The sequence below is a fragment of the Priestia megaterium genome, from assembly GCF_041941685.1.
Lineage (GTDB): Bacteria > Bacillota > Bacilli > Bacillales > Bacillaceae_H > Priestia > Priestia megaterium_C.
Genome location: NZ_CP130958.1, coordinates 4,142,912 through 4,200,582, shown reverse-complemented (window position 1 = coordinate 4,200,582; position 57,671 = coordinate 4,142,912). Strand labels below are relative to the sequence as shown.

The 57,671-nt window shown below is 38.5% G+C and carries 64 protein-coding genes and 3 pseudogenes (2 of these 67 running past the window's edge); 61 read left to right on the top strand and 6 right to left on the bottom strand.

From position 1 onward, the window contains the following. The 9 genes from ypeB to Q5794_RS22185 form a co-directional block, all read left to right on the top strand. Positions 1–1,155: the 3' portion of a germination protein YpeB gene (gene ypeB / locus Q5794_RS22225; protein WP_214984364.1), read on the top strand. It extends 195 nt beyond the left edge of the window; the window shows 1,155 of its 1,350 coding nt (coding positions 196–1,350); the start codon falls outside the window, past its left edge; its stop codon occupies positions 1,153–1,155. 157 nt (positions 1,156–1,312) lie between these two features. After that, positions 1,313–1,582, top strand: coding sequence for a flagellar brake protein (locus Q5794_RS22220; protein WP_226897430.1), 270 nt, complete (start codon positions 1,313–1,315; stop codon positions 1,580–1,582). A 24-nt stretch (positions 1,583–1,606) separates the two neighbouring features. Further along, entirely contained in the window at positions 1,607–1,978 is a 372-nt protein-coding gene (locus Q5794_RS22215; protein ID WP_374989245.1) for a flagellar brake protein, read from the top strand. Between the two features lie 69 nt (positions 1,979–2,047). Beyond that, complete coding sequence (locus tag Q5794_RS22210; protein ID WP_013059030.1) at positions 2,048–2,224, top strand: YpfB family protein; 177 nt, start codon at positions 2,048–2,050, stop codon at positions 2,222–2,224. Between the two features lie 162 nt (positions 2,225–2,386). Beyond that, a complete protein-coding gene (cmk, locus tag Q5794_RS22205; RefSeq protein WP_013059029.1) occupies positions 2,387–3,061 on the top strand; it encodes a (d)CMP kinase in 675 nt (224 codons plus the stop codon). Next, a complete protein-coding gene (locus Q5794_RS22200) occupies positions 3,058–3,645 on the top strand; it encodes a lysophospholipid acyltransferase family protein (RefSeq protein WP_328243930.1) in 588 nt (195 codons plus the stop codon). The genes cmk and Q5794_RS22200 overlap by 4 nt, the downstream gene beginning before the upstream one ends. Before the next feature lie 162 nt (positions 3,646–3,807). Further along, entirely contained in the window at positions 3,808–4,944 is a 1,137-nt protein-coding gene (rpsA, locus tag Q5794_RS22195) for a 30S ribosomal protein S1 (RefSeq protein ID WP_374988436.1), read from the top strand. A gap of 16 nt (positions 4,945–4,960) precedes the next feature. After that, positions 4,961–6,013, top strand: a complete 1,053-nt coding sequence (gene fni, locus Q5794_RS22190) for a type 2 isopentenyl-diphosphate Delta-isomerase (protein ID WP_028410733.1) — start codon at positions 4,961–4,963, stop codon at positions 6,011–6,013. A 175-nt stretch (positions 6,014–6,188) separates the two neighbouring features. Beyond that, positions 6,189–7,403 (top strand): MFS transporter, encoded by a 1,215-nt coding sequence (locus Q5794_RS22185; RefSeq protein WP_192996140.1) that lies wholly within the window; start codon positions 6,189–6,191, stop codon positions 7,401–7,403. 30 nt (positions 7,404–7,433) lie between these two features. Here the strand turns inward: Q5794_RS22185 and Q5794_RS22180 are convergent, their stop codons facing one another. After that, positions 7,434–7,571: a YpzI family protein gene (locus tag Q5794_RS22180; RefSeq protein WP_013059024.1), complete on the bottom strand. Its 138-nt coding sequence runs from the start codon at positions 7,569–7,571 to the stop codon at positions 7,434–7,436. Positions 7,572–7,691: 120 nt separating this feature from the next. Between Q5794_RS22180 and Q5794_RS22175 the strand changes: the two genes are divergently transcribed. From Q5794_RS22175 to Q5794_RS22000, 36 genes and pseudogenes are all read left to right on the top strand, one after another. After that, entirely contained in the window at positions 7,692–8,297 is a 606-nt protein-coding gene (locus tag Q5794_RS22175; RefSeq protein WP_374988435.1) for a hypothetical protein, read from the top strand. 297 nt (positions 8,298–8,594) lie between these two features. Then, on the top strand, positions 8,595–9,905 hold the full coding sequence (gene der / locus Q5794_RS22170) for a ribosome biogenesis GTPase Der (protein ID WP_057243147.1): 1,311 nt from the start codon (positions 8,595–8,597) through the stop codon (positions 9,903–9,905). 17 nt (positions 9,906–9,922) lie between these two features. Next, on the top strand, positions 9,923–10,954 hold the full coding sequence (locus Q5794_RS22165; RefSeq protein ID WP_013059021.1) for an NAD(P)H-dependent glycerol-3-phosphate dehydrogenase: 1,032 nt from the start codon (positions 9,923–9,925) through the stop codon (positions 10,952–10,954). A 314-nt stretch (positions 10,955–11,268) separates the two neighbouring features. Next, positions 11,269–11,472, top strand: coding sequence for a DUF2768 domain-containing protein (locus Q5794_RS22160; RefSeq protein WP_013059020.1), 204 nt, complete (start codon positions 11,269–11,271; stop codon positions 11,470–11,472). Positions 11,473–11,496: 24 nt separating this feature from the next. After that, positions 11,497–12,219, top strand: a complete 723-nt coding sequence (locus tag Q5794_RS22155) for a hypothetical protein (protein ID WP_214984368.1) — start codon at positions 11,497–11,499, stop codon at positions 12,217–12,219. 229 nt (positions 12,220–12,448) lie between these two features. Then, on the top strand, positions 12,449–13,927 hold the full coding sequence (gene spoIVA / locus Q5794_RS22150) for a stage IV sporulation protein A (RefSeq protein ID WP_013059017.1): 1,479 nt from the start codon (positions 12,449–12,451) through the stop codon (positions 13,925–13,927). A gap of 374 nt (positions 13,928–14,301) precedes the next feature. Then, a complete protein-coding gene (locus tag Q5794_RS22145; RefSeq protein WP_013059016.1) occupies positions 14,302–14,574 on the top strand; it encodes an HU family DNA-binding protein in 273 nt (90 codons plus the stop codon). A 147-nt stretch (positions 14,575–14,721) separates the two neighbouring features. Beyond that, positions 14,722–15,288: a GTP cyclohydrolase I FolE gene (folE, locus tag Q5794_RS22140; protein ID WP_013059015.1), complete on the top strand. Its 567-nt coding sequence runs from the start codon at positions 14,722–14,724 to the stop codon at positions 15,286–15,288. Positions 15,289–15,313: 25 nt separating this feature from the next. Continuing rightward, positions 15,314–15,544 (top strand): trp RNA-binding attenuation protein MtrB, encoded by a 231-nt coding sequence (gene mtrB, locus Q5794_RS22135; protein ID WP_013059014.1) that lies wholly within the window; start codon positions 15,314–15,316, stop codon positions 15,542–15,544. Between the two features lie 278 nt (positions 15,545–15,822). Next, positions 15,823–16,617, top strand: a complete 795-nt coding sequence (locus Q5794_RS22130) for a heptaprenyl diphosphate synthase component 1 (protein WP_192996144.1) — start codon at positions 15,823–15,825, stop codon at positions 16,615–16,617. 4 nt (positions 16,618–16,621) lie between these two features. Further along, positions 16,622–17,326, top strand: a complete 705-nt coding sequence (locus tag Q5794_RS22125; RefSeq protein ID WP_214984369.1) for a demethylmenaquinone methyltransferase — start codon at positions 16,622–16,624, stop codon at positions 17,324–17,326. 81 nt (positions 17,327–17,407) lie between these two features. Further along, positions 17,408–18,372 (top strand): annotated as a pseudogene (hepT, locus tag Q5794_RS22120) (heptaprenyl diphosphate synthase component II). Between the two features lie 115 nt (positions 18,373–18,487). Next, a complete protein-coding gene (ndk, locus tag Q5794_RS22115) occupies positions 18,488–18,937 on the top strand; it encodes a nucleoside-diphosphate kinase (RefSeq protein ID WP_013059010.1) in 450 nt (149 codons plus the stop codon). A gap of 210 nt (positions 18,938–19,147) precedes the next feature. Next, positions 19,148–19,929, top strand: a pseudogene (locus Q5794_RS22110) (CheR family methyltransferase). 134 nt (positions 19,930–20,063) lie between these two features. Further along, a complete protein-coding gene (gene aroC, locus Q5794_RS22105; RefSeq protein WP_374988434.1) occupies positions 20,064–21,236 on the top strand; it encodes a chorismate synthase in 1,173 nt (390 codons plus the stop codon). After that, positions 21,236–22,318 (top strand): 3-dehydroquinate synthase, encoded by a 1,083-nt coding sequence (aroB, locus tag Q5794_RS22100; RefSeq protein WP_192996152.1) that lies wholly within the window; start codon positions 21,236–21,238, stop codon positions 22,316–22,318. Before aroC ends, aroB begins: the two co-directional genes overlap by 1 nt. Positions 22,319–22,601: 283 nt before the next feature. After that, positions 22,602–24,116 (top strand): anthranilate synthase component I, encoded by a 1,515-nt coding sequence (gene trpE, locus Q5794_RS22095; protein ID WP_374988433.1) that lies wholly within the window; start codon positions 22,602–22,604, stop codon positions 24,114–24,116. Next, positions 24,109–25,134, top strand: a complete 1,026-nt coding sequence (gene trpD, locus Q5794_RS22090) for an anthranilate phosphoribosyltransferase (RefSeq protein WP_013059005.1) — start codon at positions 24,109–24,111, stop codon at positions 25,132–25,134. The genes trpE and trpD overlap by 8 nt, the downstream gene beginning before the upstream one ends. Beyond that, positions 25,124–25,891 carry an indole-3-glycerol phosphate synthase TrpC gene (trpC, locus tag Q5794_RS22085; RefSeq protein ID WP_374988432.1) on the top strand — a complete coding sequence of 256 codons (768 nt, stop codon included), beginning with the start codon at positions 25,124–25,126 and terminating at the stop codon, positions 25,889–25,891. Before trpD ends, trpC begins: the two co-directional genes overlap by 11 nt. After that, positions 25,881–26,507 (top strand): phosphoribosylanthranilate isomerase, encoded by a 627-nt coding sequence (locus tag Q5794_RS22080; RefSeq protein ID WP_214984373.1) that lies wholly within the window; start codon positions 25,881–25,883, stop codon positions 26,505–26,507. The genes trpC and Q5794_RS22080 overlap by 11 nt, the downstream gene beginning before the upstream one ends. Beyond that, entirely contained in the window at positions 26,504–27,718 is a 1,215-nt protein-coding gene (gene trpB / locus Q5794_RS22075) for a tryptophan synthase subunit beta (protein ID WP_214984374.1), read from the top strand. The genes Q5794_RS22080 and trpB overlap by 4 nt, the downstream gene beginning before the upstream one ends. After that, positions 27,705–28,505 (top strand): tryptophan synthase subunit alpha, encoded by an 801-nt coding sequence (gene trpA / locus Q5794_RS22070; protein WP_374988431.1) that lies wholly within the window; start codon positions 27,705–27,707, stop codon positions 28,503–28,505. The genes trpB and trpA overlap by 14 nt, the downstream gene beginning before the upstream one ends. A 19-nt stretch (positions 28,506–28,524) precedes the next feature. Then, the gene (gene hisC, locus Q5794_RS22065; protein ID WP_214984375.1) at positions 28,525–29,628 is read left to right on the top strand and encodes a histidinol-phosphate transaminase; all 1,104 of its coding nucleotides are present in this window, start codon (positions 28,525–28,527) and stop codon (positions 29,626–29,628) included. 72 nt (positions 29,629–29,700) lie between these two features. After that, entirely contained in the window at positions 29,701–30,801 is a 1,101-nt protein-coding gene (locus Q5794_RS22060) for a prephenate dehydrogenase (protein WP_214984376.1), read from the top strand. Between the two features lie 21 nt (positions 30,802–30,822). Next, positions 30,823–32,111 (top strand): annotated as a pseudogene (gene aroA / locus Q5794_RS22055) (3-phosphoshikimate 1-carboxyvinyltransferase). Positions 32,112–32,450: 339 nt separating this feature from the next. Beyond that, entirely contained in the window at positions 32,451–33,707 is a 1,257-nt protein-coding gene (locus tag Q5794_RS22050) for a tetratricopeptide repeat protein (protein WP_374988430.1), read from the top strand. 97 nt (positions 33,708–33,804) lie between these two features. Continuing rightward, a complete protein-coding gene (locus Q5794_RS22045) occupies positions 33,805–34,350 on the top strand; it encodes a ReoY family proteolytic degradation factor (protein WP_013058996.1) in 546 nt (181 codons plus the stop codon). A 117-nt stretch (positions 34,351–34,467) separates the two neighbouring features. Further along, positions 34,468–34,926 carry a YpiF family protein gene (locus tag Q5794_RS22040; RefSeq protein WP_225049502.1) on the top strand — a complete coding sequence of 153 codons (459 nt, stop codon included), beginning with the start codon at positions 34,468–34,470 and terminating at the stop codon, positions 34,924–34,926. 203 nt (positions 34,927–35,129) lie between these two features. Further along, complete coding sequence (locus Q5794_RS22035) at positions 35,130–35,630, top strand: ubiquinol-cytochrome c reductase iron-sulfur subunit (protein ID WP_013058993.1); 501 nt, start codon at positions 35,130–35,132, stop codon at positions 35,628–35,630. A 3-nt stretch (positions 35,631–35,633) separates the two neighbouring features. Beyond that, positions 35,634–36,308: a menaquinol-cytochrome c reductase cytochrome b subunit gene (gene qcrB, locus Q5794_RS22030; protein WP_098599811.1), complete on the top strand. Its 675-nt coding sequence runs from the start codon at positions 35,634–35,636 to the stop codon at positions 36,306–36,308. A 110-nt stretch (positions 36,309–36,418) separates the two neighbouring features. After that, complete coding sequence (locus tag Q5794_RS22025; protein ID WP_374988429.1) at positions 36,419–37,186, top strand: c-type cytochrome; 768 nt, start codon at positions 36,419–36,421, stop codon at positions 37,184–37,186. Between the two features lie 133 nt (positions 37,187–37,319). Beyond that, entirely contained in the window at positions 37,320–37,907 is a 588-nt protein-coding gene (locus tag Q5794_RS22020; protein WP_013058990.1) for a DUF1405 domain-containing protein, read from the top strand. Between the two features lie 82 nt (positions 37,908–37,989). Continuing rightward, positions 37,990–38,400, top strand: coding sequence for a YlbD family protein (locus tag Q5794_RS22015; RefSeq protein WP_013058989.1), 411 nt, complete (start codon positions 37,990–37,992; stop codon positions 38,398–38,400). 5 nt (positions 38,401–38,405) lie between these two features. After that, positions 38,406–38,642, top strand: coding sequence for a YlbE-like family protein (locus tag Q5794_RS22010; RefSeq protein WP_013058988.1), 237 nt, complete (start codon positions 38,406–38,408; stop codon positions 38,640–38,642). Positions 38,643–38,741: 99 nt separating this feature from the next. Next, positions 38,742–39,128 carry a hypothetical protein gene (locus Q5794_RS22005; RefSeq protein ID WP_214984380.1) on the top strand — a complete coding sequence of 129 codons (387 nt, stop codon included), beginning with the start codon at positions 38,742–38,744 and terminating at the stop codon, positions 39,126–39,128. A gap of 100 nt (positions 39,129–39,228) precedes the next feature. After that, positions 39,229–39,675 (top strand): YlbF family regulator, encoded by a 447-nt coding sequence (locus Q5794_RS22000; RefSeq protein WP_028410752.1) that lies wholly within the window; start codon positions 39,229–39,231, stop codon positions 39,673–39,675. 5 nt (positions 39,676–39,680) lie between these two features. Here Q5794_RS22000 and Q5794_RS21995 read toward each other — a convergent pair whose 3' ends face one another. Then, the gene (locus Q5794_RS21995) at positions 39,681–39,995 is read right to left on the bottom strand and encodes a hypothetical protein (protein WP_129704574.1); all 315 of its coding nucleotides are present in this window, start codon (positions 39,993–39,995) and stop codon (positions 39,681–39,683) included. Between the two features lie 77 nt (positions 39,996–40,072). Here Q5794_RS21995 and Q5794_RS21990 point away from each other — a divergent pair, with 77 nt between their 5' ends. Then, positions 40,073–40,348 (top strand): YlbG family protein, encoded by a 276-nt coding sequence (locus tag Q5794_RS21990; RefSeq protein ID WP_013058985.1) that lies wholly within the window; start codon positions 40,073–40,075, stop codon positions 40,346–40,348. Between the two features lie 74 nt (positions 40,349–40,422). Here the strand turns inward: Q5794_RS21990 and Q5794_RS21985 are convergent, their stop codons facing one another. Beyond that, positions 40,423–40,809 (bottom strand): methylthioribose kinase, encoded by a 387-nt coding sequence (locus Q5794_RS21985; protein ID WP_214984381.1) that lies wholly within the window; start codon positions 40,807–40,809, stop codon positions 40,423–40,425. Between the two features lie 612 nt (positions 40,810–41,421). Here Q5794_RS21985 and rsmD point away from each other — a divergent pair. Both rsmD and coaD read left to right on the top strand, forming a co-directional pair. Next, positions 41,422–41,991, top strand: a complete 570-nt coding sequence (rsmD, locus tag Q5794_RS21980; protein WP_374988428.1) for a 16S rRNA (guanine(966)-N(2))-methyltransferase RsmD — start codon at positions 41,422–41,424, stop codon at positions 41,989–41,991. A 35-nt stretch (positions 41,992–42,026) separates the two neighbouring features. Continuing rightward, a complete protein-coding gene (gene coaD / locus Q5794_RS21975) occupies positions 42,027–42,521 on the top strand; it encodes a pantetheine-phosphate adenylyltransferase (protein ID WP_192996179.1) in 495 nt (164 codons plus the stop codon). Between the two features lie 58 nt (positions 42,522–42,579). On the opposite strand, the gene ylbJ is transcribed toward coaD, so the two are convergent. Continuing rightward, positions 42,580–43,788: a sporulation integral membrane protein YlbJ gene (gene ylbJ, locus Q5794_RS21970; RefSeq protein WP_214984382.1), complete on the bottom strand. Its 1,209-nt coding sequence runs from the start codon at positions 43,786–43,788 to the stop codon at positions 42,580–42,582. A 466-nt stretch (positions 43,789–44,254) separates the two neighbouring features. On the opposite strand from ylbJ, the gene Q5794_RS21965 reads away from it, so the two are divergent. Together Q5794_RS21965 and Q5794_RS21960 are read left to right on the top strand one after the other, a co-directional pair. Further along, complete coding sequence (locus tag Q5794_RS21965) at positions 44,255–45,052, top strand: patatin-like phospholipase family protein (protein ID WP_013058980.1); 798 nt, start codon at positions 44,255–44,257, stop codon at positions 45,050–45,052. Continuing rightward, a complete protein-coding gene (locus tag Q5794_RS21960) occupies positions 45,042–46,058 on the top strand; it encodes a SepM family pheromone-processing serine protease (protein WP_311591371.1) in 1,017 nt (338 codons plus the stop codon). Before Q5794_RS21965 ends, Q5794_RS21960 begins: the two co-directional genes overlap by 11 nt. A 27-nt stretch (positions 46,059–46,085) precedes the next feature. Here Q5794_RS21960 and Q5794_RS21955 read toward each other — a convergent pair whose 3' ends face one another. Further along, complete coding sequence (locus Q5794_RS21955) at positions 46,086–47,285, bottom strand: nucleotidyltransferase (protein WP_192996183.1); 1,200 nt, start codon at positions 47,283–47,285, stop codon at positions 46,086–46,088. A gap of 179 nt (positions 47,286–47,464) precedes the next feature. Here Q5794_RS21955 and Q5794_RS21950 point away from each other — a divergent pair, with 179 nt between their 5' ends. The 4 genes from Q5794_RS21950 (at position 47,465) to Q5794_RS21935 (ending at position 49,939) form a co-directional block, all read left to right on the top strand. Then, on the top strand, positions 47,465–47,983 hold the full coding sequence (locus tag Q5794_RS21950; RefSeq protein ID WP_214984383.1) for a DUF177 domain-containing protein: 519 nt from the start codon (positions 47,465–47,467) through the stop codon (positions 47,981–47,983). Between the two features lie 65 nt (positions 47,984–48,048). Next, complete coding sequence (gene rpmF / locus Q5794_RS21945) at positions 48,049–48,222, top strand: 50S ribosomal protein L32 (protein WP_013058976.1); 174 nt, start codon at positions 48,049–48,051, stop codon at positions 48,220–48,222. A 168-nt stretch (positions 48,223–48,390) separates the two neighbouring features. Beyond that, the gene (locus Q5794_RS21940) at positions 48,391–49,158 is read left to right on the top strand and encodes an enoyl-CoA hydratase/isomerase family protein (RefSeq protein WP_374988427.1); all 768 of its coding nucleotides are present in this window, start codon (positions 48,391–48,393) and stop codon (positions 49,156–49,158) included. A gap of 178 nt (positions 49,159–49,336) precedes the next feature. Then, positions 49,337–49,939 (top strand): RsfA family transcriptional regulator, encoded by a 603-nt coding sequence (locus Q5794_RS21935; protein ID WP_013058974.1) that lies wholly within the window; start codon positions 49,337–49,339, stop codon positions 49,937–49,939. 81 nt (positions 49,940–50,020) lie between these two features. On the opposite strand, the gene Q5794_RS21930 is transcribed toward Q5794_RS21935, so the two are convergent. Then, on the bottom strand, positions 50,021–50,491 hold the full coding sequence (locus Q5794_RS21930; protein ID WP_013058973.1) for an N-acetyltransferase: 471 nt from the start codon (positions 50,489–50,491) through the stop codon (positions 50,021–50,023). A gap of 313 nt (positions 50,492–50,804) precedes the next feature. Here Q5794_RS21930 and Q5794_RS21925 point away from each other — a divergent pair, with 313 nt between their 5' ends. The 7 genes from Q5794_RS21925 to rsmH all read left to right on the top strand — a co-directional run. Next, complete coding sequence (locus Q5794_RS21925; RefSeq protein WP_374988426.1) at positions 50,805–52,157, top strand: acetyl/propionyl/methylcrotonyl-CoA carboxylase subunit alpha; 1,353 nt, start codon at positions 50,805–50,807, stop codon at positions 52,155–52,157. Next, positions 52,154–52,366 carry a biotin/lipoyl-containing protein gene (locus tag Q5794_RS21920; RefSeq protein ID WP_013058971.1) on the top strand — a complete coding sequence of 71 codons (213 nt, stop codon included), beginning with the start codon at positions 52,154–52,156 and terminating at the stop codon, positions 52,364–52,366. Before Q5794_RS21925 ends, Q5794_RS21920 begins: the two co-directional genes overlap by 4 nt. Positions 52,367–52,385: 19 nt before the next feature. Next, the gene (locus Q5794_RS21915; RefSeq protein ID WP_214984385.1) at positions 52,386–53,927 is read left to right on the top strand and encodes an acyl-CoA carboxylase subunit beta; all 1,542 of its coding nucleotides are present in this window, start codon (positions 52,386–52,388) and stop codon (positions 53,925–53,927) included. 158 nt (positions 53,928–54,085) lie between these two features. Further along, complete coding sequence (locus tag Q5794_RS21910) at positions 54,086–54,967, top strand: 2-dehydropantoate 2-reductase (protein ID WP_192996191.1); 882 nt, start codon at positions 54,086–54,088, stop codon at positions 54,965–54,967. Between the two features lies 1 nt (position 54,968). After that, a complete protein-coding gene (locus Q5794_RS21905; RefSeq protein WP_192996193.1) occupies positions 54,969–55,352 on the top strand; it encodes a DUF3397 domain-containing protein in 384 nt (127 codons plus the stop codon). Positions 55,353–55,442: 90 nt separating this feature from the next. Then, entirely contained in the window at positions 55,443–57,068 is a 1,626-nt protein-coding gene (gene bshC / locus Q5794_RS21900) for a bacillithiol biosynthesis cysteine-adding enzyme BshC (protein ID WP_214984386.1), read from the top strand. A gap of 333 nt (positions 57,069–57,401) precedes the next feature. Continuing rightward, a protein-coding gene (gene rsmH, locus Q5794_RS21895) for a 16S rRNA (cytosine(1402)-N(4))-methyltransferase RsmH (RefSeq protein ID WP_013058966.1) crosses the window boundary here: on the top strand, positions 57,402–57,671 show its beginning. 666 nt of this gene lie beyond the right edge of the window; the window shows 270 of its 936 coding nt (coding positions 1–270); the start codon lies at positions 57,402–57,404; its stop codon lies beyond the right edge, outside the window.

Below are 57,671 nucleotides of genomic sequence, written 5' to 3'. Positions count from 1 at the left end.
AGAGATCAGCTTTCGCCCGCGCTTGCAGAAGTATGGCGTTTAACTTCTGAAGCTCATAACAATGTAGGACAGCTGCCTTTATCGCTTTTGCCGTTCAATAAAACAGAAGAGTTTCTTTCAGATGTTGGTGACTTTACGTATAAAGTGGCGATAAGGGATTTAAGCAAATCCCCCTTAACAGATAAAGAGTATAAAACGTTAAATTCGCTTTATGATCAGTCAGGCGAAATTCAAAATGAAATGCGCCAAGTACAGCATCTAGTCATTGATAATAACTTGCGCTGGATGGATGTTGAGCTAGCCCTAGCCACAAAAGAAAAGCAAGGGGACAATACGATTATTGACGGATTAAAAACCGTTGAAAAAAGTATGGATTCTTTTGCCGAAACAGATTTAGGCGTTATGAATGCAACGAATGAGCAGGAAAAAAACGCTTTTCATCAATTAAAAGGTAGAGAAGTTAGTGAAGATGTTGCAAAACAAGTGGCGCGTTCGTTTTTGAATTTAAAAGGAAATGAACAAATTCATATTGTAAAGAGCGGAAAAGATGCCGATTATGAGGTGTACAGCTTAACCATTACAGATCCAAAGACTAAGCAGGAGACGTATATGGATATTACACAAAAAGGTGGATATCCGCTTTGGGTGCTCGAAGATCGAGATATTAAAAAACAAAATATTAGTTTAAACGATGCTATGAACAAAGCGACTAAGTTTTTAAAAGATCATCGTTTTGAAAGCCTAGTGATGGCTGAAAGCGCTCAATATGATAACATGGGAGTCTTTACATTCGTAGAGCAAACGGAAAGTGGAGTTCGGATTTATCCGGATTCAGTTAAAATGAAAATGTCTTTAGAAGATGGATCTGTGATTGGTTTCTCAGCTAAAGACTTCTTATTAAAACATCGTACAAGAGATATTCCAAAACCTAAAATTTCGAAAGAACAGGCAAAAACCAAGCTGAACTCGAATGTAAAAGTGATGGAAGACCGCTTGGCAATTATTACGAATGATTTAAACGAAGAAGTGCTATGCTATGAGTTTTTAGGGACAATAAAAAATGATACGTATCGTATTTTCATCAATGCCGATACGGGTTTTGAAGAAAAAGTCGAAAAACTGCAAAACTCAGAACCATTATATAATGAAGTGTAAAGTTGATAAAAACCGGTGTCTATAGACACTGGTTTTTGTGTTTTGTAATATTTTATTGAGTCTAAATAACTAATTTGTATTTACAAAATAAACACATTTGACTATGTTTAAATAAAGGGAAAAAGTGTATATAGTGGAACTGAAGGAGAGAGAGAAGATGATAAAAGCGGGAATGAGGTTGACGTTAGAGAGCGGGCACAGAGAGTCTACATTACAACAAACATATCGATGTAAAGTAGTTGAGTTTACGGAAGACGTAATTTATATTAGCTATCCGCTAAATGAAAAAACGCAGCGAAGTGCTTTTTTACTAAAAGGTACAAAATTGCTTGCTGCGTTTATTGGATATGATCAAAATGTATATACCTTTCCAACTGAAGTAACAGGGCGTGAAATAAAAGGCATGCCTGTTGTGAAGCTCTTTTAACCGGGCGATAAAAAGTTAAAATCCATCCAAAGAAGAAATTTTTTCCGTGTGCCGCTTACAGTGAAGGCGGTGATAGAAAGTGAACAAGAACAGCAGGATGTAATGGAAATCATGACTAAAAACATCAGTGCAGGTGGAATAGCCGGCTCCTTCCATCACTCGCTGCTTTTTAATGAGAAAGATTCGGTTGTTGTACGATTAAGTCTTCCTAATCGTGAGGGAGCTTTGCAGCATCTTGAATTAAAAGGGGACGTTGTACGAATTACCGCCCCGACTTCTTGTAAAGTAGGTCAGCTATCTATTAAATTTATGGATATGGAAAAACAAACGAAAGAAATGATGATTCGTTATACCTTAAAGCGTCAGCTCGACCTAAGAAGAAAAGGTCTTCTTTAGCGTATAAAAAAAACTTCTCTTTCCTAAACTGTAAGCAAAGGTATTACTTCTTACAAAAGGAGAAAAAAGGTGAATCGAATAGAACGAATTTTAATTAAATTAGTGGTTATTCAATTTGTGTTTTTAATAATTGCCCAATGTATTTTACTATCTAGCAGTCACAGTACATATTTCTCAAAGGTTATTCAGTATGAGGGAGTTAGCAAAAATAATTTTAATAAAATTATTGAAACATTCGACCAGTAGTCGGACGTATGGTAGAATAACTAGGAAAGAAACATGCAGTGAACACCAGGCAGGAGAAGACCCCCTGCTCTTTTTTTCGTTTATAAACGCTTCATATAAAACGGCTCATTGTATAAAAGATGAAAGTGGTTTGTTCCTGTTTTGAAATTAAGGGAGGCACTTATGGAAAAACAAATTTCAATCGCGATTGACGGTCCTGCAGCTGCTGGGAAAAGTACAGTGGCAAAGATTATAGCAGAAACCTTATCATATATTTATGTTGATACAGGAGCGATGTATCGTGCTCTAACGTATCAAGCGCAGAAAAACCAGGTAGATTTGCAAAATGAAGAAGAGCTATTGCATTTGCTTAACGAAACAGTAATCGATTTAAAACCGTCTGAATCTGGACAGGTAGTCATCTTAAATGGACAGAATGTTACAAGTGAAATTCGTTCTGCAGAAGTAACTAACTCTGTATCCATCGTAGCGAAACATCGTGCAGTTCGTGAAGAGATGGTAGCGAGACAGCAGGGCCTTGCTAAAGATGGAGGCGTTGTAATGGATGGACGTGATATCGGTACACACGTGCTTCCTCACGCAGAAGTTAAAATCTTTTTATTAGCGTCTGTGGATGAAAGAGCACAGCGACGCCATGACGAAAACATAAAAAAAGGTTTTGAATCAAATTTAGAGCGTTTAAAAGAAGAAATTGCCCGCAGAGACAAGCTGGATTCTGAGCGCGAAGTAGCACCTCTTAAAAAAGCTGAAGATGCAATTGAAATCGATACAACTTCCTTATCGATTGAAGGAGTTGTAGAAAAAATACTTTCTATTACAAAAGAAAGGATTGGATGATTTTGAGCTTTTATATGTTTGCCCGTGCCATTGTAAAAGGCATTTTAACACCAGTTTATCGTTATGAAGTAATCGGTGCAGAAAATATCCCTTCAGAAGGCGGAGTTTTGCTTTGTTCAAATCATATTGACAACTTAGATCCGCCTACTGTAGGTGTGACATGTCCAAGGCCTATTTCGTTTATGGCAAAAGCAGAGCTGTTTAACGCACCTTTTCTGAAGACGGTTCTGCCAAAGTTAGAAACATTCCCTGTAAAGCGCGGGATGGCAGATCGTGAAGCTTTGCGCCAAGGGTTAAAGATTTTAAAAGAAGGAAAAGTGCTTGGATTATTTCCCGAAGGAACAAGAAGTAAAGATGGGAAATTAGGAAAAGGGATGGCTGGAGTAGGCTTTTTTGCTTTGCGTTCAAAAGCAGCTGTTGTGCCTTGCGCTGTTATTGGTCCATATAAGCGTTTTGCAAGGTTAAAAGTAGTGTACGGACCGCCAATTCAGATGGATGAGCTTCGCGAACGAAAAGCATCAGCCGACGAAGTAACCGAAGTTATTATGAAAAGCATTGGTGAATTAATTGAAAAATATCAATAGTTTGTAACCTTATGACTTGACAAAAGATTCTATTTATTAGAAGTTAGTAACAAAGAGAGTTTTTTCTATACAGAGCTATATACAATAATGATGAGCTAAAAGAGTGAAGAACTCTTACAAGGGAATACATATTGTAGATGGATATTGGAGGAGGAAAAGACGATGACAGAAGATATGAATCAAGTAGAGGTAACGTCATTAGAAGTAGGAGAAACAGTAAAAGGTACTATTACAAAAGTAGAAGAAAAGCAAGTGTATGTAGATGTACCTAACAGCAAACTAGACGGTATTATTCCAATCAGTGAATTAGCGAGCTTACATATTGAAAAAGCAGGCGATGTAATCCAAGAAGGTGCCGAAGTCGAAGCGAAAGTAATTAAAGTGGAAGACGATTTGCTTGTGTTATCTAAACGAGCTGTAGATGCTGAAAAAGCATGGGACGGTTTAGAAGCAAAACTTTCTTCAGGTGAAGTGTTTGAAGCGGTAGTCAAAGAAATTGTCAAAGGCGGATTAGTAGTAGATATTGGTGTAAGAGGGTTCATTCCAGCTTCTCTTGTTGAAACTCATTTCGTTGATGATTTTGCAGAGTATCAAGATCAAACTCTTACAGTCAAAGTAGTGGAATTAGATAAAGAAAAAAATCGTGTGATCCTTTCGCATCGTGCAGTTGTAGAAGAAGAGCTTGTACAACAAAAAGAAAATGTTCTTGAGTCATTAAAAGAAGGTCAGGTTTTAGAAGGAACCGTTCAGCGCTTAACAGACTTTGGAGCGTTTGTAGATGTAGGCGGAGTAGATGGGTTAGTGCACATTTCTCAGCTTTCACATACGCGTGTAGAAAAACCTTCAGACGTAGTAGCTGAGGGAGATACTGTGAAAGTCAAAGTATTGTCTGTTGACAAATCAACGGGGCGTGTTTCATTATCTATTAAAAATACGTTAGAAGGTCCATGGTCCAACATTTCTACGAAGCTTCGCCAAGGTGATGTAGTAGAAGGAACCGTTAAAAGACTTGTATCTTTTGGAGCTTTTGTGGAAGTTCTACCTGGAGTAGAAGGACTTGTACACATTTCTCAAATTTCCCATAAGCATATCGGGACACCGCATGAAGTGCTTTCTGAAGGCGAAAAAGTGACGGTGAAAGTACTTGATGTGAATGAACAAGAACGACGCGTTTCGTTAAGCATTCGTGATCTTGAGGAAGAAGAACAAGAAGATTACGGTGACTATGAATTACAAGAAGAGTCAAAAGGTTTCCAATTAGGTGATATGATTGGGGATCAATTAAAAAAATTAAGATAAGTAATGGTGATGATTTGTGAGCAGAGCAAAACGTAAAATTGATCACATTCATCATGCGATTCAAACGGGACAGCATAGGCTGCACGGGCTAGATGATATTCGCTTCGTTCATAATAGCTTACCAAATACAGGCGTGCACGATGTTCATATTGATACAAAAATTGGCGAACTTTTGTTAAGTTCGCCAATTTTTATAAATGCTATGACGGGCGGAGGCGGACAAGAAACGGAACGGATTAACCGTTCGTTTGCTCAAATTGCTCATCATGGTCAATTAGCAATGGCCGTTGGATCGCAGATGGCTGCGATTAAAGATGAAAAGGAAGAACAATCATACAGAGTAGTGCGTCAAGAAAACCCTAACGGAATTATTTTTGCCAACCTAGGCAGTGAAGCTACAGTTGAACAAGCTAAAAAAGCGGTTGATATGCTTGAAGCAAATGGACTTCAAATTCATTTAAATGTTATACAAGAACTGGTCATGCCGGAGGGAGATCGTGATTTTACCGATGCATTACGTCGTATTGAACGCATTGTCCGAGAAGTAACCGTTCCTGTAATTGTCAAAGAAGTAGGTTTTGGGATGAGCGCTCAAGCAGTGCAAAAACTTAAAGATGTTGGTGTTGAAATCGTTGATATTGGTGGGTACGGTGGTACCAATTTTTCGAAAATCGAAAATGAAAGACGAGCAAAACATTTTCACTTCTTTAATGATTGGGGAATTTCCACAGCAGCTTCTTTAGCAGAAGTATCTCAGCACGTAGAAGGTATGTCCATTATTGGTTCAGGAGGTATTCAAACCTCTATGGATATTGCTAAGTCTATTGCGTTAGGAGCTTCTGCAACGGGAATGGCAGGATATTTTTTATCCATTTTAATGAAGTCTGGTTTAGAAGCAGTTGTAGAAGAGATAGCCGAGCTGCATGAGGAGTTAACGTTCATCATGGCTGCGCTAGGAGCAACTTCTATTGCTAAGCTTCAGCAAATGCCTCTAGTTATTACAGGAGATACCCATAGCTGGCTGACTCAGCGAAATGTATCTATAGAAACATTTAATAACAGATCATAAAAAAGCATGCAGTTGACTGCGTGCTTTTTTATTTCTTTAAAAGATAAATGATCGCGTTTTCATTTAAAAAAACAAAAAATGTTGGCAGAAGAAGTGACAAAAAGCATGAAATCCCAAACGTTAGCCCCTTATAATAAGTTAAATAAACAGAAAAATCAGAAAAAGAGGTGGCGTAATGAAAAAGGGGCATCCTATATTTACAATTTTTCTTTTCTTTTTAGGCTGGGTTTTCATGTATGCAGATCGTAATATTTTATCTCCGGTTATGGGAGATATCGGTGCGCAGTGGGATCTTAATAAAGCTGAACTTGGACTAATGTCTACCGTGTTTTTTGCAGCGTATGCAGCTATGCAAATTCCAACGGGTTTTTTGGCAGATCGATTTGGTCGCGTTAAGATCTTAGTAGCTGGATACATCTTGTTTGGAGTTGCCACATTTTTCACAGGACTTACAACTACTTTCGGTATGTTCTTACTCATGCGGGCGCTGACAGGGCTTGGAGAAGGAACGTATTATGGTTCACAATACGGAATTTCTTCAAGCATCACGTCCGAAAGATACCGAGGTTTAGTGTCTGCGCTCATTAATAGTGGAATGGCTTTTGGTATATCACTTGGTTTTATCGGTTCTACATACATTACATATACGTTAGAAAAAGAATGGCAGTTTACCTTTTACTTATTTGCTATTCCGACTATAGTGATAGCTATTTTAATAGCTTTCTTTGTAAAAGATAAGCAAAGGGATCAAGAAAAAAATTCACCAAATAGAGAAACAAAGCAGTCGCTAAAAGTATTATTTACAAGAAATCATATTTTCGTATACATTTTAATCTTCTGCTCTCTTTACGGATTTTTTGGGATGCTGACGTGGCTTCCTTATTATTTGCAGCACTCGCGAGGCTTAGAAGGGTCTCAAACAGGCATCATAGCATCTTTAGTACCTTGGGCGTCTATTCCAGGAGCAATCTTCTTTGGGTATATATCTGATCGGATTGCAAATAAAAAAGCATTAATTGTGAGTTTGTCAGTAGCGGGCGCTTTATGTCAATTTTTTATTCCCTATACAGAGAGTTATTCTTGGCTATTAATCGGCTTAATTGTGTACGGTCTGATAGGTAAATTAGCATTAGATCCGATTTTGATTTCGTATATGGCGGATATTACTCCATCGTCCATGTACTCTAAAGTGTACGGTTTTTTCAACTTCAGCGGCATGCTGTCATCGATCTTTGCACCTTACATTACCGGATATTTTGCAGATAAACTTGGAAGTATGGAATTCGGGTTTTATTTGTCAGGAGCACTATTGTTAGTGGGAGGAGTTCTCTTTTTGTTTACAGGAAAAAAAGAACGTTCCTATCCTGTTTCACATCCAGTTTTAAAATAAAAAATGCGCTGACTTAGTCAGCGCATTTTTTTATTTATGCTCATTTAACTCGCGCGCTTCTTCAGGACTTTGCAAGCTAGTTGCTCCCGGATAGTGAAGTCCTTGATCACGGTCAGATTCAACTCGTTTTGATTCTTTTAATTTTTTCTCTTGACGATCTTTTCCCATTTTAGATTCCCTCCTTTTTTCTGATAGGTTGTCCAAAATAAGGGGTTCTATTCTAAAACTCCGATTAAGTTTTACCAAATTGATACATACTGATGACAGGTAGAGGAGGTGCCATATTCAGTGGACGGAATTTTCTTTTATTGGCTTTCGTGGATGGGATGGATTGTTGCGACTTTTCTTATGCCCAAAACACCTAGGCGTTGGAAGGGAGCAGCCATTATATTAATCAGTATACTCCTAAGCGGAATGAACATGCATATGGCTCAGTTTTCATGTAGCTACACCGCTTTGTTTTTAGTGGGGGTAGCGTGTGTTTATGCTTCAGGCTACAGCAGGTTTCAGCAGTTATATTATGTTATTGTATGCGGCATTATAATAATTGCCTATGCTGGTTTTTGTTTACTTGAGCTCTATGATCCTGTATGGATTTTTATTGATCGTAAGTGGATTCTGACTGGACTTATCTTATATATTTGCTTTATGGTGATTAAAGATGCTGAAAAAAGATTCGCAGCGATCATTTTAGGTGTAGTTGGAGGAGATTTTTTATACGCAGTTGTCATTCGAGATATTGCATCTTATGAAGTAGGGTCTCTTCGGACACTCGACGTTTTAGCAACAGCAGTAGGAGCTATGTTTATTTGGGAGATGCTGGTTTATTTCTCTGCTTATTTAGATTTGTACGTGCTGAAGTCTCACAGGCAAAAGCAAAGTACTTACAAATAGAAGAAGAGATTTCGTAAAATTATATTGTTGTTACCGGTGATTTTTGATAAAATTGTTTGATTGAAAGAGTAATGCTTATTCAGCGGATAGGCAGTTAATCAGCTTGGTGTAAAATAGAGCTGATAAAAAGCCTGCTTTATCGCTTATGATCGATTAGTAGAGGTCATGCCACGCTGCATGGCCTCAATTTCTGAAAAAAGAATGATCTTATTTATTTGTACATGTAGATAAATACCTTTAGTCGATTAAAGACTGGTTGCCGATACATAAAAAAGATCAAGGAAAGGGAAGAATCGTATGCCAAAACCAATTATTGCGATTGTTGGTCGTCCCAACGTAGGAAAATCAACAATTTTCAACCGAATTGTAGGAGAGCGAGTATCTATTGTAGAAGATATTCCGGGTGTAACTCGTGATCGTATCTATAGTTCAGGTGAGTGGCTGAATATGGACTTTAACATTATTGATACTGGCGGTATTGATATTGGAGATGAGCCATTTTTAGAACAGATCAAACAGCAGGCAGAAATTGCAATTGATGAAGCGGACGTAATCATTTTTCTAGTGAATGGACGCGATGGAATTACTGCAGCTGATGAAGAAGTGGCGAAAATTTTATACAAATCCAAAAAGCCCGTTGTCCTAGCTGTTAATAAAGTAGATAATCCTGAAATGAGAGAATTAATCTATGATTTCTACGCACTAGGATATGGAGAACCGTTCCCAATCTCAGGAACGCACGGTTTAGGTTTAGGTGACCTGCTAGACGAGGCAGCTAAGCACTTTCCAAAAGAAAAAGACGAAGATTACGGAGAAGACGTCATTAAATTTTCATTGATTGGTCGTCCTAACGTAGGAAAATCTTCATTAGTTAATGCTCTTCTAGGTGAAGACCGTGTTATTGTCAGTGATCTTGCCGGAACGACACGCGATGCCATTGATACAAAATTTACAAAAGAAGATCAAGAATATGTTGTTATTGATACAGCTGGAATGAGAAAGCGTGGAAAAGTGTACGAGAGTACTGAAAAATACAGCGTACTGCGCGCATTAAAGGCAATTGAACGCTCAGATGTTGTCTTAATTGTATTAAATGCTGAAGAGGGTATTATTGAACAAGATAAGAAAATTGCCGGCTATGCACAAGAAGCTGGAAAAGCTGTTGTCATCGTTGTGAACAAATGGGATACAGTAGAAAAAGATGAAAAAACAATGAAAAAATTTGAAGAAAATATACGTGAGCATTTTCAGTTCTTAACATATGCTCCAATTGTATTCCTTTCAGCTAAAACGAAAAAACGTACGCATACGCTATTGCCAATGATTGATCTTGCAAGCGAAAGCCATGCGGTACGTGTAGAAACAAGCATCTTAAATGATGTGATTATGGATGCAGTAGCAATGAACCCTACGCCTACTCACAACGGCAACCGCTTAAAAATCTATTACACAACTCAAGTAGCAATCAAGCCGCCAACTTTTGTTGTGTTTGTAAATGATCCTGAGCTAATGCATTTTTCATATAAACGTTTCTTAGAAAATAAGCTTCGTGAAGCTTTTGGATTCGAAGGAACTCCAATTAAAATTATTGCAAGACCAAGAAAATAATAGAGGGTGTGATCGGCGTGGAAAGAATAGCTGTACTAGGAGCAGGGAGCTGGGGAACTGCATTAGCTTTCGTATTGGCGGAAAATGGACACGATGTTCGCATTTGGGGACATAGACAACAAGTCATTGATCAAATTAACGAGACGCATCAGAATGAAAAATATTTGCCTGGTGTAGAGCTTCCTCATCAGATTAAAGGTTTTACGTCATTAGAAAAGGCAATAGAGGGTGTTGAAACCCTTATTTTAGCTGTTCCAACGAAGGCCATTCGTGAAGTGTTGCAGCAGCTAAAATCCCTTACCGATGAACTGTTTACAATTGTTCACGTAAGTAAAGGGATTGAACCGGATTCTCTTTTACGTATATCTCAAATGATTCAACAAGAAATTGATACAAAAGACATCGTTGTCTTATCAGGTCCGAGTCATGCTGAAGAAGTAAGTAGAAGGCAGCCCACAACTGTGACGTCAGCTTCAACAAATATACAAGCAGCAGAAAAAGTGCAGGATTTATTTAATAATCAGCAGTACTTCCGTGTTTATACAAATCCTGATGTGATTGGTGTGGAAATTGGGGGAGCGTTAAAAAATATTATTGCTCTTGCTGCTGGTATCACGGATGGACTTGGATATGGTGACAATGCGAAGGCCGCTCTTATGACTCGTGGCTTAGCTGAAATCGCTCGTTTAGGTACTGTGCTTGGTGCCAATCCTCTGACGTTCTCAGGTTTAACCGGGATTGGAGACTTGATTGTAACGTGTACAAGCGTTCATTCTCGAAATTGGCGCGCTGGTAATCTTCTTGGAAAAGGCAAAAATTTAGACGAAGTATTAGAAAATATGGGAATGGTTGTAGAAGGTGTACGCACGACGAAAGCAGCTTACCAGCTATCTCAAAAATATGACGTAAAAATGCCGATTGCTGATGCTTTATATAATGTACTGTTTAATGATGTGAAGGCAAAGGATGCAGTAGACGCGCTTATGTCTCGTACTAAAACACATGAAATGGAAGATTTAGCGAATGTTTTAGGAGAAAAATTAAATTAAGTGCAAAGAAATATGAAAAAATAGGCAATTGGTGATACCCAAAATCATTTACTTGCATAAAATAACGTGTAAATAAAGATGAGTAGAACTGTTAGTATGGGAATATTTAGTTATGATCGAAGCGAAGAGCCCCCTTCGCTTCGATTTTTTTATGTGAAAAAGCAGGAATTTGTCAATTTAATAGGAAAGTAATTACTATAGAGCATGAATCACTGGAAGGTAAATAAATAGTGAATTTAGAAAGTTCTATCAATATCCATCTTAACTATAAGTCCTTATGTTATAATAACGGTGAAAAAAGGAGTGGATGCAATTTGTCGCCAGGTTTGTTAAAGATGTGGATTTCATTGGGTTCCATTGTATTTATGTTTATTTCGGTATTTTCTATTTACTTTAGTCGTTATAAAATTACGAACCGCATTGGTAAAATTGTACTCGCTTTCATTGCCTATTCGCTTATGATTGTAGCAGGTCTTATTATGGTAATTGTTGTATTCAGCGGGCCGACAGATGCTTAATGTACATATGGTAGGGTGAGAAAAATGAAAAAATTCATGCTAACGTCTATTGTTGGGTTAACCATTTTTGTATTATCCGGTTGTTTGTACCCGGCGGAAAGAATGTCTCAAAATCAAGTTCCTTATAAAGATCAAGTTGCTTCCGTGCAAACGGCGGTTGATCAATTTAAACAAGAAAGCGGAGGCTTATTGCCGATAAAAACGAAAGATATGGACACGCCGATTTATCAAAAATATCCGATTGACTTTACGAAAATTGTTCCTAGATACATGCAAGACGCACCTGGGAATTCGTATGAAAGTGGAGGGATATTTGCGTACGTGCTTGTGGATGCAGAAACAAAGCCGACGGTTAAATTATTAGACTTACGGATAGCGGATACGATTCAAGATGTTAACGTACATTTGAATATATACCGTCAAAATCATAAAGGGTACGTGCCGTTTAAAGACGTCATCGCTCCCGGCGTATTCTCTATTAATTATAAAAAATTGAATATGAAAGAACCTCCTGTCGTTACTAGCCCATATACAGGGAATAGTCTTTCTTTAATTGTTAATGGACAGGGAGATGTATTTGTAGATTATCGTCCTGATTTGTATGATGCTATTCAAAAGCAGAAAAGCTCCTACAAACCTGGTGAAGATATACGAAAGCTCCTCGTGGAAAACAGTGATTTTGTACCTGCTTATTCTCTTCCTTATACGGTCAACGATAAGAATGAACCAATATTTTTTAAAAAATAAGTCATGAACCCCTTCTCCTTGAATAATATTCAGAGAGAAGGGGTTTTCTCTTTCTTGTACACCAATAATGATAATCAGAATGACTAAGTCAGCATGTGCATGAAAAAAATCATAAATTTTTCTATCAAAAGTCATATTTTAATAGGACAACGTCATAACTATATAGTGTCCTAATTTACTCTCGCAATGGATGTCATATTCCATGAACTCATAGATCGGAGGGGATCTTTTGGAAAAGGTGGATGTATTTAAAGATATCGCTGAACGTACAGGAGGCGATATATATTTAGGTGTGGTGGGAGCAGTTCGAACAGGAAAATCTACATTTATTAAAAAATTTATGGAGCTGGTGGTCCTGCCTCACATCGAGAACGAGGCAGAAAGAGCTCGCACACAAGATGAACTACCACAAAGTGCAGCTGGAAAAACGATTATGACAACTGAGCCGAAATTCGTACCGAATCAAGCAGTTAATGTTTTGGTAGATGACGGGCTAGAAGTTAACATACGGTTAGTAGATTGTGTAGGATATACGGTGCCTGGCGCTAAAGGGTACGAAGATGAAAACGGACCTCGAATGATCAATACACCTTGGTATGAAGAACCAATTCCATTTCATGAAGCGGCTGAAATTGGAACGAGAAAGGTAATTCAAGAACACTCAACGATTGGTGTCGTCATTACAACAGATGGCTCAATTGGAGATATACCTCGTCAAGATTATGTGGAAGCAGAAGAGCGCGTCATTAATGAGCTAAAAGAAGTAGGCAAACCATTTATCATGGTTATTAATACCGTACAGCCATATCATCCTGATACAGAAAAGCTTCGTGCAAAGCTTAATGAAAAATATGATATTCCAGTATTAGCGATGAGTGTGGAAAGCATGCGCGATACTGATGTGATGAACGTCTTAAGAGAAGCACTCTACGAGTTCCCTGTATTAGAAGTCAACGTTAATCTACCAAGCTGGGTAATGGTTTTAAAAGATAAACATTGGCTGCGTGAAAGCTATCAAGAAGCCGTTAAAGAAACGGTAAAAGATATTAAGAGGCTGAGAGATGTTGAACGGGTAGTAGAGCAATTTAGCCAGTTTGAGTTTATCGATCAGGCTCGGTTAGCTGGAATTGAGATGGGGCAGGGGATTGCCGAAATTGACTTATACGCTCCAGATGACTTATATGATCAGATTTTGAAAGAAATCGTGGGAGTAGAAATTCGCGGAAGAGATCATTTGCTGCAGTTAATGCAAGATTTTGTGCATGCAAAAACCGAGTATGATCAAGTCTCTGATGCCCTTCGTATGGTTAAACAAACGGGTTATGGTGTAGCTGCACCTTCGCTTTCGGATATGAGCCTTGATGAACCTGAAATTATTCGCCAAGGATCGCGTTTTGGAGTTCGTTTAAAAGCAGTGGCACCTTCTATACACATGATTAAAGTGGATGTAGAATCAGAATTTGCGCCGATTATCGGAACGGAGAAGCAAAGCGAAGAATTAGTTCGTTATTTGATGCAAGACTTTGAAGATGATCCGCTTTCAATTTGGAATTCAGATATATTTGGCCGCTCTCTAAGTTCAATTGTAAGAGAAGGGATTCAAGGAAAGCTGTCGCTGATGCCTGAAAATGCGCGATATAAGTTAAAAGAAACGCTAGAACGGATTATTAACGAAGGATCTGGAGGTTTAATCGCGATTATTTTATAAGAATGTAACGTTAGGCTCCTCATAAAGGAGCCTCTTCTTTTTTGGATAGATCATACAAAACTTTACATATATTGTGATAGATCGCGTGGTTATCCTATTCCTGCGTTATTTTCTGCTTGCTATGCCTTGTTCAATATGTTAATCTTTTAACAGAAATCGATCGATCATACTGTTTTCACTACATACATACGGCAGATGAATGAAAAACATTGAATTATTTAGTTCAATCGTTTATGATTAGGCTTGTCGATACATAGGTTATGTATAATATCCATTTGTTTTGTTAAAGAATGAGATATAACGAATTACTAGATTCCTTTTCTAACAAGGTTTTTAGTTATTATATGATCCGATTTTGGGAGGAGGTGAATGGCATGAACAAGACAGAATTAATTAATGCTGTTGCAGAAGCAAGTGAGCTTTCAAAAAAGGATGCTACAAAAGCAGTTGATGCTGTTTTCGATACAATTTTAGAAGCTTTAAAAGCTGAGGACAAAGTTCAACTTATCGGTTTTGGTAACTTCGAAGTACGTGAACGTGCTGCTCGTAAAGGACGCAATCCACAAACTGGCGAAGAAATCGAAATTCCTGCTAGCAAAGTTCCTGCATTCAAACCAGGTAAAGCTCTTAAAGATGCTGTAAAATAATATCTACATAAAATGGCTTTATTCATAGCCGTTGATGAAGAGCTTTGAAAGGTCGCACATTTGCGACCTTTCTTTTTTGCCTTTGGTATATACATATGCTAGAATTTTTTCATAAAGTCGTAATGCAACGAATTGGAGGGCAACAACATGTCATCTGTAAATAAACCACAGATCGAACAAGCCGTGAGACTAATTTTAGAAGCAATTGGCGAAGATCCAAACCGTGAAGGATTATTAGATACACCAAAGCGAGTAGCTAAAATGTATGAGGAAGTCTTTTCAGGGTTGAATGAAGATCCAAAAGAGCATTTTAAAACAGTTTTTGGAGAAGACCATGAAGAGCTAGTGCTTGTAAAAGATATTCCTTTTTACTCTATGTGTGAACATCACTTAGTGCCTTTTTATGGAAAAGCTCATGTTGCGTATATTCCAAAAGGCGGACGAGTGACCGGTTTAAGTAAGCTGGCAAGAGCAGTAGAAGCTGTTGCGAAACGTCCTCAGCTTCAGGAGAGAATTACATCTACGGTGGCGGATTCTATTGTAGAAACATTAGAGCCGCACGGGGTAATGGTAGTAGTGGAAGCAGAGCACATGTGTATGACCATGCGAGGCATCAAAAAGCCGGGAGCTATGACAATCACTTCTGCTGTACGTGGAGTGTTAGAACACGATGCAAGTTCTAGAGCTGAAGTTTTATCACTGATTAAATCATAATGTGGATGATGAAGGAGAAGAGAATATGACACAAAAAGGAACGCCGGAGTATATTGTCATTAAAGCGGTCGAAGATGGAGTTAACGTAATTGGCTTAACGCGAGGAGCAGATACGCGATTTCATCATTCAGAAAAACTAGATAAAGGCGAAGTAATGATTGCGCAGTTTACTGAGCATACATCCGCAATTAAAATTCGTGGCAAAGCCGTCATTCAGACTGTTCACGGAGAAATTGAATCCGATACGAAAAAATAAGCAGGGATTTTCCTGCTTTTATTTATATTTAAAATAAATGAATAAGAACAGGAAAAACATGGTGAAACTAAAAGCAATATCTTAAATTACTGTCTAAGGAATCCAGATGGTATGTAGATGAACGGTGTTCAAGCGGATGAGCAGCTAAATGATTTAAACCGTGAAAAAGCTTCAAAAGAATTTAAAGGATATTTTATAATGTAATTATGTTATAATTGACACTATCGATTTGGAGTTAAAAGAACTTTAAACAAATAGTGATGGAAAGGGAGACAAGGATGATGAGCGTAAAAACCATCTATGATATTGTGGCCAACATGAAAGAACAGCTTCATGTTGAATTAAGTCATCCATATGTAAAAAAATATATTCATCATCCGCGTATTGATGAAAATAGATTACTGTACATGTGTTCGTTCTTAGATACTCTTTCAATGGAAGAAGAAAAAAAGAACAGCTCTGTGCTATCTGTGATGCTCGTTCAAACCGCACTTGATACCCACGATCTAGTCTCCACTCAAAATGTTAGCGGAAATGAAGGAAAGCTGCATGAGCGGCAGCTGGTAGTTTTGGCCGGAGATTATTACAGCGGCCTGTACTATTACTATTTAGCTCAAAGCAACCAGCTGAATTTAATGAAAGTTATAGCATCTGCTATTAAAGAAATTAATATCGCTAAGATACACATTTATAACAATCGCTCTACTAATCCACACGACGTTATGAATAGTTTTTTAGCAGCAGAATCATCGTTTGTAAGATGCTTATGTGACTATTTTGAACGTGAAGAGTGGAAAGAACTTTTAAAACATGCAGCGTATTTGAACGGGATATTAAAGCAATTAAAGTCATTACAGCATAAAGAGCCTACTCTCTTGCTAAACTATTGCAAACAAATTGGCATGAATCAAGAACAAATAAAAGAATACCTTTATTCGTATACTCAACAGTCTGTAAACATTGTTAGAGGATACTTACGAAGTGAATTTGTGATGAATGAGTTTTTAAGAGAGCACTTAGGTGAACTTACATCTAGCTTAGAAGTGCTGAAAAATGTCGTAGGAGAAGGATAGAGATATGCAGCAATCAAAAGAACAGCGTGTCCATGGCGTATTTGAAAAAATATACAAAAATTATGATCAAATGAATTCTGTTATTAGTTTTCAGCGTCATAAGGCATGGCGCAAAGATACGATGAAGCGAATGAATGTTCAAAAAGGAACAAAAGCTTTAGATGTTTGTTGCGGAACTGCGGATTGGACGCTAGCTATGGCTGAGGCAGTTGGAGAAACAGGAGAAGCAGTTGGCCTGGATTTTAGTCAAAATATGCTAAAGATTGGTGAAGAGAAAGTAAAAAATTCATCTTTTTCAAATATTACCTTACTACATGGCAATGCAATGGAACTTCCTTTTGAAGATAATTCATTTGACTATGTAACGATTGGATTCGGACTGCGCAATGTGCCCGATTACCTTCAAGTTTTAAAGGAAATGCAGCGCGTCGTAAAACCTGGCGGAAAAGTGGTTTGCCTTGAAACTTCTCAGCCCACGATGATCGGCTACCGACAAATGTACTTGCTTTACTTTAAGTATATTATGCCTGCGCTTGGAAAGATGGTCGCTAAAAGCTATGATGAATATTCATGGCTTCAAGAGTCAGCAAGGGACTTTCCAGGTCAAAAGCAATTGGCTGATATGTTCCGTGAAGCAGGTTTGACAGATGTTGAAGTGAAATCTTACACAGGTGGAGTAGCAGCGATGCATCTAGGGTACAAACGATAAAAGAGAAAAAGCTTGTCCTACAGGTGCAACAGCCTGTAGGATAAGGAGTAAAGAATGAATATATAATGCAAGGTGAGTCCAATGAAACTAAAAATGATGTACGCTTTTTTGAATACGGATATTACCCTTATTGAGAAAGAACTTGAACAAACTGTTCATACCGATGAAACACTTATCACAGATGCTTCTCTTCACCTTTTACAAGCAGGGGGAAACGAATTCGCCCTGTATTTGTTTTGTTGGCAGCTAAATTTGGGCATTACAACATCGACCAAATCAAACACGTGGCAGTAGCGCTTGAGCTGATTCATATGGCTTCTCTTGTTCATGATGATGTTATTGATGACGCTGATAAGCGACGCGGAAAACCAACAATTAAGGCAAAATGGGACAATCGTATTGCTATGTATACAGGGGATTACATCTTTGCTCGCGCGCTTGAAGTTATGAGTGAGGTTAAAGATGTGGAAGCACATAAAATTTTATCTAATACGATGGTGGAATTAACGCTCGGTGAAATTGAACAGATTAAGGACAAATACAACCTAAACCAAAACTTACGGGTGTATCTGCGTAGAATTAAACGTAAAACGGCACTGCTAATTGCTGCAAGCTGTCAGTTAGGCGCAATTGCAGCGGGAGCTCCTGAAGATATACATAAACGTTTATTTTGGTTTGGATATTACGTGGGAATGTCATTTCAAATTACCGATGACATTTTAGATTTTATCTCATCAGAAGAACAGCTTGGGAAACCAGTTGGCAGCGACTTACTGCAAGGAAATATTACGCTGCCAGTTTTGTATGCCATTGAAAATGCTGAGTTTCGAGATAAAGTAGAACAGCTTTTCGAGAGGGAATATGAGCAAGAGCTGATCAATGAAATTATTTCTGATATTAAATCTTCTAACGCCATTGAACGTTCATTTGAGATGAGCGATCGTTATCTGCAAAAAGCGATGAGCATTTTAGAAGAACTGCCGCCAAACAAGGCGAAAAAAACGCTGCATCAAATTGCGAAGTACATTGGAAAACGGAAATTTTGATTTATTTACTTTCATAAGTTGTAAACTGCTCGAAACAATGTTAATATCTTCATGAGGTGTGATTGCGCTTTCAAAACTTGTTTACATATCATGAACTTCAGGGGTGGAGAGTAAAATGATACAAAAAACGTTTTTAATGGTCAAACCAGACGGGGTACAAAGAAGCATTATTGGTGAGGTTATTTCTCGCTTTGAGAAAAAAGGTTTTCAATTAGTCGGAGCTAAGCTTATGCATATTTCGCAGGAATTAGCTGAAACACACTACGGTGAACATAAAGAGAAACCTTTCTTCGGTGAGTTAGTGAAATTTATCACATCAGGTCCAGTTTTTGCTATGGTATGGGAAGGTGAAAACGTGATTTCAGTATCACGTCAAATGGTGGGGAAAACTAACCCTCAAGAAGCGCTTCCTGGAACTATTCGAGGTGATTATGGACTGATTGTCGATAAGAATATTATTCACGGCTCAGATTCACCAGAAAGTGCGGAGCGTGAAATCAGCTTATTCTTTGAAAGTGAAGAGCTGACTTTCTATAAAAAAGACGCAGACGCTTGGATTTACTAATTTAGATAGCGCAAGGAGACGAATGAATTTTCATTCGTCTTTTTTATTGTGTTTATACATAGGTCCTAGGCTATTGATTGCGAATATCTCTCTACATAAACATTTTCACAATGTATTCCGATATATTAATAAGAAGATAAGCGTATATAAAGGTTTTATTTCCTTATACGTCTAACATAAACGTATAGAAATGAGAAAGGAGAGTCAAAAATGATAGATGAATACGACGCGTTTGTGGAGAAAATAAAAATAAAAACAAGCATTGATTTATCACTATATAAGCAGTCTCAAATGAAACGCCGCCTCACCTCCCTGTATGAAAAAAAGGTTTTTCTAGTTTTTTTGAATATTATCGAGCAATGAGCAGTAACAACGAACTGCTTGAGGAGTTTTTAGATCGGATGACGATTAACGTGTCAGAGTTTTATCGTAACTATCAGCGGTGGGATATATTGGAGCAAAAAATTTTACCGACTCTTGTAAAAGGAAAAACAGACCTGAAAGTGTGGAGCGCTGCCTGTTCAACAGGGGAAGAGCCATATACACTAGCGATGGTTTTATCAACATTTTTTCCGCTTTCGCGTATTTCTATATTGGCGACCGATTTGGATGAAAAAGTGATAGAAAAAGCAAAAATAGGCTTTTATGATGAACGTTCACTTCAGGAAATGCCTGTTTCGATGAAAAATAAGTACTTTCAACAAAGAGGAACCGGGTACTTATTAGATGAAAAAATCAAAAAAACAGTTGTTTTTCAGAAACATAACTTACTGTCAGACTCTTTTCCAAAAAACGTTGACTTGATTGTTTGTCGAAATGTGCTTATTTATTTTACAGATGAAGCAAAGCATGCTTTATATGAAAAATTCAGCAGAGCTTTAGCACCCGGCGGCATCTTATTTGTAGGTAGCACAGAACAGGTTTTTACTCCGCAAAAGTATGGATTTGAAACGGCTGATACGTTTTTTTACAGGAAAGCAAAGACCATTTAATCGAGACAACCTGAAGCGGTTTCTTAAAAGCTGAGGTGAAACTTTTTGTACATTCTTATGTTATAGTATGGTATAGTCATATTTAAAAATGGAAAAATTCTGACGAATAATACATATTAAGCGGAGGTACGATTATGCGATATTTAACAGCAGGAGAATCACATGGTCCACAGTTGACTACTATTTTAGAGGGTGTTCCGGCAGGGCTTCCTTTAACAGCCGAAGACATCAATACAGATTTAGCGCGAAGACAAAAAGGTCATGGTCGCGGAAGACGTATGCAAATTGAAAAAGATCAAGCAGAAATTTTAAGCGGTGTCCGCCACGGCTATACGCTAGGATCTCCTATTACGTTAGCGGTAGAAAATAACGACTGGAAACACTGGACAAAAATTATGGGCATCGAGCCAATTTCTGAAGAAGAATCAGAAGAAGTAAAGCGTAAAATCTCAAGACCAAGACCAGGGCATGCCGATTTAAACGGCGCTATTAAATATGGTCATCGCGATATGAGAAATGTATTAGAACGTTCTTCAGCTCGCGAAACAACTGTAAGGGTAGCAGCAGGTGCTGTCGCTCGTCAAATCCTTGCTCAGTTCGGGATTTCTGTAGCTGGACATGTATTAGAAATTGGCGGCGTACAGGCAAATCCGCCTCAATACAAAAGCTTAGAGGAACTTCAAGAAGTCACTGAAGCTTCTCCAGTAAGATGTTTTGACTCAGCTGTTGAGAAAGACATGATGCAAGCAATCGATGATGCTAAGAAAAATGGCGATTCTATCGGAGGCGTAGTAGAAGTTATTATTGAAGGCGTGCCAGCAGGAGTAGGCAGCTATGTTCATTACGATCGTAAATTAGATGCGAAGATTGCTGCAGCTGTTATGAGCATTAATGCATTTAAAGGCGTTGAGTTTGGGATTGGATTTGAAGCGGCTCGCAGACCAGGAAGCGAAGTTCATGACGAAATTCTATGGGATGAAAAGAATGGGTATACCCGTAAAACAAACAACTTAGGCGGCTTTGAAGGCGGCATGACAACAGGTATGCCAATTGTAGTACGCGGTGTAATGAAGCCTATTCCAACGCTTTACAAGCCGTTAAAAAGTGTTGATATTGAAACAAAAGAAGCCTTCGAGGCAAGCATCGAACGTTCAGACAGCTGCGCTGTGCCGGCTGCAAGCGTTGTAGCAGAAGCCGTTGTAGCTTGGGAATTGGCTGATGCGCTAATCGAACAGCTTGGACAAGACCGAATTGATTTAATTGCTGAAAATATTGAGAAAATGCGTGCACATGCGAGGGAGTTTTAATGTTGCAAATTAATATTCAAACTTTATCCAAAACATATCCTCTTTATTTAGGCAATGGATTAATTGAAAAGCTGCCTTCTATTATCGAGAGTGTAAAACCTAATCTGTCGTCTGTGTTAATCATCACCGATTCAGCTGTAGATTCATATTATGGAGAAGCGGTTGTAAAAGCGATTGAGACGCAGTTTAAAGTGGCTAAATACGTAGTGCCAAGCGGTGAACATGCAAAGTCATTTCAACATTACTACGATTGTCAGACATTTGCGCTCGAACAGCAGCTTGACCGCAATGCGCTCGTTATTGCTTTTGGCGGAGGGGTAGTAGGCGATTTAGCTGGATTTGTAGCCGCTACTTATATGAGAGGAATTTCTTTTATTCAAGTGCCAACGACGCTTCTTGCTCACGATAGTGCTGTAGGCGGTAAAGTAGCCATTAATCATGAGCTTGGAAAAAATATGATTGGTGCTTTTTATCAGCCTGAAGCGGTTGTTTATGATATTAATCTTCTTAAAACGCTTCCCGAAAGAGAATGGCGTTCCGGTTTTGCAGAAGTGATTAAACACGCTTTTATTCACGATGAAGCATTTTATGAATGGCTTCAGCAAAATATACAATCGCTGACTGATTTACAAGATGAAAAATTAATTTATGCTATTCAAAACGGTATTTTAGTCAAAGCATCTGTTGTAAAAGAAGATGAGACAGAAGCTGGCGTTCGCGCTCATCTGAACTTTGGACATACGTTAGGGCATGCGATCGAAGCAGAGTGCGGCTATGGACAAATCAGCCACGGAGAAGGCGTAGCGATTGGTATGCTGTTTGCTATGAAAGTCAGCAATGTTCTTGAGAAAAGTCAGTTCTCTGTGGACGACATTGCGAAATGGTTTGAAAAATTTGGCTACAAGACGTCTGTCCCAAACCATCTTTCAGCTGAAAAACTGCTCGTAAGAATGAAAGCGGACAAGAAGTCTAAATCAAGCAATATTCACATGGTATTGCTTGAAGGCATAGGCAAACCTTTTGTTCAACAAGTAGAAGATGAAGTGATTCTTAAACTGCTGAATGAAGAGCTTAAAGCTTAGTTTCGTCTAAAGCCAAGTAGATAGTAGTTGACAAATGAATTTGAAACGTACTACAATTGGTAACAAGTTAGTTTAGAGATTTTAGTTATGAGAAAACAATAGACAGTTTAGTTGAGATTAGGGTAGACGAGAATGAGACAGTTGAGCAGAGTTTAGTTGAGTGAATTTTACCATTCGTATACCCAAAGACCCATTTTTGATGTGTCTTTGGGTTTATTTATTATATCCTCTTTTATATAACCTCATCTATTCTCATTCTCCATGAAATGGAGGATTGAAAGATATGACGAACACGTATACTTCTTTTTTAGAAGACTCTACAGAGTATTTAACCATTCCAATTATAAAAAAAATATTTATCGATAGCATGACACCTGTTGATCTTTTTCAACAAGTAAAAGATGAAGCCGTATATTTGCTTGAAAGTAATGATGAATCATCACCATGGTCCAATTATTCTTTTATTGGCTTAAATCCATTTTTGTATGTTGAGGAAGAAAACGGAACCTATCTAGCAAAAAACAAGCAGCTTCAGCCTATGCTGCAAGGAGACAGCTTTAAAGAGGTGTTTTGTAAAATTCAGCAAGAGCTGAAAGTGAAAGTACCAGACCTTGCACTTCCTTTTAAAGGAGGAGCAGTAGGATTTATCAGCTACGACGCAGTATCGCAAATTGAAAAAGTAAACGTACATGCCCAAAATGATTTGAACATGCCTACTTTTCACTTTATCTATTGTCAAACGATGCTTGCTTACAATCATCAAACAAAAGAGCTTATGGTGATTCACTACATTCAGCTTAATGAGCAAGACAAAGAGCAGCAGAAAAAAGAAAAATACGGTGAAGCTTTAGCAGAGATCAATAGATATGTTGAAAGAATAGCGCAGACGGTGAAAGAAAAGCCAATGATGTTTGAAAGCGAGCAGCGCGAAGTTAGCTTTAAAGGCGTGACATCGTCATACCAAAAAGACAAATTTGTGCAAGATGTGGAAAAAATTAAGGAATACATTAAAAGCGGAGATGTTTTTCAAGCTGTATTGTCGCAGAGATTTCAAATTGATACGACCGTAGCTGGATTTGATATTTACAGAGTATTGCGATTAGTTAATCCGTCTCCTTATTTATTTTACGTGAAAGTAAAAGGCGTGGAGTTAATTGGAAGTTCTCCTGAGCGGTTGATTCAAATTGAAAACGGCCATTTAGAAATTCATCCGATTGCAGGAACGAGAAGACGTGGCAGGGATGCAGAAGAAGATGCGCGCTTATACGAAGACTTAATTAACGATGAAAAAGAGCGGGCAGAACACTATATGCTCGTGGACTTAGCAAGAAATGACATCGGCCGAGTTGCACAGTATGGAAGTGTCCAAACACCAGTATTAATGCAGCAGGTTAACTTTTCGCACGTCATGCACTTGATTTCTAAAGTGACAGGGCGCCTTGACGAAAAAGTACATCCCATTGATGCGCTGCTTTCTGCATTTCCAGCGGGTACCGTATCTGGCGCTCCAAAAGTGCGAGCGATGCAAATCTTAAATGAAATTGAACCAGTTGCGCGAAATGTATATGCAGGAACCGTAGCATATCTCGGATTTGATGGAAACATTGATTCGTGCATTGCGATTCGGACCATTCTTTTGAAAGACCAGACCGCTTATATCCAGGCCGGAGCAGGAGTGGTTGCTGACTCAAAACCGGAGCTTGAGTGGAAAGAAACCCGCAATAAAGCTAGCGCTTTAATCAAAACAATTCAATTAGCCCAAGACATCTACGATAAAAAGGAGGATGTATATGTTTAAAGAATTGTTAAAAAAGTGTTTGCGCGGCGAGTCACTTTCGGCGGAAGAAGCAGAAAAAATTATGAATGATATTATGAACGGTAAAGTCCCGGCAGCTCAAATTGCTAGCGTGCTAACCATCTTAACGTACCGAGGAGAAACCGTCGATGAAATTGTTGGTTTTGTCCGAGGTATGAAAAATAATATGAATGCTATTTCTCTAGAAGAATTAAACGTAGTAGATACATGCGGTACGGGAGGAGACGGGGCCTCTACGTTTAATATCTCGACGGCTAGTGCGATTGTGGCATCTGCTGCGGGAGTAAAGGTTGCGAAACACGGGAACCGCGCCGTATCTTCTAAAAGCGGAAGTGCAGACGTGTTAGAACATCTGGATATATGGATTCAAGGAAATGAAAAAGAAGTGAAAAATGCGGTGGCTGACCTTAACATGTCCTTTTTATTTGCGCCGCTTTATCACCCTGCTATGAAACACGTTGCTGCTACTCGAAAGGAATTAGGGTTTAGAACCGTTTTTAATGCATTAGGTCCATTAGCAAACCCTACTAACTGCACAAAGCAAGTAATTGGCGTTTATTCCATTGAGCTTGCACGAAAATTAGCAGAAGCGCTTGTTGTACTGGGAGCTAACCACGTCCTTCTGGTTGCGGGCAGGGACGGTTTAGATGAAATTAGTGCCACGGATGTAACGGATGTTGTAGAAGTACAGGGCAATGTCATTACAGAATATACGCTTGCACCAGAGGATGTACACTTACAGAGAGGGAAGCTTGAAGACTTAGTGGTAGAAGATGCGAAATCGAGTGCCGAGCTTATTGAATCGCTATTTTTAAATAAAAGTAATGTAACTGCTAAAAATGCAGTCGTATTAAACTCTGCTGCAGCTATTTATGTTAGCGGAAACGTTTCTACTTTTGAAGAAGGAGTAGCTGTAGCTTTAGAAACAATTGAATCAGGTGCTGCATACACGCAATTACAACGATTGAAATCGAAAAAGGTGGTTGAACATGCTCAATAAAATTATTGAAACAAAAAAAGAAGAAATTCAAAACCTACAGTTACCCGAACAGCAAAATGTTGCAAAACGATCATTTTTAAGCGCTTTATCAAATCCGAATCGAGAGCTGGCTCTTATTGCAGAAGTGAAAAAAGCCTCGCCTTCTAAAGGATTAATAAAAGAGAATTTTCAGCCTGTGGAAATTGCTAAAGCCTACGAGAAAGGGAAAGCAGATGCTTTGTCTGTGTTAACAGATCAGCACTATTTTCAAGGACATCGAACGTTTTTAAGTGACATTAAACAGCATGTCTCTATCCCTGTGCTTCGCAAGGATTTCATCATTGATTCCATTCAAGTGGAAGAAAGTGCAAGAATCGGTGCTGATGCTATTTTACTCATTGGAGAAGCACTTGAACCATTAAAATTGCAAGAGCTTTACCTTCAGGCTACTGAAAAAGAGTTAGATTGTTTAGTAGAAGTGCATTCTCTAGAAACGCTTGAAAAGCTGCTAGCTGTATTTACCCCGAAGATTATTGGAATTAATAATCGGAATCTTCACACGTTTGAAACCAGCTTGCAGCAGACAAAAGAAATCGCCAAGCATGTTCCGAAAGATCAGCTGTTAGTGAGTGAAAGCGGAATTTACTTATACGATGATGTTTCCTACGTAAAAGAAGCGGGAGCAAAAGCTATTTTAGTAGGGGAATCGCTTATGAGGCAGGATAATCAAACCAAAGCGATTGAAAAGCTGTTTGGGGAAAGTGAATATGCTCATTAAGTACTGTGGTATTCGATCAAAACAAGATATAGCTTTAATAGAAAAGTCGGTTGCTACTCACATTGGCTTTATTTTCTATCCTAGAAGTAAACGATATGTAAAGCCTGAACGAGTAAATGAGTTTGTAACGAATGAAATAAAAAAACAAGTCTCGCTAGTAGGGGTATTTGTTAATACACCAGTAGATCAAATACTTGAACTTGCCTCCGTAACAAATTTAGATGTAATTCAGTGCCACGGGCAAGAAACAGCTGCGGACGTACGTCAGTTAAAGCAGCGTGGATATGAAGTGTGGAAAGCGCTCCCTCACAATAAAGAAACGCTGCAGCAAATGCATGTATATGAAGAGGCTGACGGGTATGTAATTGATAGCAAGGTTAAAGAACAATTTGGAGGAACGGGCGTCGCTTTTGATTGGAGCTTCGTTCCTCAGTATGAATCAGCTGCCCAAAGGTTAGGTAAAAAATGCTTTATTGCTGGAGGAATCAATGCTTGTAACATTGAGAACTTGTTACCCTACAAGCCTGGGGCGATTGATATTTCTGGCGGTATTGAAACAAATGGTGCGAAGGACTATACAAAAATTATAGAGATTGAAAGGAAGATCATACTATGACATACAATCATCCTGATGAATTTGGCCGCTTTGGTGAATTTGGCGGAAAATACGTACCTGAAACATTAATGAAACCACTTGAAGAAGTAGAAGCAGCTTTGAATCAAGCAATGAAAGATACGGCATTTAAAGATGAGTATCTATCCCTACTCGTCAACTACTCAGGGCGACCAACAGCTTTAACATATGCTGATAATATTACCGAAACGCTCGGCGGGGCAAAAATTTATTTAAAACGTGAAGACTTAAATCATACGGGTGCTCACAAAATCAATAATGCCATTGGACAGATTTTACTTGCTAAACGGATGGGAAAAACAAAAATTATTGCTGAAACAGGAGCGGGTCAGCACGGGGTAGCCACAGCTACAGTAGCTGCAAAGTTCGGAATGGAATGTAAAGTATTCATGGGAGAAGAAGATATTGAACGTCAGGCGTTGAACGTCTTTCGCATGAAGCTTCTAGGAGCGGAAGTCATTCCCGCAACTTCTGGAACAAAAACGCTAAAAGATGCAACAAATGAAGCAATTCGCTACTGGGTTCAACATTGTGAAGATCATTTTTACTTAATTGGTTCGGCCATTGGACCGCACCCTTATCCTAAAATGGTTCGAGATTTCCAAAAAATTATTGGAGAAGAAGCAAAAGAACAGTTTACAGCGGTAGAAGGCAAACTTCCGAATGCTGTCGTGGCATGCGTCGGAGGCGGCAGTAATGCAATCGGAATGTTTTATGATTTTATTAAAGAAGAAAATGTACGCTTGATCGGCGTAGAAGCAGGAGGGAAAGGACTAAATACAGCCCTTCATGCTGCTAAAATGGCTAAAGGCACAAAAGGTGTTATTCACGGAACGCTCACGTATTTACTTCAAGATGAAAATGGTCAGATTACAGAGCCTTATTCTATTTCAGCAGGTTTGGATTATCCAGGTATCGGTCCAGAGCATTCTCACCTTTCATCTATTGGACGAGTAGAATATGAAAGTGTAACGGATGATGAGTCAATCGAAGCTCTTCAGCTGCTGGCGAAAACAGAGGGAATCATCCCGGCTATTGAGTCCGCCCATGCGCTGGCAAAAGCATTTGAACTGGCTAAAAGCATGACGAAAGAAGAAACCATTTTAATTTGTTTGTCAGGTCGAGGAGATAAGGACGTTCATACATTAGTAAACTTGCTAGAAGGGAAGGAAGAAGAACATGAATACGTTTGAAGCGAGACTACCTAAACATGAAACATTGTTTATTCCATTTATTACAGCAGGAGATCCTCATGAAGATGCAACGGTGGATATTGCTTTGTCTTTGCAAAAGCAAGGAGCTTCTATTTTAGAGCTGGGCGTACCATATTCCGACCCTTTAGCAGATGGTCCAATTATTCAAGAGGCGTCTAAAAGAGCTTTATCTGGCGGCATGTCTATTTCAAAAGCCATTAAGCTTGTATCGGTGATGAGAAAAAAAGGTGTGAAAATACCGGTAATTCTCTTTACCTATTTTAATCCTGTGTTACAATTAGGTTTAGAATCCTTTTTCGCGTTAATGCGAGAAAATGAAATAGATGGAGTGCTAATTCCGGATTTACCGTACGAAGAGAGTGGCCGTATCCGGGAGCTTGCCGCTGAAAATGAAGTTGCGTACATTTCAATGGTTGCTCCTACATCTAAAGAGCGTATTCAAAAAATCGCTGCAGATGCAACGGGCTTCCTATACTGCGTGTCGTCTTTAGGCGTTACTGGGGTTCGCTCTACGTTGCCAGCTGATATTGGCACCTTTTTAGAAGATGTGAAAGCAGCAGCTTCTATACCGGTTGCCGTCGGTTTTGGGATTTCAACAAGTGAACAAGTAGAGGTGTTAAAAGAACATAGCGACGGCATTGTAATTGGAAGTGCAATTGTTAATAAAATTGGCCAGCTTGAACAAGTTCTTTTAAATAAGGATACACGCCGAGACGGATTAAATCAAATTGAGGAGTATGTTGCATCCATCGTTTCGCCTATATAAAAATGCGAGGTGTAACACGTTGAAGGTAAAAGAACAATTACTAACTTTATCTCCATATAAACCAGGTAAGCCAATTGAAGAAGTAAAGCGTGAATTTAATTTAGATCGCGTTGTAAAATTAGCGTCTAATGAAAATCCTTACGGCAGTTCTGCTTTAGTAAAAGAGGCGATTGCTGCAGAAATCGAAAATATGGCGCTTTATCCAGACGGCTATGCAGCTGAACTGCGTGCAGCAGTAGCAAAGCACGTAGGCGTAGAGCAAGATCAGCTGATTTTTGGAAATGGGTCTGATGAAGTCATTCAAATTATTTGCCGAGCTTTGCTATCGGCTGATACAAATACTGTCATGCCGACGCCGTCATTTCCTCAATATAAGCACAATGCCGTAATTGAAGGTGCAGAAATTCGTGAAGTACCGCTGCGCGGCGGAGATCATGATTTAGATGCTATGCTTCGTGCAATTGATGAAAATACGACAATTGTATGGGTATGCAGTCCTAATAATCCAACGGGAACGTATGTGAAGGGCGATGAGTTAATTTCTTTTATGAAACAAGTTCCTAAGCATACGTTAATCGTAATGGATGAAGCCTATTTTGAGTATGCAGCAGACCAAGCCGACTACCCGAATACGGTAGAGTTTTTGAATGAATATGAAAACTTAATTGTACTTCGTACATTTTCAAAAGCATACGGCTTAGCTTCTTTGCGCATTGGTTACGGTATTGCAAACGAATCATTGCTACAAAAAATTGAGCCGGCTCGTGAACCTTTTAATACAAGCCGCATGGCTCAAAAAGCAGCAATCGTTGCTCTTGAAGACCAAGCGTTCATTGAAGAGTGTAAAAAGAAAAATGAAGAAGGCTTGCAGCAATACTATGCTTTCTGTGATAAGAATGGCTTAAACTATTATCCGTCTTTCACTAATTTTGTTCTAATTGATTTTGGGCGTCAAGGCGATGACGTGTTTCAATTTTTATTGCAACGCGGATTTATTGTTCGTTCAGGGAACGCATTAGGCTTCCCAACTTCCGTTCGTATTACAGTGGGAACAAAAGAACAAAATGAACAAATCATTGAATTGCTTCAGCAGTTTGTTAACCAAGCAGCAGCGAAAGCTTAATACCTAATATAGTAAAAGATGAGAGTGTGATTTCACACTCTCATCTTCATATGTACAATGAGGTGAAGGAAAGTGAAAGAAAATGTTTTTGTTATAGGTCTGGGGTTAATTGGAGGATCGCTGGCACTTAATATAAAAAAGACGCACCATCATCTTGATGTAATAGGTTTTGACATTAATCAAGAGCAGCTGGAGCTAGCCAAAACCCTAGGTGTAATTGACCAAGCGGCTTCTTCTTTACAACAAGGCGCGGAGCAAGCGGATTATATTGTTATTGCCATTCCGGTCACTCAAGCAGCTGAAGTGCTAAAACAGTTAGAACATTTTACGCTCAAACAGTCTGTTATCGTCACAGACGTAGGAAGTACAAAAGAAGAGGTAGTGAAGACAGCGGAAGCTCTTATTGCTAAAGGCATTGAGTTTATCGGCGGTCACCCAATGGCTGGGTCTCATAAAAGCGGAGTAGCTGCTTCTAAAGCTCATTTATTTGAAAATGCAATGTATGTATTGACACCTTCATCTTCTACTTCTTCGGAGGCTTTAGACAGTTTAAAGGAATTGCTAAGTGGTACAAAAGCTAAAATTATTGTGATGTCACCAAAAGAACATGATAAATTAGCGGGTGTCATCAGCCATTTTCCTCATATTATTGCTGCAAGCCTTGTTCATCAAGCAGAATATTACCAACAAGACAACCATCTAGTTTCGCAGCTTGCAGCTGGAGGGTTTCGTGATATTACACGTATTGCTTCAAGCAGTCCAGCGATGTGGAGAGATATTTTGCTTCATAACCAGGATGCGCTTCTTTCAATGTTTGACCACTGGCTTGAAGAAATGAATGACGTGCGAAATATGATCGAACGAAAAGACGCGACCGATATCTATACATATTTTTCACAAGCAAAACAATTTAGAGATCAGCTTCCTGTACGAACCAAAGGAGCGATTCCATCCTTTTATGATCTCTATGTGGATGTTCCTGACTATCCGGGGATTATTTCAGAAGTAACGGGTTATTTAGCAGAAGATGAAATTAGTATTACAAACATTCGAATTTTAGAAACACGAGAAGACATATACGGAGTATTACGTTTGAGCTTTCAAACAGAGGAAGATAGAAAGCGGGCAAGAGCGTGTCTCCATCAGCATCAATATCAGACGTTTATTTCTTAATGTACGAAAGGTGTGAATGAAATGAGTGGAAAACAATTAAAAACTAATCTTTCATCTCTCCAAGGAGAAATTTCTATTCCTGGAGATAAATCGATTTCTCACAGAGCTGTGATGTTCGGAGCGATGGCAGAAGGGAAAACAACGATTAATCATTTTTTAGCAGGGGAAGATTGCTTAAGTACGATTTCGTGTTTTGAAAAGATGGGCGTATCGATTAAAAGAGAAGGCGAGTATGTCGAAGTGGAAGGTAAAGGTATCGAAGGGTTAAGTGAACCTACTTCCATCCTAGATGTAGGAAATTCAGGAACGACTACTCGTTTAATGCTTGGGATTCTTGCAGGTGTGCCATTTCATACGTCTCTAATTGGAGATGAGTCGATTGCCAAGCGTCCTATGAGCCGCGTTACGGTGCCCCTGCGCTCTATGGGTGCAAAGATTGATGGGCGTGAGCACGGCCAATATACGCCTTTATCCACTCGAGGAGGAGCTTTAAAAGCAATTCATTACCATTCTCCTGTAGCAAGTGCACAAGTGAAATCAGCGATTTTACTAGCGGGACTTCATGCGGAAGGCACAACAAAAGTAACCGAGCCTTTTACATCACGGGACCATACAGAGCGTATGCTTCGCGCCTTTGGAGTAGACGTAGAGGTAGATGGAACGACTGTAAGCATTGAAGGAGGACAATCTCTGCGCGGAACGGATGTATACGTACCTGGTGACATTTCTTCAGCCGCGTTCTTTCTTGTTGCAGGAGCCATTGTTCCAAACAGCCGAATCGTTTTGAAAAACGTCGGACTCAATCCTACAAGAACAGGTATTATTGATGTGCTTGAGCAAATGGGTGCACGCCTTACAATTTCTAATGAACGTATTCAAAATGGAGAGCCTATTGGCGATTTGACGATTGAAACGTCTCAGTTGAAAGGGATTGAAATTGGGGGGATTTAATTCCTCGTTTAATTGATGAAATTCCAGTGATCGCTCTTTTGGCGACTCAGGCGAATGGGAAAACAGTTATTAAAGATGCCGAAGAATTAAAAGTAAAAGAAACGAACCGTATCGATACGGTTGCAAGGGAGTTAAGCAAGCTCGGTGCCTCTGTTACTCCAACAGCTGATGGCCTCATCATTGAAGGCAAGACGGCTCTACAAAGCGGTGAAGTAGACAGCTATGGAGATCATCGAATTGGAATGATGCTTGCGGTCGCAGCAGCCATTGCAACGGGAGAGGTAACACTAATGAGAAGTGAAGCTATTCACGTCTCCTATCCTACTTTTTTTGAAGATCTTGATAAACTAAGCGAATAAGAAAGAGGCTGGAACAAACGCATTTTGGTTGAAGGAAAATCCGAACGATGAATTGATATTCTTGATAGAGAATCAAACTCGTTCGGATTTTTATTGTTAGGGTGAACGTAGGTCTCATGTATGTAGGTGCTTCTAGCTGTTGATTAATGTAGTCATGTCTCAATCTCGTTTTTATTCGAAAAATGCAAGCGTATTCAAATTGATTTGTTGAACAAACGCTCAAACTATTTTATCATGGTGTATAGAAGCGTGTGTTCTTGCTTCGGTTTGGAAAAATAGAAAATTAATTCGTTTTATTTGTATATAAAAAGTGAATGTAATAATAAAGGAGAATTGTGTGTGAAAGAACTAGACCGCGCGATAGGTTACGTAGAATCCAATGAAATTGAAAAAGGTCTTGCCCTTATTCATGAATTGAAAGATAAAGCTACAGACGAAGAAAAATTTTTAATGGCTGAACAGCTTCAGGAGTGGGGGCTAGTAAATGATGCGCTGCCTTTAATAGACGAGCTCATCGCTAAATATCCAGAAGAAGGCGAGTTGTATTTATTAAAAGCTGAAATGCTTATTGATTTAGAAGAAGAAGAAGAAGCAATTCATATTTTAAATCAAATTAGTAGCGAAGATGATAACTACGTGCCAGCTCTGCTTCTTGTAGCTGACTTATATCAAATGCAAGGCCTTAGTGAAGTAAGTGAGCAAAAGTTAATGGAAGCGAAAAAAATGCTTCCAAATGAGCCGGTTATAGATTTTGGGCTCGGTGAATTTTACAGCAGTCAAGGAATTTATCAAAAGGCGATTCCTTTTTATCAAACGCTGCTAAAAACAGAAAAAGAATTTAACGGCACGGATCTTCGTCAGCGATTAGCTGAAAGTTTAGCAGGTATCGGCCAGTTCGAAGAAGCGCTTCCTTACTTTGATCAAGCGCTGAAAGATAAGCTTGAGATTAACACACTATTTGAATATGCGATTTCAGCGTATCAAGCAGGTCATTATCAGACCGCTATTGAAAAGTTCACAGAACTAAAAGAGCTAGACCGTGAGTACCATTCTCTTTATTTATATTTAGCAAAATCATATGAACATGAAGAGATGCTAGAAGAGGCTGCGGTGGCTGTCAACGAAGGTATTGCGCAGGATGAATTTCAAAAAGAACTTTACTTTTTTAAAGGGAAGATAGCATTAAAGCGCGGTCTAGAAGAAGAGGCTGAATCGGCATTTCAACAAGCGATTGCACTAGATCCAGGGTATATTGAAGCCATTTTAACTCTCTCTAAACTTTATATGAGTCAAGGGAGATATGAAGATGTAGTAGAGAATATCGAGCACGCCAAAGAATATAATGAGCATGACCCTCATTTTGAATGGGATTTAGCAAAAGCTCACCAGGAATTAGAAAATTATGAAGAAGCGCTAAAATACTACGAATCTGCATACACTGTTTTTAAAGAAGAGTATGCGTTTTTAGAAGAGTATGGCTACTTCTTATTAGAAGAAGGACAGCGCTCAAAAGCGAAGGGGATTTTCCAAGCCTTATTAGCAATGGATCCAACAGTAGATGAAATTCAAGACATATTATTTCAATTAGAAGAATAAATAATAGTTCAGAGGATTTTATTGCTGCCGTGTGGAATAAATAACTGTAAAAGGTGTTTTAACTGAGAGTTTAAACACAGAGGAGGGAAGTGAGAATATGACGACCCCTGTTACTGTCAACGAGAAAAAAGAATTTGTTCGCTGGTTTTTAACGAATTATCAGCTGAAGCGAAGAGAATGTGTATGGATTTTAAATTATTTGATGAGCCATGATCAATTGATGAAACGAGTTCACTTCGTTGAGCAAGCACAGTTTTGTCCTCGCGGGATGGTGATGTCTACGCACTGTGTGGAAGACCCTCCATTTCGTTTTTATAAAGAAAATATCATGACAACCGATGCAGAAAAATCATTTCATGATATTCGTTTGAATCGAGAAGAAGACATTTATATTCAATTAAACTTCCGATCGTTGTATTCATCGCCTCAATATGTGGCTGTACTGGAAGACAATCCGTATATGCCAAAAGCTAATCAAACAAATGAAAAAGACAGAGTATTAGCTGAGCAAATATTGGAAGAATCTATTCAGAAGTTTCAGCGATCAAAAATCATGGAACTAATTGATAAAGCATTAGATGAAAACGATAAAGAGGAATTTCAGCGCTTAAGCGAATATTTAAATAACCATTATGTACAGTAGATAAACGAGGGATTGGCTAGCTTCTTAGAAAAAGGTCAATCTCTTTTTTTATCTCCTTATTCATTTTGGAAAATAAATAAGACAAGCTTTAGCAGGCTTGCTGAGAGGAGAAGGAAGTTGAAGCTTCAGGCCAAGGAAATGGATGTGTACCTACAATCCAAAAGTTATGTTGATACCGTATTGGTTCCACTCATTCCGATTGATTTCGGAGAAGATTTAAAGCTTACTGCATCTATGAGTGAATATACGACTGCTCTTACTGAAGAGTTAGAGAGGCAATTTAAAGGAAGAGTGATTTTAACACCTAGTTTTACATACTTAAAAAAAGATGGAGTAGCTGCTGTTTATGAAACATTACTTCGTTGGAATGAGCATATAAATGACAATGAAGTCAAACATCTTTTTGTGCTTACTAGCGATCGAGACTGGCTGCAGTTTGAAAAAGAAATAGGGGCGCACTGCATTTGGATACCTGCTTTACCGCTTGAGCATATAGATGAGTCGCATAAGTATACGCTCATACATGAACAAGTTCAACAGCTCTTACCGATTTTTGTAGAGAAATGGAGTGTTTAAAAAGACTGTAGAATAAGTAATGGAAGCGCAAACAAAATAATGACGAAAAATTTAGAAAAATAAAGATTATTTCCATGTTTTAGGTTTTTATTGTATTGACCTTCCAGAAATATTAATATATCATGATTATGTCCTAGTTTAATAGAATGGTTCATCATGTGTCCAAAATTCTCTGGACTGAACTTTTTTAAAGGGGGAAAAGCATGGGTGATCGGGTATCAAGACGACAGTTTTTAAACTATACGCTCACTGGTGTAGGGGGATTCATGGCTGCTGGAATGTTAATGCCAATGGTGCGCTTTGCAGTAGATCCAATTTTAGAAAAAGAAGCGGGTCAGGATTTAGTAGCTGTAGCGCAGGTTAAAGACATTACAAAAGAGCCGAAACGTGTCGATTTTAAAATCAAGCAAGTGGATGCGTGGCATAAATCAGAAGAGCCAAGATCGGCTTGGGTGTACAAAACTGATAAAGGTGAAATCGTCGCGCTATCACCAATTTGTAAGCATTTAGGCTGTACGGTTAACTGGGCTGGTGACAAAAACTATCCACACCGTTTCTACTGCCCTTGTCATGGGGGAATGTATGAAAAAAGCGGTAAAAATGTACCGGGGACACCACCGATGGGACCGTTAGATGTATACGTTCAAAAAGTAAAAGGCGGTACGTTATATCTAGGAAAAGCCAAACCACAAGGAGGGGCATAGAAAATGTTGAATAAAATCTATGACTGGGTGGATGAACGGCTAGATATTACTCCTTTATGGCGAGATGTGGCCGATCATGAAGTGCCAGAGCATGTAAATCCTGCACATCACTTTTCAGCATTTGTGTATTGTTTTGGTGGATTAACGTTTTTTGTTACCGTTATTCAAATTTTATCAGGCATGTTTTTAACCATGTATTATGTACCAGATATAAAAAATGCATGGGAATCTGTTTATTATTTGCAAAATGAAGTCGCTTTCGGACAAATTGTTCGAGGTATGCATCACTGGGGAGCAAGTTTGGTTATCGTCATGATGTTTTTACATACACTTCGTGTTTTCTTCCAAGGAGCATACAAAAAACCCCGCGAGTTAAACTGGGTTGTGGGTGTGTTAATTTTCTTTGTTATGTTAGGTTTAGGTTTTACAGGTTATTTGTTGCCGTGGGATATGAAAGCGCTATTTGCAACGAAAGTAGGTTTGCAAATTGCTGAATCCACACCAATTATAGGCCAGCAAGTGAAGACATTACTCTCAGGACATCCAGACATCGTTGGTGCTCAAACACTAACTCGCTTTTTCGCCATTCACGTATTCTTTTTACCCGGAGCCCTACTTGGCTTAATGGGTGCCCACTTCTTAATGATTCGTAAACAAGGAATTTCAGGACCACTATAAAATTTTATACGCTTTATTCAAGTATTCAATCACACTAGTCATCATATGCATCAAGCACATACTCCGTTGTTAGTACTTTCACTAGAACAGTGAGAAAAAGGAGGGAGAACATGCATCGTGGTAAAGGGATGAAGTTTGTTGGAGATTCACGTGTTCCTGCAGAACGAAAACCCAATATTCCAAAAGATTACTCTGAATTTCCAGGGAAAACAGAAGCATTCTGGCCAAACTTTTTACTAAAAGAATGGATGGTAGGGGCAGTTTTTTTAATCGGTTATCTATGTTTAACCATCGCTCATCCATCTCCTCTTGAACGTATTGCCGATCCGACTGATACGGGGTACTTGCCTCTTCCTGACTGGTATTTTTTGTTCCTATATCAATTGCTTAAATATTCATTTGCTTCTGGTCCATATAATATTATAGGTGCATTTATTATTCCAGGGATTGCATTTGGCGCATTAACGCTTGCTCCGTTCATTGATCGAGGACCAGAAAGAAGACCAGCTAAGAGGCCGTTTGCAACAGGATTCATGCTTTTGGCTATAGCAGCAGTCTATTTCCTAACGTGGCAATCAGCGACACAGGTGGACTGGAAAGCACGTGAAGAGCAAGGGAAAATTAGAGAAGAAGTAGCGATTGACAAAAATTCAGAAGGCTACAAAATCATGCAAAAGCAAACGTGCTTAACCTGTCATGGTGATAACTTACAGGGAGGTCCTGCAGCTCCGGCTTTAACAGGAATTGATTTATCTCCTGAGGAAATCGCCAAGATCGCAAAAAATGGTAGAGGCAATATGCCAAAAGGTGTTTTCAAAGGTTCAGATAAAGAATTGAAAACGCTCTCGGAGTTTGTCGGCAACCTAGGAAAAGAATAATGAAAACCAGCCAAAGGGCTGGTTTTTTTGAATTTGTTTAATGCTGTGTTTTACATCAATGAGATAGATGCTTGCTATTGTCCAAAAACTGTACATAATAAAGAAGAGAGCAAATGTAAAGGAGACTTTCTAAATGGCTTGGTTATGGTATACCTTAAAAGATAAGCGTTTTTTAACGCTTTTGCTAATTGTGAATATATTAGGAACAATCTACGGATATATTTGGTATGGAAGTCAATTAGCGGAAACACCTAAGAAGTTTTTATTATTTGTGCCTGATAGTCCAACGGCAAGCTTGTTTTTTGTTATTGTACTTATCGGTCTTTTACTTGGAAAGCATTTTTCACTGTTTGAAGCTTTAGCAATGATCACGCTGTTTAAATACGGGATTTGGGCCGTCGTAATGAATGTATTGGTCTATGTGCTAACAGGATACATTGATTGGATGATGCTTATGTTAATGGCTTCTCATGCAGCAATGGCTTTTCAAGGGCTTTTGTACGTACCGTTTTACCGGATTAAATTATGGCATGTAGCTGTTGCCGCTGTATGGGCTGTACATAATGATATCATTGATTACGTTTTTTCTATGATGCCAAGATACAGCATGCTCAATGCGTATATGTCTGAAATTGGTTATTTTACATTTTGGCTAAGCATTTTATCTATTTTCATTACATACTGGTTCACAGTTCGTGCTTCTTCAAAAAAACAGCTATAAAAATTTTTTGAAATAGGCGCACGAAACGAGCTCTCTTTTTCTAAGATATAGTAGGCTATATTTAAGTATGAGGTGAGTGACTGTGAAGGAAACCAAACGAGAGCTTCATCCGTCCGTTGTGGAATTTAAACAATTTGTAAAATCACATCCCAAATTAGTAGAACAGGTTCGAAAGCAGCAAAAAACGTGGAAAGAGCTTTATGAAGATTGGTATTTATTCGGTGCAGAAGATCCAATGTGGGAGGCATATCGTTCAGAAGAAAGTGCAAAGGCTGAACCAGCTGCTGCAACAGAGGAGAAAAAAGATATTATGGGTACAATTGTATCCTCGCTGAAAAACATGGACTTGAATCAAATGCAAAATCATATCACAAATGTAAATTCAGCTATTTCCAATATTCAACAAGTACTGCAGCAATTTCAGCCATCTAAGCCATCCGGTGGAGGAGCAGCTTCCGGGCCAGGGAATCCATTTGGCTTTAGGAAAGATTAAACGCAATGAGAAAAGATATATACGAGTATATGCAGTCTCGTCCTAAACTCAACGACTTCGTTCGTGAACAGCCAATGTGGTACCGGCGTTTATCTAGAAATCCTGAAGAACTGGAGAAATTTGAATTAGAATCCAAGCACTACTACAAACAAACGATTCCTCATAAAGTCGAAAAGTTTTCGAATTCGATTCAAATGGCAAACATGATGTTTCATATGTTTCAGTCCATGAAAAATCAATGATCTCTGCATACATAGCGATGCAGAGATTTTTGCACGTCATGAGTAAAAATAAAGAGTTTGTAAACACTATGGAGAAACGAATGATAAAGGAATGGTATTATGCGCTTACTATTAACGACGGCCTTATGTGTAGTTTCTCTGCTAGGATGCAACCATGATAAACCAAAACCTGAAACTAAAATTTCCTCTCAACCGCGGGCAGCTGAAATGTTTGGTGCAATGAATACAAAACCTTCACTGATGGTACACCAGCATGTGAAAGGACAAAATGTATACGTCGAATGTATTCTAAGCGGGTTTTCATTTTCAACAGAGAGTGGATTCCTTCAAATCACAGTAGATGGAAAACCATTTAAAGAAATGAAGCAAGCAGCCTTTGTTTTAAGTGATCTTCCAAAAGGATCTCATACTGTTACGATTGAACTGATGAAATCTAAAGAAGAAAGTTATCAAGTGAGGAATACCTTTACGGTTGAAATTATATAGTTAAAAAGTAGAACTTGTAGTAAATCAGTGTAAGCTGTTTTAGCAAGTTCTTTTTCTTTAGATCCAAAACGTGATAAGATAAAAACGGAGGTGCACAGCCATGCTGACAACAATGAGAACTGTTGAATTACTCGATGAGTCTGATCACGTAGCGAACATGGTGTTACAATCAGACGTAGCCGAGAACTATCGTCAATGTTTATATAGATTAAATAAAGATTCACATGCACAGGCATTAATTGCTGAATTTGTGAAAATAAAGGAACAGTATGAGGATGTTCAGCGATTTGGAAAATATCATCCTGATTATAAAACCATTACGAGACAAGTACGTGATGTAAAGCGTCAAGTTGATTTACACGCGACAATCGCTGCGTTCAAAAAAGCAGAAAATGAATTACAAAAGCTGCTTGATGAAATTAGCGTTATCCTTGGTCAAGCTGTTTCAGAACACGTGAAAGTACCGACGGGAAATCCGTTTTTCGATACGGGAAGCAGCTGCGGCGGTGGCTGCGGATCTGGTGGAAGCTGTGGGTGCAGCGCATAAGCCGTTCACTGTATAAATCGAACGCAATCAGCACAGGAATTTCCGCAGCAGGCCATTTTACGCTGTGGAACGTAAAACCTGTGCTGATAAACATAAGTAAGATGCTGACTTCTGACAAAAGTTGAGCGCCACGTAGCATTTGTATTGGATGTAGCAAAAATAGATGAAGCTTCTAGAAGCTCATCTATTTTTCTACGCTTAATTGATGTGTTTATATACAAAAAGGGTATATTTGTGATTTTTTTGAAAATGACTTGTTCAATAGCTCTGTGCTCGTTAAAATGAGTAAGAAAGAGCATCCAGATATCATCTAAATTCATACATAAAGCACCTACTTCATATAAAAGAATTTATGATAAAGAAAACCAATATAACGTATGCAAAAGGGGAACTAAATATGTTTGTTGAACGTCAAGGAATTGTGGCGTATGTGCATTCTGTTAAGCAAGCAAAAGCATTGCGAAAGTACGGAAATGTACATTACGTATCTAAAGAATTAAAGTATGTTGTCTTATATTGCAACCAAGATGGCATTGAAAAAACAATCCATAAACTTCAGTCTCTACCTTTTGTGAAGAAAGTAGATCCTTCTTATCGGCCGTTTTTAAAAACAGAATTCGAAAATTCAAAGCCGGATAAGGCGAAGGAATATGACTATAAGATAGGAATTTAAACAAAAAAGGAATGTGATGCACATTCCTTTTTTTATTTTACTTGCCCTTAGCAAATGAATAGGCAGGGATGAGATTATTGCATTGGTGGAATAAAGCGGTTCATTCGCAAAATTCCAATAAGGTGCTGATAGTATAGTGCTGTTTCTGGAAATGTAGTAGATGGTTTGACATCGAGTACCACAAGTTCTTTTCCCGCTTCCTCAGCAGCTTGTTTAAATAACTCAACGCGCTTGCTGTCGTTTTGTTTTAAAACAATTCCTTCTCGGCAAACGTAAAGCGGTTGGAAATTCCCTTCAGCTGTTGGATGCAAGACAGCGACAAAAGAAGCTACTTGTCGATCTTCTTTTACTGTTCGCAGCATAATAAGATGAGCAAGACGGTGTTTGTTGCTTTTGACAATCTCTAACAGCTCATAAATATCTGAATACCCTTCTCCGAGCTCAATAAAACGCTGAATCATATGTATTTCCCCCTTTATGTATTAAAAAAGCAAACTCACGTAGTTTAATGTATCACTGAATATTTTAAGAGTAAATAAAAAAATCCCTACAACTACTCATTGTAGGGCCCTTCAATAAAGGGGTGTAATCACCTCTGCGATTACAAGCACCTTGATGAAGGCAAAGGGAGAGGAGAAACCGGAGGAAGAACTTATGGGGAAACGTAAGTCTTCTCCGCGGTTGGCAACAACATCGGTTAGATGATGTTGTTACTAGTAAGTATGTCCGTTTTAAACGTTCATATACCTGTCTTGTGAAATTCACTTTTTAATACATAAAAGACTGATAACATGACAGAGGAAAAGGGTAAATTTACGTTTATTATGACATATTAAAGTAAAGGAATTCTTCTATGAACGAAATGCCGAATGATCTTCATAGGTGTATCTTTTAGAAAAGAATCAGTGTATCTAAGGACACGGTCGTAAAAGTCCAGCATAAAAGCAAGCTGCTGGGTTATTGCACAGAATGTATACAGCATTGAATAAATTGAGGATTTTTGCTAGTCTTTGTAATTCAAAATATGTTAGGATAATGAAGAATAAGGAAGTAAAAGTAAGGTAGTGATAAGGATGAGAGTAGTAGCAGGTTTATATAAAGGCCATGCGTTAAAGGCGGTTCCAGGATACTCAACCCGCCCTACAACAGATAAGGTGAAAGAAGCTATTTTTAATATGATTGGACCGTTTTTTGAAGGTGGAACAGCTCTTGATTTGTTCGGTGGAAGCGGTGGCTTGGGAATTGAAGCTCTAAGCCGAGGAATAGATAAAGTCATTTTTGTGGATCGGGATGGCAAAGCGATTCAGACGATTAAAGCCAATCTAGCATCTTGCCGGTTAGAAGACCGCGCTGAAGTGTATCGAAATGATGCAGAACGTGCACTGAAAGCGATAAAGAAAAGGGAGCTGACTGTCGATTTACTTTTGCTTGATCCACCGTATAAAGCACAAAAGTTGAAAGCGCTTATCGAAATGGTAAGTGAAGAAAACCTTCTGGAAAAAACAGGGATTATTGTAGCGGAGCATTCTCATGATGTACAGTTAGATAATGAGATTGGTTTATTTGAAAAAATAAAAAGCGAAACGTACGGTATCATTGGTGTTTCTATTTATACATACAAAAAAGAAGAATCAGTTGACTAAATCAATGAGCTGTTAGATGTAGAAAGGGGATACGTATGGGCAGTATAGCTGTTTGTCCAGGAAGCTTTGATCCAGTTACAAATGGGCATTTTGATATTATTAAACGAGGCGCAAGTGTATTTGATACGATTTATGTGGTTGTTTTAAATAACTCTTCAAAAAGTCCTCTATTTACAGGGGAAGAGCGAGTAGCTTTGCTGAAAGAAGTAACAAAATCACTTCCTAATGTGGTAGTAGAGTCGTACAGCGGATTATTAATGGAATATGCAAAAGAAAAGCAGGCAAAAACCATTTTAAGAGGTTTGCGTGCAGTATCGGATTTTGAGTACGAAATGCAAATCACATCTGTAAATCGCGTATTAGATAAAGAAATCGAAACGTTATTTATGATGACAAATAATCAATACTCGTTTTTAAGTTCTAGTATTGTAAAAGAAGTAGCTAAATATGGCGGGAATATTTCTGAATTAGTTCCTCCCCCTGTTAGAGAAGCGCTTGCGGAAAAATTTGAACAGCTGTCTCAAAAATAAGATAAAAAAGAACGTGACGTTTTCTTTGTTGATAAGAAAACGTCACGTTCTTTTTTTACTAGGAACGATGAAGAAACGTTCGTTTTGAATATATATAAATATAGCAGCACAGCGTAAAAATCGTTAAGAGCGGACCGTACACGTTTAGCCACTGCGATAGAATCGTAACGGACTCCAAGTGAGAAAAAACCGGCAGTGCTCCTTCAGATGCTTGAAAAGTAGTAATGGATTCTCGAAGAGGACCCCATAGAAAAATAGTGAATACTACCGCAAAACAGCCGTGAAAAATGCGTGCAATAAAAAATGGGAAAAATCGAATATCTGTTTCGGCGAGTATGCTAGCCACTTGTGCTTGAACGGAGAAACCGCTGAAGCCTAATACAAAGCTAACGATGATAATTTGATGAAACAGCAGCGTGTCTGGCGCTTCACTTGCTAGACGGCTTCCTAGCGTGATTTCAAAAAGCCCTGAAATAAAGGGAAGGCTCAGTTCAGTCCCTATATGGCACAGGGAAAATAAATAAGCTAGACCGCTGCTTAAAACGGCCGTGATATGAGTAACATATAAAAGTTTGTTTAATACAGAAAATAAAATGATAAAACCGCCAATCATTAAGAGAGATTGAACAGCAGAAGTAACTGCATCTCCTAGAAGCTTCCCGATAGGACGCTTATCTTTTAAACGCGTTTTATGCATTTCATGAAAAGCTAACGATAAAGAAGGTTTTTGAGTTACTTGTCCTTTCGGTTTTGCTGATCCATAAAAACGCATCACCAGTCCTACACAAATATTCCCTATGTAATGAGAGAGAGCTAATATGATACCGACAGCTGGATTGTGAAAAAAGCCAACTGCCACAGCCCCAAAAATAAAAATAGGGTTAGATGAGTTAGTAAATGATACGAGTCTTTCAGCTTCGATAGCTGTTAGCTGTTTTTCTTGACGCAGCCGGGAAGTGATTTTTGCACCTGAAGGAAAACCAGAAGCCATGCCCATTGCTAAAGCAAAACCACCTACTCCAGGTACTCGGAATAAAGGCCTCATAAACGGCTCTAATATGATCCCAATAAACTTCACTACGCCAAACCCAATAAGCATTTCTGAAACAATAAAAAAGGGCAGCAGAGAAGGAAAGACGACCTTCCACCATGTGTTGAGACCTCTTACTGAACCTTCTAGCGCTTCTTTTGGATATACAATAAGCGCAATAGCGAGAAGCGTTACGCTCGTCCCGAGCAGAAGTGTTTTCACCATCGATTTATTCAACGAACGATTCATCTCCTTTTCTAAGCTCACGTCATTTTGATATGAATGAAATGAGGAGTTTTAGGCAAAGGTACAAGTTCTTCTATATATCAATATACGAAGCTATGCATCGACTTTATGCCTATGAGTAAGGAGAAAATAAATTCATACTGAATAAAAAGGCGTCTTGTCACATTTGGAAATACAATTCATATATATAAATCAATGCACTTCTAGGATAGTCAAGGAGTAAAAAAACGTATACGCAGCAAGCGAAGAGTAAGAATTTCTTAAAACAGCCTTCAGTATAGTATAATGCTTAATAACCACCGTGTATTGAGCAAAACATATCTTTAGCTTCATACTAAATGAACAAATAGAAAATGAAGAATAGTCCTACCGAAGACAGGGCAACAATGATAGAGAAGCTCATCAAATGTTTTTACATTTTTAGAAGTCTATAAGGTCAAACGAGGGGGCAGGTAAAGTGGAAAGCCCAAAAATAGGAGTTGCGTTAGGCTCAGGTGGAGCTAGAGGTTTTGCACATTTAGGAGTAATCAAAACACTAACAGAAAATAACATTCCTATTGATTTTCTAGCTGGCAGCAGCATGGGAGCTTTAGTTGGTGCACTATATGCGTCAGGTATTGAACTGGCAACTCTTTATAAAATGGCGCTAACGTTCAAACGAAAGTATTATTTGGATTTTACGGTGCCTAAAATGGGATTTATTACGGGCAACAGGGTGAAATCGTTGGTTCGCACCTTTACGCAAAATAGAACCATTGAACAGCTATCTATACCGTTTGCCATTGTAGCGACAGATTTGAAAACAGGAGAGAAAGTGGTGTTTAAAAAAGGACCTATTGCTGAAGCGGTGAGAGCAAGTATTTCAATTCCAGGAATCTTTGCTCCCGAAGTAATTGATGGACGATTGCTTGTAGACGGCGGGGTAGTGGACCGTATTCCTGTATCGGTTGTAAAAGAAATGGGATCTGATATTGTCATTGGAGTCGATGTATCAAAAGCGAAAGTGAATGCAGAAATCAGCTCCATTTTTGATGTCATTATGCAAAGTTTAGATATTTTGCAAGATGAGCTAGTAGCTCATCGGACCATTGCTTCAGACATTATGATTCGTCCTAATCTCGATACTTTTAGTTCCCGAGCGTTTACAAACATTCAAGAAATGATTTCAATTGGTGAACAAGCAGCACATGAGCAGTTGCCTTCTATCCTACAAGCAATTGATCATTGGAAGGAGAACAAAAAAAGTGAAATCTAGAATTAGAATTTTGGTATATTTGGCTGTTATTGCAGTGGTGGCAATGCTTTGTTTTTATCCTTTGCCGTACTACATTACAAAGCCTGGAATGGCAGAAGAACTTGCGCCTATTATTAAGGTAGAAAATGGATACCATGAAAAAGGGACGTTTATGCTTACAACTGTAAGAATGGGTAGAGCAACTCCTCTTTCATATGGTCTTGCGAAAATACAGGACTTTCATGAAATTTTCCCTACAAAGCAAATTTTGCAGCAAGGTGAAAGCGATGAAGATTACTCGACAAGGCAATTACATATGATGGATACGTCAAAAAATGCCGCTATTTCAGTAGCATACGAAGCAGCTGGAAAGAGCGTTTCCTATCTCAATAAAGGCGTATATGTTACATATGTCGTAGAAAATATGCCTGCACATGGAAAACTTCATGTTGGAGATGTAGTGACGAAAGTAGACGAGAAAAAAATTCAAACTGCTGAGGACTTAATCAACTACGTAACGACTAAAAAAGCAGGAGATTCAGTATCAATTTATGTAAAAAGAGATGGCAAAGAAAGCAAACATACTCTAAAAGTTAAAGCATTTCCTGACGAGCCGAAACGAGTAGGGCTAGGAATTGCCTTAGAAACGAACCAAGAATTAAAAGTTAAGCCCGATATACATATTGATACTGAAAAAATAGGAGGGCCTTCAGCAGGACTGATGTTCTCGCTTGAAATTTATAATCAGCTTGTTAAAGAGGACATGACAAAAGGTCATCGCGTTGCAGGTACAGGGACTATCAATGATAAAGGAGAGGTAGGACCAATCGGAGGTATTTCGCAAAAAATTGTAGCCGCAGATAAAGAAGGAGCAGAGATCTTCTTTGCACCAAATGAAAAAGGGGCTGCGGGCTCTAACTACCGAGAAGCAGTGAAGACAGCTAAAAAAATAAACAGTGATATGAAAATTGTACCTGTAGATTCATTTTCAGATGCCGTAACATATTTAGAAAAGCTGAAACCATAAAAAAATCGTCTCTTGCAGACGATTTTTTTATGGCCAAATGATAGGGGGCCGCGTATATTCTTGTTTCATAAACTGAGAGCGCAGAGGCTCTTGAAACGGCATACTATAAACATGTGTCGCTTTAATATCGGTATCAATTTCTTTTAGTTTACATTGTGATACAGTGGATACAATAGGAAGGGACAGCTTTTTCTTAATTGTTTTTAAATAGCCTTGTCCTGTCTTTGACATTCCCAATAAGCGAATGTAAGGATCAGCTTGTTGCATCTCACTTTTTGTCGTATTGGTTAAAAGGTGAACGCACATGCGCTGTAAACGAGTTCTCGTATATCGCTTCGTTTTAACATTTGTTAAAAAATCTTCAAATGAAGTAGATGAAGAAATATAAGATAGGAGCCGATGTTCAATACCTTCTTCTATTTCATAAATACGCTGTAAGTCATAAAGCGGAGTAGTTAATAATTTGTATTTCAAAAATGGGAAATAATGCTCCCAATGATGAAACTGTCCGTGTGCTTGCTTGTAAGCTGTTAATTCATTTGCCGTACTAACTGGCATGTGCTTGCTCAGGTCCTCATGGCTGCTGCTGTCAAAAATAGCTTTACGTATGCTTGTAGCGCTTGAAATAAAAGAGGAAGACAGGGAATCATCGTGATAATGTGATTGAATTCGAGTGATTGTATATGGTTTAATAGATGCATGCTGTTTTTTAATGGCAGCTACATAGCTTATTCCAAGCACATTATTTGGCTGAGATAGATCAATAGGAGCCTCCGTGAAAAGCTGTAAGAAAGCATTGGAAGCTGCTTTTGGATAACTGTTTCCTTTTTTCATCTCTTGTTGAATTAAAGCGGATAGTTCTGATTCATGAGCTTCGAGCAAATCAGCGGTGCGGGTAAATGAGTCAATATTGCCATTTTCGCTGCCAAAGCATACAAAGTCAGCGTGAAGGGATTCTAAAATAGAAATAGCGCCGCTTGCGAATGTTTCAGCTTTTTGAGTAGAAAAAGCATAGGGTAATTCAACGACTAAGTCTGCACCAGCGGCTAAAGCCATTCTTGTGCGGGACCATTTCGATACAAGAGCAGGCTCTCCGCGCTGCAAAAAGTGCCCGCTCATCACAGCAATCACACAATCTGCTCCGGTTTGTTGTTTCGCTTGCTGCAAATGATAAGCGTGTCCGTTATGAAAAGGATTATATTCGACAATTATTCCAACTGCTTGCATAATGTCTCCTTTTAATTTATTATTTTTAGTCTAGCTCTTTGTTTTAAAAACATTTTTTTATGAAAGTAAGAAATTTTTACAAAAAAGCATATTTAAGTACATTATAGTGTAAAGAAAAAATATTGACAAATAATCTTGTGAAAGCTATAATAACCTTTGTTGCCTTGAGGTGATTAACAATGAAATGGACAATACATCAATTGTATCAGTTGCAAAATAAAGGTCTAACATTTGACGAAGTGATTGACGGCAAAGAGTTTATGAATGCTGATCCTCAAATTCGTAGAATGTCAGATGTAAACGTGAAAGGAAGAGCCGACATTAGCTCTTCGAAAGTAACGTTTCACCTTAAAATTTCAGGAAAAATGACGTTGCCTTGTGCTCGTACATTAGTTGACGTTCCGTATCCGTTTGAAATTAACGCAACTGAAACGTTTTTATTGAATGTGAATGCTGATTATGAAGAAGATGCTGAAGTACGCATTGTAGAGGGAGAAACGGTTGATTTACAACCTTTGATTCAAGAGTTAATTATTGTTGAAATTCCTCTACAGGTATTTAGTGAAAATCAGCAAGCGGCAGGAGCAGCTCCACAGTCAGGAAAAGATTGGGAAGTTGTTACCGAAGAAGAACAGCAGGAAAAAGTAGATCCCCGCTTAGCCGTACTCGAAAATTTCTTTAAAGACAAAAAGAAATAAAAATGCGAAGATCCGGCTTTCGGGCCTTCATATGATTTTAAAATTCTTTTAAGGAGGTGGGAATAATGGCTGTACCTTTTAGAAGAACATCTAAAATGAAGAAAAGAACGCGTCGTACGCACTTTAAATTACAAGTTCCTGGTATGGTAGAGTGCCCAAATTGTGGTGAAATGAAACTATCACACCGCGTATGTAAAGCTTGTGGTACTTACAAAGGAAATGACGTAGTAAGCAAATAATTGCTTATTTAAATAAAAGACCCTCTTAAAGGGTCTTTTATTTTTTTGCCTTTTTTCCTTCTCTGCCCTTTTGAAGAGAAGGATTTTTCTTATAGAACAAGAACTCTTTTTAAATAAACAATTACTGTTGTAAAAGGATTCATACCTTGTCTATAAGGAGGAAAAAGCATGAAAAAAAGCGAGCTGTTTACTACAAGCCAAGGCATTGCTACGTTTGTGATTAATCGTCCTGAAAAGCGTAATGCTATTGATTATGATGTTATGAATGAACTGCAGCAAGCTGTAGATTATGTGAAACATGATCAGTTAGTAAAAGCTTTTGTAATTACAGGCGCTGGTTCAGATGCATTTTGCAGTGGAGGAGATTTAAGCGTATTTCATGAGCTAAAGACTTCGAAAGAGGCGTCTCAAATGTTAACGAAAATGGGGAAAATTCTTTATGAGATTTTAACACTCCCAAAACCAACAGTTGCCCTTTTGAATGGAACATCGGTTGGGGGAGGATGTGAGCTTGCGATTGCATGTGACTTCCGTATAAGTGCAACACATAGCGAAATGGGCTTTATTCAAGGGGATTTAGGAATTACAACAGGCTGGGGAGGAGGAACCATTCTTCTTGAAAAGCTGCGTTATCAAGAAGCGATGGAAATGATCTACAGTGCTCAGTTGTATGGAGTAGAACGAGCAAAGCAAGTTGGATTTCTTTCCTATGTCACGTCGTTTAAAGAGCTAACTATGAGGTGTGAGGAGTGGTTAGCGCCTATCACTCATAAACCGACCCAGGTATTGCAAGTTTACAAAGAAATCGCTATTGAGAAATGGGAGCAAAGCCGGGTTTGGAATCGGATGGAACAAGAAATTCATCGCTGCTCGATATTGTGGGAGTCGCCTGAGTATGAAGAAGCGGTTCAAAAGGTCATCGTTAAAAAAACATAGTTATGAACTGCATTTCCATAGCAATATAGTTAATAAGCGAAAGATGAAAGAATCACGGGTTTCCCATTTTGCTTCAAAGTATATGAAAGATTTTCTTGATTGAGAAGAGGAACAATAGTCTATCTTATCTAGTAGGTGCATATTCATTTAATAAGTACGGATAAGGAGGGATAGAAAAATGACTTCTTCTCGTCAAGATGCATGGACTCATGATGAAGATTTATTACTCGCAGAAATTGTACTGCGTCATATACGTGAAGGTGGCACTCAGCTAGCTGCATTTGAAGAAGTGGGGAAGAAACTTACACGAACATCAGCAGCTTGTGGCTTCCGCTGGAATTCTTTTGTGCGCAAACAATACAAGACTGGTATTGATCTTGCGAAAAAACAGAGAAAAGAATTAAAAGCAAGAACTGTTTCAAAAGATGACGAGCAGCCTGCACGCTTATCATATATGGAAGCAGAGAAACATATTTCGCTTAATGAGGTAATTAAATATTTAGAAAATGTAGATCAAGGGCAAAGACACTCGTCAGAGCTTCTCGAAGCTAATGAAGAACTGCAGCAAAAGATTGAACGTTTACAAGAGAAAGTAACGATTTTGGAAAAAGAAAAAAAAGCTTTGCAAAACAACTTGTTAATTGTGGAAGATGACTATAAAGCTCTTATTGAAATTATGGAGAGGGCTCGTAAAATGGTTGTATTAAAAGAGGATGAAAAAAGTAGAAAAGTGAAATTTCAAGTGGATAAAAATTTAAATTTAGAAAAAGTTCAAAAGTAAAGCGACAGTTTGAATGCTCCCTACTTCATGTTGATCATATATACCACATAGATATAAAATAAACAGCTGGAAATCAGCTGTTTATTTTTGTTCGCTTACACCGTTTGGTAGCCAAATAAGAGGGTTTTCTCCCAAATCACGATCGATATCATACGTTACAGGTACGAACCCCATTTTTGACCAAAAATCACTCGATTTTACTCGTGGGCTTGTTTTGATAGGTAATTGAAAGGATTTGGCGTATTCAACGAGCGTTTGACCCAATCCTTTGCGCTGAAAATCGCTGAGCACTTCGAGTTTCCACACTTCAATATACGTTTGAGGCGGCTCGAAATATTGATCGTACTGTTTGTTTCGCTTATAGAGACTCATCCGAGCCACTAAGCTATTTCCAAAATAAATGCCGTAAAACGGAGAATTTATTTCATTATCGGAAATCTTGGCATGTAATTCTTCTAGCATTGAAAGTTCTTGAATGCCATATTCTTTGAATTTCTTGAACTCTTCTAGCGTTTTAAAATTAATTTTTAAATGCTTTACTTCGTAATTCATCCCATATCCCCCTTGTTATGTCTCCTTGCTAGACGAACGAACTGGCTTGGTTCGTTCATCTAATATTATATAACAAAAATACAAAATATTCTGTTTTCATGATTGGTGAACGAATATTCAATGCGCATAAGGAAAAATGAATTCTTTCAGTTAAATACAAAGAATACATTACTATAAGCATCACTTTTTAGAAAGGAAGCAAAAGGAAAGGGAGATTCCAATAGAAAGCGTTTTCAAAAATTGTAGAGGAGTTTTAAAATTATTGTAGAATTATATGGGGGGAAGTAGAAATTTGAGGAAAGGGGAGAGAAAGGTGAAAAAAATACTGATTGCAAATCGAGGAGAAATTGCTCTTCGTATTATTCATACATGCAAACAAATGGGCATTGAAACGGTGGCTGTCTATTCCGATGCAGATGCAGAGCTTCCTTATGTTCAAGCAGCTACAAAAGCACGTCGGATTGGAGAGCCTCCTGTGCAAAAGTCATATTTGAATGTAGAAGAATTGCTGCGAATTAGTCATGAAGAAAAAGTAGATGCCATTCATCCTGGATATGGATTTTTATCGGAAAATAGTGCATTTGCTAAAAGAGCGATTGATGAAGGTTTTTGTTTTATCGGTCCTTCTCCCGAAATCATTTCGATGATGGGCGACAAAATTGCTGCTCGTGCCGCGATGAAAGAAGCGGGTGTACCTGTTGTCCCCGGCAGCGAAGGCGATGTGACGTCAGTTGAAGAGGCTTGCAAAGTAGCGAGTCTAATTGGATATCCCGTTATGTTAAAAGCAAGCGGAGGTGGCGGAGGAATTGGGATGGTGCGCTGCGATAACGAAGAAGCAGTAAAACAAGTGTATACCTCAACCAAAGCAAGAGCAAAAGCATATTTTGGTCAAGAAGGAATGTTTATTGAAAAGCTTATCACAAACGCAAAACATATCGAAGTACAGGTGTTTGGAGATCAGCATGGTAATGTCGTTCATCTTTTTGAACGCGATTGTTCCGTACAAAGAAGAAATCAAAAAGTGATTGAAGAAGCCCCTGCGCTTTCTTTAAAAGAAAGTACGCGACAAGCCATGCAAAACCAAGCCGTTCAAGCGGCTAAAGCAATCGGATATTATAATGCAGGTACGGTGGAGTTTATTGTGGATGAAGACGAAAATTTTTATTTTCTTGAAATGAACACGCGGCTGCAAGTTGAGCATCCGATCACCGAACAAATTGCAGGGGTCGATTTAGTTAAGTGGCAGATCTTAGCTGCGCGCGGTGAAAAGCTTCCACGTGTGCAAGAAGAAATAGCAGCAAATAACTACGCCATTGAATTTCGAATTTATGCAGAAGATCCGTTTACTTTCTTACCGGCTCCGGGAAAAATTACGGGTTATCACTTGCCCGAGCGAACCTATGCACGCGTAGACAGCGGCTACAGTGATATGAATGCGGTTACACCTTTTTATGATCCAATGATTGCAAAAGTTATTATTACTGGTCGTACGCGTTCAAATGCAATTGAACTAGCTAAATCATATTTTACAGAAGCTGTCATAGAGGGAATCAAAACGAATATTCCTCTATTTAAGCAGTTGTTAAATGAAGAATTATATGAAAAAGGCACCTATAACACATCGTTATTATCAACCGTATTAAATAAAGGAGGAGCACCACAATGAGTGAAATCAAAGCGACAATGGCAGGCATGGTATTTAATGTGTTTGTTCAGCAAGGTGCAAGTGTAGCTAAAGGAGAAGTTGTTGTTGTATTAGAATCTATGAAAATGGAAATTCCTATTGAAAGCGATCAAGCTGGTATTGCAGAGACTGTCCATATAGCCGTGGGTGATTTTGTGAACGAAGGCGACGTTTTGGTGACTATTTCATAACTCATAAAGGAGAGATATCATGATACATACAGGTGAATCTCAGAAAAAATATGATGAAAATCGTCAAAAAGTAGAGCGTGGCAACGCGGAGAAGTACAAAGAGAAACTTGCAAAACAACAGAAGCTTTTTGTAAGAGATCGTTTAGCCCTTTTATTCGATGACGGGAAATATGAAGAAGACGGCATGTTTGCAAATAATAAAGCCGAAGGGTTGCCGGCAGACGGTGTTGTAACTGCAGTTGGAAAAGTAAACGGTGAAACGGTTTGTGTAATGGCTAATGATTCTACTGTAAAAGCAGGGTCTTGGGGGGCCAGAACAGTAGAGAAAATTATTCGGATTCAAGAAGTGGCAGAAAAACTGCATGTGCCTTTGCTGTACCTAGTGGATTCTGCAGGAGCGCGTATTACCGATCAATTAGATATGTTTCCAAACCGCCGAGGAGCTGGACGAATCTTTCACAATCAAGTAAAACTTTCCGGCGTCATTCCTCAAATTTGTTTGCTCTTCGGTCCGTCAGCAGCTGGAGGGGCTTATATCCCTGCATTTTGTGATATTGTTGTGATGGTAGATGGAAACGCTTCTATGTACTTAGGTTCGCCGCGTATGGCCGAAGCTGTTATTGGAGAAAAGGTTACGCTAGAGGAAATGGGAGGAGCACATATGCACTGCAGCGTTAGCGGATGTGGAGATGTGTTAGCTTATTCTGAAGAAGAAGCTATTTCGTATGCCAAATCTTATTTAACCTACTTTCCACAAAACTATCAAGAGAAGCCTAAAGTACAAAAAGCTAAAGAGCCTAAGCAGACAAAGGATTTAGTAGAACTAATTCCGGAGAATCAAAATGTACCATTTGATATCTATGAAGCAATTGATACCCTTATTGACGAAGGGAGCTTCTTTGAAGTGAAAAAACTGTTTGCCGCCGAATTGGTAACAGGGCTTGCACGAATAGATGGAAAAGTAGTAGGGATTATTGCGAATCAGCCGAAGGTCAAAGGAGGAGTGCTGTTTGTAGATTCAGCAGATAAAGGCGCAAAATTTATTCAACTGTGCGATGCCTTCCATATTCCTTTGCTATTTTTAGCGGATGTACCTGGATTTATGATTGGAACCAAAGTAGAAAGAGCAGGCATCATTAGACATGGAGCAAAATTGATTGCAGCGATGAGTTCAGCTACAGTTCCTAAAATTTCCGTAGTCATGCGTAAAGCTTATGGCGCAGGGCTTTACGCTATGGCTGGTCCAGCTTTTGAACCGGATTGCTGCCTTGCATTGCCTACTGCTCAAATTGCCGTAATGGGTCCTGAAGCGGCAGTAAATGCCGTCTATTCTAATAAAATTAATGAAATTGAAGATCCGAAGGAGCGGTTTATGTTTGTTAAACAGAAACAGCAGGAGTATAAAGAACACATCGATATCTATACGCTGGCTTCTGAACTTATTATTGACGACATCGTTCCTGCTAACGAACTGCGTCGAACTTTAATTGACCGCTTTCGATTATATGAAACAAAGAATGTGACCTTTAGCCGTCGTAAACATCCGGTGTATCCCGTATAATAGAAAAAAACGGGATCACTCTAAATAATTTACAATAAGCCCGGTGATTTTTAATCACACGGGCTATATGAATAGGTAAAATTTTAAGAATGCATTTAATTCAAAGCATTTTTTTGCTAAAATGAAACTCAATAATAGAAAGAGGAACAAAAAATACGATGAAAACTATAGGTATTATTGGAGGCGGATCATTAGGTCTGTTGTTTAGCGCGTATTTATCAGATTGTTATGATGTAACCTTGTATACGAAAACAAAAACTCAAGCAAAGTGTATTAACGAAAATGGAATTACTTTACATAGACAAGGGGAACATCACACTAAAAAAGTCAGTGCTATCCCTCTGGAACGAAACATAAAAGAAGCAGATTTAATCATTATTACTGTAAAACAGTATCATTTAAAAGAGATTATTCCTTTTATCAAAACCCTTACTATACATACTCCCCTTTTGTTTATCCAAAACGGTATGAGCCATATTGAAATTCTCAAAAATCTCCCGCAGCGCACTCTCTATTTGGGTACAGTTGAACACGGGGCAATGCGTACAAATATGGATAGCGTCCATCATACAGGAATAGGAACAACCCGTATTGCTTCGTACAGAGGAGAAATGGAGTCTATCTTGCCAATTATGAATTTTCCTTGGGTGATTGAAACAGATTGGTATGCGATGCTGGTGAAGAAATTAGTTGTAAATGCGCTCATCAATCCTCTTACGGCGCTGTATCGGGTAAAAAATGGGCAGCTGATTCATAACAGCTACTTTTATAAAACGATGCGTCTATTGTTTGAAGAGATTGCCGCTGTGTTAAAACTGGATTCAGCTTTTAATTATTGGGAAAATGCGTTGGGGGTTTGTTCGCGCACGAGTACAAATCAATCTTCTATGCTAAAAGATATACAGGAGGGGCGGCAAACAGAAATTGATGCTATTTTAGGCTATATTCAAACACAAGCTGCTGAAAAAAGAACGTCGACGCCTATTGTTGACTTTTTATATGGGTCAATAAAAGGAATCGAAGAAGAAAAGGGTGATTAACATGGGAAGTTTTATTGCTGGAGTTTTTGCGACGTTTGTCACTCTGCCGCTCGTTGGTTTTTTTATTCTATACATGCTTTTACGCAAACTGACGAAAAATAAAAGGAAATCTGTCCACATAGCAACGTACATTACTACGGTTTTTCTTATTTTGTCCGTGCATTATGCAGCTGTGGAAATTTTCGGGCACTCTTTTTTGTGGTTGATTGCGCTAGTCCTTTTAGTTGTAGCAATGATTATGATGTTTGTACATTGGAAAGTCAAACATGACTTAGAAATGAAGCTTATTGCGAAAGGGTTCTTTCGGATGAATTTCGTTTTGTTTCTTATTGCACATATTGTATTAAATATAGGTGGAATCGTTTTTCGTATTTCCTCTCTGTAAAGCATGTTACTAGACGTGAGCAGTTACATTATGGATAATGAAGCTATATGTAGAGAATATAAGTATTAGGAAAAGAAAGGAAGTTCTTTCATGGAGATTACAGACGTCTCTTTAAAGGCGGGAAACAAACTAACGAACGATTACATAAAAGGTGAAAAGCAAGCACTTTCCTTTTTTCATTATAATATACACGAAAAAGACGTATATGAAAAACGTTTAGCGGATGTTCAAAAGCAGTCTTATCCAAGAGAACAGCTTGCTGAGTATCTGCTTGATTTTAATAAGCGCTACGGAGCATCTTCTAAGACGATTGAAAATATTGAAAAGCTAAAAGATCCTAACAGTGTAGTGGTCGTTGGAGGTCAGCAAGCGGGGCTGCTTACGGGTCCTTTGTACACCATTCATAAAGTGATTTCAATTGTGCTCCTAGCTAAACAACAAGAGGAAGCTTTAAACGTGCCCGTGCTTCCGGTATTTTGGATTGCTGGAGAAGATCATGATTTTGCTGAGATCAACCATGTATACACAGAGCATAAAAACCAGCTTTTAAAGAAAACGTTAAAGCATTCTTTAAAGAAAAAGCAAATGGTTTCTCAAATCGAACTAGACCATGAAGCCTGTAGAAGCTGGGTTCGTGATGTATTTCAAACGTTTAACGAAACGGCGCATACAAACCAGGTATTACACTTTGTTTTAGAGGCGTTAGATAAATCACGTACCTATGTCGATTTCTTTGCTCATTTGGTTACCACAATGTTCGCAGAGTCAGGTCTTATTTTAATGGATGCAGCTTCTAAAGAAGTGCGCAGCATTGAATCTTCTTTCTTTGTGACGTTAATTGAACAAAATGACAGATTATCGTCAGCCGTTATGGAACAGCAAACAGAGATTCAAAAACAATATGGACGAATGATTGAAGTGGGAGAAGAAACGGCTCATCTCTTTTATTCACACAACGAAAACAGAGTACTTTTAGAAAGAGATGCAGAACAAGAGCAGTTTGTTGGAAAGCAAAATGAACTCGTGCTGTCTAAAGAAGAGCTGGTTCAAATTGCTAAACAAACGCCTGAGCTTCTTAGTAACAACGTTGTGACTAGACCCCTTATGCAGGAGTACTTACTTCCTACCCTTGCGTTTATTGCAGGTCCCGGGGAAGTAGCGTATTGGGCAGAGCTTGAAAAAGCATTTTCTTTATTTAGCTTTAAAATGCCTCCCGTGGTCCCTAGGTTATCCTATGCAATCGTAGAAAGGCATATCGAGAAGTATATGGATGAACTTCAGTTAGACCTTTCGAACGTAGTGAACGAAGGCGTAGATGCAGAGAGGGAGCACTGGCTTAAGACGGAAGTTCACAACCCATACGAAATGTATTTTGAAAAAGCGAAAGAAGATTTCGAAAAAATTCATAAAACTCTTCGTGAAAATATTCAAAAAGAAGACAAAACATTTGATGAAGTCATGCTTAAAAATCGAGGGATTATTCAAAAGCAGTTTGAAACCATTCAAAAGATTGTCGAATCCAAACAGCTAATTAAGCACGATGTGAAGCATTCAAAATATGCTCAAATTGAACTTGCTCTTCGTCCTTACAATGCTCCACAAGAACGAATGTGGAATATTATGTATTATTTAAACGGTTATGGTATGCAATTTGTGTCAGATTTACTAAGTGCTGAAGTCGAATTAAATCACCAGTTAAAAGTCTGTTATGTCTAATAAAATCCTGCTGAAAAGCAGGATTTTTATTTTGGAAAAGAGAAAAAGTCTACAAGGTGAATGTCAACTAATTGAATCCTTATAAGGTATTTATTTCTAATTGTGCAAAAAACCTTATATTCCTTACATTTTATTCTACGAATATGTCCTACTTTTAACAAAATGACACTATTTGTGACAAAAAGACAAAATTCTACTTAATTCTTATATAAATAGCTGAAATAATGTTGAACTTTGATATATAATATAAACGTGTATATATATCAAAGAAAAACACCGTTTTTTGCTTTTTGTATACATAACTAAGTAGTTTAGAAAGAAGTAGGTGTCATAATGTTTAATCACACAACTGTTTTGCTTAAAGAAGCAGCGGAAGGCTTAAATATTAAGCCGGATGGAGTATATGTCGACTGCACGCTTGGCGGAGCAGGTCATAGTGAATATATCGTAAAACAGCTATCAGAAAAAGGGAAATTAATTGCGTTTGATCAAGACGATGTGGCTCTTGCAAATGCAAAAGAGAAATTGGCCCCGTATCTAGACAGAGTTATTCTAATCAAAAGTAATTTTCGCTATTTAAAAGAGCAGCTAATGAAACATGGA

Coding starts and splice junctions, on each gene's coding strand:
- Q5794_RS22035 (WP_013058993.1), top strand. CDS start 35,130: ATGGGTGATCGGGTATCAAGACGACAGTTTTTAAACTATACGCTCACT.
- Q5794_RS22200 (WP_328243930.1), top strand. CDS start 3,058: ATGATTTTGAGCTTTTATATGTTTGCCCGTGCCATTGTAAAAGGCATT.
- der (WP_057243147.1), top strand. CDS start 8,595: ATGCCAAAACCAATTATTGCGATTGTTGGTCGTCCCAACGTAGGAAAA.
- aroB (WP_192996152.1), top strand. CDS start 21,236: ATGTTGCAAATTAATATTCAAACTTTATCCAAAACATATCCTCTTTAT.
- Q5794_RS22155 (WP_214984368.1), top strand. CDS start 11,497: ATGAAAAAATTCATGCTAACGTCTATTGTTGGGTTAACCATTTTTGTA.
- Q5794_RS21930 (WP_013058973.1), bottom strand. CDS start 50,491: ATGAATTACGAAGTAAAGCATTTAAAAATTAATTTTAAAACGCTAGAA.
- Q5794_RS22180 (WP_013059024.1), bottom strand. CDS start 7,571: ATGGGAAAAGATCGTCAAGAGAAAAAATTAAAAGAATCAAAACGAGTT.
- mtrB (WP_013059014.1), top strand. CDS start 15,314: ATGACACAAAAAGGAACGCCGGAGTATATTGTCATTAAAGCGGTCGAA.
- Q5794_RS22000 (WP_028410752.1), top strand. CDS start 39,229: ATGCTGACAACAATGAGAACTGTTGAATTACTCGATGAGTCTGATCAC.
- Q5794_RS21985 (WP_214984381.1), bottom strand. CDS start 40,809: ATGATTCAGCGTTTTATTGAGCTCGGAGAAGGGTATTCAGATATTTAT.
- Q5794_RS22080 (WP_214984373.1), top strand. CDS start 25,881: ATGCTCATTAAGTACTGTGGTATTCGATCAAAACAAGATATAGCTTTA.
- Q5794_RS21935 (WP_013058974.1), top strand. CDS start 49,337: ATGACTTCTTCTCGTCAAGATGCATGGACTCATGATGAAGATTTATTA.
- Q5794_RS22185 (WP_192996140.1), top strand. CDS start 6,189: ATGAAAAAGGGGCATCCTATATTTACAATTTTTCTTTTCTTTTTAGGC.
- folE (WP_013059015.1), top strand. CDS start 14,722: ATGTCATCTGTAAATAAACCACAGATCGAACAAGCCGTGAGACTAATT.
- coaD (WP_192996179.1), top strand. CDS start 42,027: ATGGGCAGTATAGCTGTTTGTCCAGGAAGCTTTGATCCAGTTACAAAT.
- ndk (WP_013059010.1), top strand. CDS start 18,488: ATGATACAAAAAACGTTTTTAATGGTCAAACCAGACGGGGTACAAAGA.
- Q5794_RS22010 (WP_013058988.1), top strand. CDS start 38,406: ATGAGAAAAGATATATACGAGTATATGCAGTCTCGTCCTAAACTCAAC.
- Q5794_RS22125 (WP_214984369.1), top strand. CDS start 16,622: ATGCAGCAATCAAAAGAACAGCGTGTCCATGGCGTATTTGAAAAAATA.
- trpA (WP_374988431.1), top strand. CDS start 27,705: ATGAATACGTTTGAAGCGAGACTACCTAAACATGAAACATTGTTTATT.
- Q5794_RS22025 (WP_374988429.1), top strand. CDS start 36,419: ATGCATCGTGGTAAAGGGATGAAGTTTGTTGGAGATTCACGTGTTCCT.
- Q5794_RS21990 (WP_013058985.1), top strand. CDS start 40,073: ATGTTTGTTGAACGTCAAGGAATTGTGGCGTATGTGCATTCTGTTAAG.
- aroC (WP_374988434.1), top strand. CDS start 20,064: ATGCGATATTTAACAGCAGGAGAATCACATGGTCCACAGTTGACTACT.
- Q5794_RS21955 (WP_192996183.1), bottom strand. CDS start 47,285: ATGCAAGCAGTTGGAATAATTGTCGAATATAATCCTTTTCATAACGGA.
- bshC (WP_214984386.1), top strand. CDS start 55,443: ATGGAGATTACAGACGTCTCTTTAAAGGCGGGAAACAAACTAACGAAC.
- rpsA (WP_374988436.1), top strand. CDS start 3,808: ATGACAGAAGATATGAATCAAGTAGAGGTAACGTCATTAGAAGTAGGA.
- Q5794_RS21905 (WP_192996193.1), top strand. CDS start 54,969: ATGGGAAGTTTTATTGCTGGAGTTTTTGCGACGTTTGTCACTCTGCCG.
- qcrB (WP_098599811.1), top strand. CDS start 35,634: ATGTTGAATAAAATCTATGACTGGGTGGATGAACGGCTAGATATTACT.
- Q5794_RS21910 (WP_192996191.1), top strand. CDS start 54,086: ATGAAAACTATAGGTATTATTGGAGGCGGATCATTAGGTCTGTTGTTT.
- Q5794_RS21950 (WP_214984383.1), top strand. CDS start 47,465: ATGAAATGGACAATACATCAATTGTATCAGTTGCAAAATAAAGGTCTA.
- cmk (WP_013059029.1), top strand. CDS start 2,387: ATGGAAAAACAAATTTCAATCGCGATTGACGGTCCTGCAGCTGCTGGG.
- Q5794_RS21920 (WP_013058971.1), top strand. CDS start 52,154: ATGAGTGAAATCAAAGCGACAATGGCAGGCATGGTATTTAATGTGTTT.
- Q5794_RS22130 (WP_192996144.1), top strand. CDS start 15,823: ATGATGAGCGTAAAAACCATCTATGATATTGTGGCCAACATGAAAGAA.
- Q5794_RS22045 (WP_013058996.1), top strand. CDS start 33,805: ATGACGACCCCTGTTACTGTCAACGAGAAAAAAGAATTTGTTCGCTGG.
- trpB (WP_214984374.1), top strand. CDS start 26,504: ATGACATACAATCATCCTGATGAATTTGGCCGCTTTGGTGAATTTGGC.
- Q5794_RS22220 (WP_226897430.1), top strand. CDS start 1,313: ATGATAAAAGCGGGAATGAGGTTGACGTTAGAGAGCGGGCACAGAGAG.
- Q5794_RS22020 (WP_013058990.1), top strand. CDS start 37,320: ATGGCTTGGTTATGGTATACCTTAAAAGATAAGCGTTTTTTAACGCTT.
- rsmD (WP_374988428.1), top strand. CDS start 41,422: ATGAGAGTAGTAGCAGGTTTATATAAAGGCCATGCGTTAAAGGCGGTT.
- trpC (WP_374988432.1), top strand. CDS start 25,124: ATGCTCAATAAAATTATTGAAACAAAAAAAGAAGAAATTCAAAACCTA.
- Q5794_RS21915 (WP_214984385.1), top strand. CDS start 52,386: ATGATACATACAGGTGAATCTCAGAAAAAATATGATGAAAATCGTCAA.
- Q5794_RS21940 (WP_374988427.1), top strand. CDS start 48,391: ATGAAAAAAAGCGAGCTGTTTACTACAAGCCAAGGCATTGCTACGTTT.
- Q5794_RS22145 (WP_013059016.1), top strand. CDS start 14,302: ATGAACAAGACAGAATTAATTAATGCTGTTGCAGAAGCAAGTGAGCTT.
- Q5794_RS22005 (WP_214984380.1), top strand. CDS start 38,742: ATGCGCTTACTATTAACGACGGCCTTATGTGTAGTTTCTCTGCTAGGA.
- rpmF (WP_013058976.1), top strand. CDS start 48,049: ATGGCTGTACCTTTTAGAAGAACATCTAAAATGAAGAAAAGAACGCGT.
- Q5794_RS21995 (WP_129704574.1), bottom strand. CDS start 39,995: ATGAATTTAGATGATATCTGGATGCTCTTTCTTACTCATTTTAACGAG.
- trpE (WP_374988433.1), top strand. CDS start 22,602: ATGACGAACACGTATACTTCTTTTTTAGAAGACTCTACAGAGTATTTA.
- trpD (WP_013059005.1), top strand. CDS start 24,109: ATGTTTAAAGAATTGTTAAAAAAGTGTTTGCGCGGCGAGTCACTTTCG.